The sequence below is a fragment of the Paucibacter sp. PLA-PC-4 genome (assembly GCF_026241155.1).
Classification (GTDB): Bacteria; Pseudomonadota; Gammaproteobacteria; order Burkholderiales; family Burkholderiaceae_C; genus Roseateles_E.
On the sequence record NZ_JAPFGP010000026.1, the window covers coordinates 1 to 57671 of the forward strand.

The window sequence follows — 57671 nt, forward strand, 5'->3', positions numbered from 1 at the left end:
AGTAGAGGCAGGTCGTGCTCATGCGGAAGTCCAGCGTGACCAGCAGGTCCAGCTTGCCCTCGGGGGCCTTGGCATGCCACTGCACCTCCTGCGGCTTCGCGTCGTCCTTGCCGAGGTCCTTGCCCTGCACGCCATTGGTCGTGCCGAGCAGATGCTTGAGGAAGTACTCGTGGCCCTTGCCCGAGGAGCCCAGGATGTTGGAGCGCCAGACGAACATATTGCGTGGCCAGTTGGCCTCGTGGTCGGGGTCCTCGCAGCTCATGCGCAGCGTTCCGTCCTTCAGGCCCCTGACCGCATAGTCCTTGGCGTCCATGCCGGCGGCCTGGGCGTCCTTGACGATCTGAATCGGGTTGAGCTGCATCTGCGGCGCGCTGGGCAGCCAGCCCATGCGTTCGGCGCGCACGTTGTAGTCGATCAGGCTGCCGCCGTACTGGGCCTTGTCGGCGAGCGGGGACAGCACCTCGGAGACGTCGAGCTTCTCGTAGCGCCACTGGTCGGTGTGGGCGTAGAAGAAGCTGGTGCTGTTCATCTGGCGCGGTGGGCGTATCCAGTCCAGCGCAAAGGCCAGCGCGGTCCAGCCGGTCTGCGGGCGCAGCTTCTCCTGGCCGACGTAATGGGCCCAGCCGCCACCGCTCTGGCCGATACAGCCGCACATCATCAGCATATTGATGATGCCGCGATAGTTCATATCGCAGTGGTACCAGTGGTTCATCGCCGCGCCGATGATGACCATCGATTTGCCCCGGGTCTTGTCGGCGGTGCCGGCGAACTCGCGCGCCACCTGCGTGATCAGCTCGCGCTTGACCCCGGTGATGCTCTCGGCCCAGGCCGGCGTGTAGGGCAGGTTGTCGTCGTAGCTGATCGGGGTGTTGTCACCGAGGCCCCGGTTGATGCCGTACTGCGCCACCTGCAGATCGAACACGGTGGCCACCAGGGCTTCGCCGGCTTCCTCATGCTTGCCCAGCTTCAGGCGCACGACCGGCACATGGCGGCTCAGCACGTCCTGCTGCTTGTTGGCGGTGAACTGCGGCGACTCGACGCCGCCGAAGTAGGGGAAGCCGACCTCGGCCACCTCATGGGCCTGAGCGCCGTCCTCCAGCACCGAGAGCTTCAAGCGCACATCGCTGTCGTTGCGCGCTTCCTTGCTCTCCAGATTCCATTTGCCCAGATCAGGCCGCTCGCCGGCGCCCCAGCGGAAGCCGATCGAGCCATTCGGCAGCACCACCTTGCCGAGCGCGTCGAAGGCGAGGGTCTTCCACTCGGGGTTGTTGTCCTGGCCCAGCTTGCCGCCGAAGTCGCTGGCGCGCAGGTAGCGGTCGGGCACCAGCAGCTCGCGGCCGTCGGCCGTGGTCTGCTTCTTCATCTTCACCAGCAGGGGCAGGTCGGTGTAGCGGCGTGCGTAGTCGTCGAAGTAGGCGCTGCGCCCCTTGCCGCCGTCCTTGAAGTAGAACTCCTTCAGGATCACATGCCCCATCGCCATCGCGATTGCCGCATCGGTGCCTTGCTTGGGGTGCAGCCAGATGTCGGCCAGCTTGGAGATCTCGGCGTAGTCCGGCGTGATCGCCACCGTCTTCGCGCCCTTGTAGCGCACCTCGGTGAAGAAGTGCGCGTCCGGCGTGCGCGTCTGCGGCACGTTGGAGCCCCAGGCGATGATGTAGTTGCTGTTGTACCAGTCGGCGCTCTCGGGCACGTCGGTCTGCTCGCCCCAGATCTGCGGGCTGGCCGGCGGCAGGTCGCAGTACCAGTCGTAGAAGCTCATGCAGACGCCGCCCATCAGGCTCAGGTAGCGGCTGCCGGCGGCATAGGAAATCATCGACATGGCCGGTATCGGCGAGAAGCCGATCACGCGGTCGGGACCATGCTTCTTGATCGTGTAGATATTGGCCGAGGCAATGATCTCGTTGACCTCGTCCCAGCTTGAGCGCACAAAGCCGCCGAGGCCGCGGTCCTGCTGCCATTCGCGGCGCTGTTCCTGGTTCTCGACCAGGTTCTTCCAGGCATCGACCGGGGTACGAGCGACATTGCGCGCGGCGCGCCAGTGCTTCAGCAGCGAGCCCCGCACCATCGGGTACTTGACCCGGTTGGCGCTGTACAGATACCAGCTGTAGCTCGCGCCGCGGGCGCAGCCGCGTGGCTCGTGGTTGGGCAGGTCAGGGCGGGTGCGCGGGTAGTCGGTCTGCTGGGTTTCCCAGGTGACGATGCCGCCCTTGACATAGATCTTCCATGAGCAGGAGCCGGTGCAATTGGTGCCGTGGGTGGAGCGCACGATCTTGTCGTGGGCCCAGCGGTTGCGGTAGGCGTCTTCCCAGGTCCGGTCTTCGCCGGTGCTGCGGCCGTGGCCGTCGGCGGAGTCCTCTTTGGGCGATGCGAAGTAATTGAGGCGATCGAGAAAGTGACTCATGTTGAGGTCCTCAGGGATTCTTGACGTAGGCGTTGGGGCGCAGGTAGAACCACCAGTTCAGTACCAGGCAGACGGCGTAGAACAGGGCGAAACCGTAGAAGGCGTACTGCGGCGTGCCGGCCTTGATCTGCTGGCCGATCAGCACCGGCGCGATGAAGGCACCGTAGGCGGCCACCGCCGAGGTCCAGCCCAGCACCGGGCCGGCCTGCTGGCGGTCGAAGATGAAGCCGACGCTGCGGAAGGTCGAGCCGTTGCCGATGCCGCTGGCGGCAAACAGCAGGATGAACAGGCCCATGAACATCGGGAAGTGTTGCTCCGGCGTCGCCGAACCATAGGCCTGCAGCATCACGTAGCCGACCGCCGCCGAGGCGAACACCATGATGGCCGAGATGATCTGGGTGACGATGGAGCCGCCCACCTTGTCCGAGATCCAGCCACCGACGGGCCGCACTGCGGCGCCGACGAAGGGGCCTATCCAGGCATAGGTCAGCGCCGAGGGGGCGTTCGGGTTCTTCAGCGTGTGCTGCATCACGCCGGCCGCGTCGGGCGCATGGATGAAGCCGAAGATCACCGTGATCGCCAGCGGCAGGGCCATCGAGAAGCCGATGAAGCTGCCGAAGGTCACGACGTACAGCGCCGTCATCGCCCAGGTGTGCTTGTTGCGGAAGATCTCGAACTGCTTGGCGACGTTGTCCTTCATCGTGCCGAAGGCCGCGAGCTTCATCACCAGCAGTGCGGCGATGATGTCCAGCGGGATCGCTACCCACATATTGAGTACGCCCAGTCCGGTGGGCGCCGGCAGGTAGAGATAGAGCATCCCGATGGAGGGGATGAAGGCCAGCGAGTACAGATAGGTGATCTTGGCGAACGCAAGCAGCGGGTGGCCGGCGGCCGGCGTCACCGTCTTCAGGTTGTTCATTCCGAACCAGCACAGCAGCGACAGCGGCACCAGGGACAGCACCCAGGCGAAGCCTGCGTTCTGTATCCAGGTGGGCGTGCCGGCGGCGATCTTGCCGAAGATCCAGCCACTGTCCTTGAGTAGCGACTTCGAGTCACCACCCAGGGCGCCGAACAGCCCGACGGTCATCACCAGCGGGATCACGATCTGCATGGTCGTGACGCCGAAATTGCCCAGGCCGGCGTTCAGCCCCAGCGCCGTTCCCTGCAGGCGCTTCGGGAAGAAGGTCGAGATATTGGACATCGACGAGGCGAAGTTGCCGCCGCCGACACCCGACCACAGCGCCATCAGCTGGAACACCCACAGCGGCCACTCGGGGTGCTGCAGCGCCACACCGGTGCCGATGGCCGGGGCCAGCAGCATCGCGGTCGTCAGGAAGATGGTGTTGCGCCCGCCGGCCATGCGGATCAGGAAGCTGGCCGGGATGCGCATCGTGGCGCCCGAGATGCCGGCGATGGCCGTCAGCGTGAACAGCTCGGCCTGGCTGAAGGGGAAGCCCAGGTTCAGCATCTGCACGGTGATGATGCCCCACATGCCCCAGACGGCGAAGCCGCAGAGCAGGGCGGGGATGGAGATCCAGAGATTGCGGTAGGCGATCTTCTTGCCGGTTTTTTCCCAGAACTGTTCGTCCTCGGGGCGCCAGTCCGCGATGTCCTTGTTGCTGCTGCTCATATTTCTCCTTGTTGCGGGCGGGCGTTCAGCGCTGGAAGGAGCGGCTGAAGGGGGCATCGGGCGCGTGCTCGCCCATCACCTCGGTCTTGCGCACCTCGGTCCAGTACATCCAGATCAGCGAGACCCAGACCACGCCGTACATCAGCATGAAGGCGCTGGAGCGGATACCCGTCAGGTCCATCAGCGCGCCGAACATGATGGGCAGCACGAAGCCGCCGAGGCCACCGGCCAGGCCGACGATGCCGCTGATGGCGCCGATGTTCTGGCCGTAGTCGTCGCTGATGTACTTGAATACGCTGGCCTTGCCGAAGGCCCAGGCAATGCCCAGGATGAACATCAGTGCGGTGAACACATAGACGTTCAGGCCGATGCTGAAGGTCCGCTCGCCGTTGATCGTCTGCACGGTGAACTCGGTCTGCGGGTAAGACAGCAGGAACAGGCAGATCCAGCTGACCCACATGACCCACCAGGTGACGTTGTGGGCGCCATGCCGGTCGCTGAGCCAGCCGCCGATCGCGCGCAGCACGCCGCCGGGCAGCGAGAAGCAGGCGGCCAGCAGCGCGGCAACGCGGATGTCCAGGCCGTACTCGCCGACGTAGTACTGCACCATCCACAGCGAGAGCGCCACATAGCCGCCGAACACGATGCTGTAGTACTGGCAGTACTTCAGCACCCTGGGGTCCTTCAAGGCCTTCAGCTGGCTGCCGAAACTGGCCTTGCTGCTGACCAGATGCTGCTCATCCGAGTGGCTGAAGAACCAGAACAGGATGGCCGTGCCCAGCAGCACCGCCGCATAGACATGGGGCACCATGGTCCAGCCGAAGGCCACGACCAGGGCCGGGGCGACGAACTTGTTGACCGCCGCGCCCGAGTTGCCGGCGCCGAACACGCCCATCGCGAAGCCCTGGCGGTTCTTCGGGAACCAGCGCGCCACATAGGGCGTGCCGACCGAGAAGCTGCCGCCGGCCAGGCCGACGAACAGGCCGATGGTCAGGAAATGCCAGTAGGCCGTCGCATAAGCCATCAACCAGATCGGGATCACGCAGGCCAGCATCAGGCTGAAGAAGACGATGCGGCCGCCGAACTTGTCGGTCCAGATGCCCAGCGGCACGCGCACCAGCGAGCCGCTGAGCACCGGCATCGCGGTCAGCAGGCCGAACTCGGTGGCGTTCAGACCGAGCTGCTTCTTGATCGGGATGCCGATCACGCCGAACATCATCCAGACCATGAAGCAGACCGTGAAGGCCAGGGTGCTGACCACCAGCACCGAGAGCGCACGGCCGCCTGGGTTCGAGGGACTTGCTGCAGACATGGAGGAGCTCCTCGTTTTCATGTCTGCCACTGTCGATCTTCGGCCCCGGGCTGAACATCCTTCAGCGGGCGATGGGTGTCAGTGCATCGGAACTAGGGCGCCGCAGCGGGCCTCGTTCGAAAGAACTATGCGGCGCCCTGGTTTGATCTGGCGCAAGCCGGGTCTCAGCCGCCCAGGCCCTGTTCGCTGCCCCAGACCGCCGCCTGCACCCGCGAGCTCAGCTTGAGCTTGCGCAGGATGTGCTGCACATGGATCTTCACCGTGGTCTCGGCGATGCCCAGCGTGCGGGCCATTTCCTTATTGCTGGCGCCGCGGGTCAGCTCCCTGAGGATGTCCAGCTCGCGCGGGGACAGCTCGCCCGCCGGCGGTGGCTTGGGCGCGTTCGCACTTGTGGCGCCGGCGCCGCTGTTGCGCAGCGCGTTCAGCAGCTTGTGCGTCATCTCCGGGCTGACCACCGACTCGCCCCGCATCGTGCGACTCAGCGCGGCGGCCAGGTCCTCGCCGTCGATGGTCTTCAGCAGATAGCCCTGCGCGCCGTTGCGCAGCGCCGCGCTGAGATCGTCCTCGTCCTCGCTGACGGTCAGCATCAGCACGCGCGAGCGCGGCGCCGCCTCGCGCAGCGCCGGCAGCAGCGTCACGCCGCTGACGCCGGGCATATGGTTGTCCAGCAGGATCAGATCGGGCTGCAGGGTCTGGGCGCAGCGCAAGGCCTCGCCGGCATCCGCCGCCTCGCCCAGCACCTCGATACCTTCCTCCTGGCGCAGCAGCGCGATCAGGCCGCGGCGGAACAGCGTGTGGTCGTCGACGACCAGGACGGTGATGGGTAGGCTCATGGGTGCAGGACGGTCTGAAGGGTCTCGGGTACGGCCTGCAGCGAGGTCTGCTGGGGCAGCGTCAGGCGCACCAGCGTGCCGCCCTCGGGCAGCTGGCTGATGCGCAGCTGCGCGCCGATGCGCTGGGCCCGCTCGCGCATGATCTGCAGGCCGACATGGGTCTGCTCGCTGCCGGCATCGGGCAGCTCGATGCCGCAGCCGTTGTCGCGGATCTCGAAACTCCAGCGTGGCAGCTGCTCGACGCTGAGGCTGACATGGTCGGCCTCGGCATGCTTGCGCACGTTCGACAGGGCTTCCTGGATGATGTGCAGCACCTGCACCTGATGATCGGGCGGCAAGGGCAGGCCGTCACCATGCAGGCTCAGATGGGTGCCGAGGCCGCTCTGGCGCTCGAATTTGGCCAGTGTGCTGCGCAGCGCGTGCTCGATGTCCTCGTGGCCGGGCCGGGTGCGGAAGTGCACCAGCAGCTCGCGCACATTGGCATAGCATTCCTTCACCCCGGTGTCGATTTCGTCGACGCTGCGCTCCACCTCGGCGAGACGCTGCTTGGCCAGCGCGCCACGCAGCAGCTGGACCTGGATCTTCAGGAATGCGAGCACCTGGGCGATCGAGTCATGCAGCTCCTGGGCCAGCAGATTGCGCTCTTCGGAGACGGCCATCTCTCGGTCGCGCGCGGCCAGCCGCACATTGTCGACCTGGATCGCGAACTGACCCACCAGCGCATCGAGCAGCAGCCGCTCGGCCTCGCTGAGGCGGCGCTCGCCGTAGAAGAACAGCTCTACCTCGCCGATCATGCGCGTGCCGGCCCGCATCGGCACCGAGATCACGGTCTGGTAACCGGCCGCCTCGCAATGCCCCAGCTTCGGGGCCTCGATGCTCTGGATCGGTATCACGCGGGCGCCGCTCGCCTCGGGCAGGGTGCTGCCGCAGGCACATTCACCCTTGCGCAGGCAGCGCTCGGCGTCGATCATCGCCTGCGGCAGGCAGGTCTGGCCCATCAGCAGCCAGCGCTGCTCGTCCTGCGCGGCCAGCCGCACCGCACAGGCGTCGGCACGCGCGATGCGCGCGACCTTGACGGCAAAGGACTGGGCCATTGTTTCCAGGCTGGCATCGGCCTGGCCTGACATCAATGCCACGTCATATAGCGCCTCCAGCCTTTCGTTTTGCTGTGCAAGGTAGGCCGTCTTCTCTCTGACCTTGTCTTCCAGTCCCTTGTGGGAGTCCTCCAGCGCGCCAGCCATCTGGTTGAAGCCTTCGGCCAATCTGCTGAACTCGACCACTGAACTCCTCTCGTCAACACGCACGCCTAACTGTCCCGCAGCCATCTGCATCAGCCCGTCATGCAGGCGCTGCAAGGGCTGGATGATCCAGACGAAGGTGCCCGAAACAAACACCACCGATGCGGCCACCACCAGCACCACCAGGCTGAAGCACAGGCCGCCAAGGATGGCGGTGCGGGCGGCGATGGTCTGCTCGATGGCGCCGACCAGGGCATCGATGGTGGCGACGAAGGCGTCGACCTGCGGTTTCAGGCTTCGGCTTTCGGGGGTGGTCAAGAATGCGTGACGCAAGGCCGGCCATTGCTGCTCGACAGCAGCCAGCTTCTGGAGGCACTCCTGTGTGCTCGGTACGAACAGGGGCCGCTGTGGATCGCCTGTGCGCAGGCGCAGCACCATGGCCTCGAACTCGCTCAAGTCGTTCTGCAGCGTTGCCGGCCCCGGTTCGGCCGCTGACAATGCCATGCGATAGCTCAGCATACGCATGCGGCCCGCCTCATTGATGGCTCCCGCACCTCCTTCCAGTTGCCAGGACACCCAAAGCGTGAACGCGATGGAAGCTAAGGCCACCACCAGGAAGCTGGTCTGTATCAGAGCCAGCTTGCCGACCAGGCTGCGTAGAAGATGAGGCATCTACGCAGCTTAGTGAAAGCTCAGCCTCATATTCTTGATATGGGTCAATTTGACGGGCTCAAACGGAGCTTGCGCGATTGCAGTATCCGTCGGCTGGGCATGTCTAAACCCAAGGAAGTGTCCTCTGCGTACCGTACGCAGGTGTTGCTGTACCCCACCGTCAGCGGAGACGAAGCTGTGTTTGCCCGGTGCCTTCTTGATCAACTCACAGCTTTCTCGATGAGGGCACTTCAAGGGCTGGGACTCTTGCAGGCCTTGATCTGCATCATGTCTTTGTTTTGATGCTTCCGTGGGAATCTGCGACGGACACGCGTGGCGCCAGGCGATGCATGAACTGGAGAATCGCCGTGACCCTGGCGCATCAGAGAGAGATCGCTTCATCGCAGGCCTACGCGAAAACCGCCTCTGGCACATCCCCTCGATCAGTCAGCACTAGCGAGGGAATATGGGTGTCGGGACGCAGGTCGTAGCGAAGCAGCCGCAAGAACGATCGGCGCGTCCGGACGAATCGGTCCAGCAGCTGCTTGTCGTCCATGGTCTCGACGGGCAGCCAGTGCTGGTTCACGGCCATGAGGTTCAGCTCGGCAATGTGGGGCAGCAGTTCGGAGCCGATGCCAAAGGTCGCGATGATGATCAGGTGGGTATCTTCTGCGGCACTCCACAGCGTCAGCTCCGGCTCGAAGCGAGTGACGAGGCGGTGATAGAGCGGGGGCTCCAGTGCGAACCCGACGTCGGGCACATGCTTGATGACGAGCTTGTGCCCATGCCTGGCAGGAACGATGGCCTTCGCCTCGGCGATCAGCAGGAGCATCGACGCCTCGCCGGAGCGGGACCTTGCGGCTTCGGCCCATCGGGCCTGCCTGCGTGCACGGATCGCGTCCGCCTGCACGACGCAGAAGGGTTCCGGGACCTCGAGCTTGCTGGACAGTGCTTCGCCGCAGGCGACCATCCGTGATGCGGCCTGCAGCAGCTGGCGACGCACGGCCCCCCAACTGCGCCGGCCCTCGAAGCCGGGGTGCCAGCGCGTGAGCTCTGCCTGATCCCAGAGGTAGTGCAGCAGGGCGCGCAGGGACAGGCGAGACGTGCTGCTGCTGGCTGTGCTGGCGACAGAAGGAAGCCGGAGCGGTGTCATGTGGGCTGACCGCCTGGAAAGGGAGAAGCCCAGCTTCAGCAGGGTCATGCCGCTGCTCGGATCCTCCTTGATCGCGCTGCCGAGCAAGGGGCGAATCCCTGACAGCTCCGGCGGGGGCTCATACGAGGGGCAGGCAGGTGCATGCCGAAGGCCTGTTCCGGGCATGCGTTTGACGAGGTAGTTGCCCGCCAGCCTGGCGATGTACATCTCGATGCCCTCTGGCCGGCACAGGCAGCGGGGGCGCCGCTGCCTGCCATAGGCCTGGGCGACGGCTGCTGCGAATCCCGGTGACGTGGGCAGGAGCCGCTGGCCTTCGATCTCCAGCGCTGACGCCTTCGGTCCCATCTTGGTGGCGATTGTGCTCATCGCAGGGCTTCAGCGCACGGGGGGTGCTGGGGCGCGATCGTGCTGGCGATCCGGGGTCCGGCTGACATCGGGTGCTGGTGCTGCGACTGTGGCCTGACGCTCGGCGCTGCGGTCGTAGACCCTGACCTTGGGCACGTGGCCGTTGCGGGCCATCTCCGCCAGCTGTCTTTCGGCGGCGGCCAGCACGGCCAGGCGCTTGGCTTCGGGCACTTTCTTCTCGGTCAGGATCGCGTCCATGGCGGCGATCACGGCCTTGCGGCTGCCGCCACGGGCCGAGGGTTTGTCGCTGACGACCGCTGGTGCGTGTGGACTGGATGGGCCAACGGCTTCCGGTACGGGCTGGATGCGGTTGTGCTGCCGTGCCTCGCGCTCGCGCCTGAGGAGGTTCATGTCGCCGAGATTGGGCTCGTAGCCCAGGGCCTTGACGCCACGGATGGAGGCTTCCAGCCAGACCATGCGTCGGAAGTCGTCTGCGCCGGAGACCCGCAGTCCCGTCCAGCCTCGGGCTTGGGCGAGGTCGACCATGGAGCGTGCCACTGAGGGGCTGTTGGTGTCGGTGCTCAGGCGCAGATGCGACTCGGTGAAGGCGACCCGGGAGCTGTCGCCACGGAATCGGTACTCGGTGCTGCCGATCGCCATGTCACCGAGGGTGATGGGAGCCCGCTTGATGATGTACTGCTCCTGCAGCGAGCTCTCGATGCGCGCCACCATGGCGGCACGCTCGGCTTGTGCGTCGATTCTGGCCTGGATCTTCGCGCCGGCCTTGTCTGCGCCGGCGGCGCGCTTCGCTGCTGGGCCCGTCGTGCGCTCGTCGGCGGCGGCATCAGATGGGTCCGGGAAGTCGTCCCGGGTGGTTCGCAGGTCCGGCGCAGGCTTCATCAAGGCAGGCAGGCGATCGCCACGCTGCCATTCGCCGTCGATCTTGCGGACCGGCGTTCGCGTGCCATCTGCATCGATCGCCGTGAAGCGACTCGCATCCAGTTGTGCCGCCTTGGCGGTCATCTCGCCGAAGGTCCTGGCGCGGTAGGTGACCTCGTTGAAGGGATCCCGAAGCTCGTAGCGCTCGCCTTGCGGCGGCGCCGGATTCAGATCCCTGTCCGCGCGGGCACGAGGGGCCGGCTCGACCGTGCCTCCGTGTGCGCCTGCGGGCGCGGCTGCGACGGCAGCCGATGAATGTGCCGGCGCGGCGGCGGCGCCAGGCCTGTTGGTGTGTTCCTTGTCCATGAGGGGCTCCTGTGCGGGCTTGGCAGTCGCTGCGCTTGAGGCTCAGTGCGCGATTCAGTGGGAAAGGGCGCTGGATGCCGAGGCGGTGTTGAGTGCCACAGGCAGGGCGCGATAGATCTCGATCTCGACGCGCCGGTTCAGCCTGCGGCCTTGCGCGGATTGGTTGTCCGCCAGATGGTCTCCGGTGGGTTGGTAGGTCGCCCGGATCTGTGAGGGGCTCACACCTGCAGCGACCAGGTAGTCGGCCACCGCAGCCGCACGCGCTCGGGCGATGCGGCTTTCCGCCGCGACGTCGCCTTGTCCGTCGGTGCGGCCGCGCAGCAGGATGAGCGGCGCTCCTTTGGCTTCCTTGAGCAGCGCGCTGGCCGTGCTCGCCGGGATGTCCACCCGGGTGCTGCCGTACTCGAAGTGAACGATGGCCACCGCGTTGGCCGCGCTGGCCTCGGCGTTCGGGCGGGCCTCAGGACTGTCCGGCTGCGGCTGAGGCTGAGGCTGAGGCAGTTTGGGCGGATGGGGCGGCTCCAGCTTGGCGACGAGGTCCCTCAGCAGGGCCAGTCGCTGTTGTTCTATGGCGGCCCTTGCGGCGCTTCGCTCGGCGCCGAGGGCGCGCAGCTGGCTGTTCCGAAGCTCGGAGCTGCAGGCCTGCAGCTCCACGGCCATGGCGGTGTTTGCCGGCCGCTTGGGCGCATTGTCGACCGAGGGTGGCCTGGGCGGTGAGCTGCAGGACGCGAGCAGCAGGAGCCAGGGGAGGAAGGCGGTGAGAGGGGCGAGGAGTCGGGCGGGGTGCATGGTCAGCTCCTTTCATGGGTGGGCTCGTTCGGTTGCTGTCGCGGGCTCGCGGGGGGCTTGCGAAGCGATGGCAGCGTGGGTCGGGGTCGGTGTTGCCAGGACGCCGTCTGCATCCGGCAATGGTTCGACCGAACCACCGTTTACGCGCGGGGGTGGCGGCATCCCGTCGAGGAACTTCACCAGTCCCTTCGCGATCGATTCGGCATCACCTTCCAGGGGCGGCAGCTTCGATATGTCGTAGGCGAGCTCATCGAAGCGCAGACGCTCTCCGGGTGCGAGTTCGTCGTCTGCCTCGCGCCAGCGCTGCTGAAGGCGGGCGAGGTGAAGGTCCATGTCCAGGGCGGGCACCACCGGCGGCGGCTGCAGGCGCTGCTGGAAGACTGGTTCCCGGTAATAGCGGATCTTGTCGCCGAGGATCGGCTTGCAGCCTTCCATGATGATGACCAGGCGCTCGCTACCGAGTTCCTTGAACTCCTGGGGCAGCAGCAGGGCGCGACGCTGCTCGCTGTCGTTGCGGCTGACCGTTGTCTGCCCCTTGCCGCTGAAGGATCGGCTTCGCCCGTGCGAGGTCGCCCGTTCGGTGAAATGCCCCAGCATCTCGCTGTACTCGTTGGCGTCCCGCTGCTCGCGAGGCGCGAACAGGATCTGCAGCCCGTGGTTGGTGGCGAAGCTGCGAGCCTCCTTGTCGCCATAGACGGCGTCGAGCTGCGACATGGCCTGCACCACGGTCAGCAGGCGCAGGTTGTAGCCGGCGAGGAAGGCGGCCGAGCTCGTGATGATGGGCACACGGCCCATCGCGGTGAACTCGTCGTTCACCAGCAGGCACTGGTAGCGCAAGGTCGAGTCCTGCTCAGGCAGTCGCCGGGTGTTCAGGCTGACCAGCTGCGAGAAGAACAGGCTCAGCAGGGGACGGGCGCTGGCCAGGCGGTGCGGCGGGATGCGCACGTAGATGGAGTGGCGGGTGCGACGCACGTCCTCCACATGAAAATCGTCCCCGCTGGTGGCGGCATCGACGACCGCATCGGCAAAGATCGTCAGCGGCGCGTTGAACGTCGCAACGATGCTCGACAAGGTGGCTTCCGAGCTGGAAAGCAGCCGCTGCAGGGCGTCGACGCACTCGTCGGACAAGGGGTGCTGTCCCTCCCGGCGCTGTTCGATGGTGTCCGTCAAGTGATGCTTCAGCGATCGGCCCTTGCCGGAGGACTGGCGCAGCATCTCGCCGATCGTGCGCTGCAGGCTTGGCGTTTCCAGCAGCAGCAAGCCCAGACCCAGGAACAGGTTGCGAGCCTGGTCGTTGAAGAAAGCCTCGGACGAGGTGCCGCTGCCATCGTTGGGGTAGAACGCCTGCGCGATGCCCAGCAGATCGCCGACCCGGTGCAGCTCGCTGGTCCGTACCGCCGTCAAGGGGTTCCAGCGATGGCTGCGGGCCTCTTCATCAAAGGGTGAGAAGGCATAGACGGTCTGGCCATGCGCGCCGCGGTAACCGGCGGTGACGGCGTAGTTCTCTCCCTTGATGTCCAGCACGACGACCGAGTCCGGCCAGTTCAGCAGATTGGGGATCACGACGCCTGCGCCTTTGCCGCTGCGCGTGGGGGCGGACAGCATCACCGAGAGCTGGCCGTGCAGGCTCAGGAACTTGCCGCGGTGCCGGCCCACCAGGATGCCCGGTCCGCCGGTCGTCGTGAGCCCCGCGCTCTGGATCTCCTGTGCCGTCGCGAAGCGGGCATTGCCGTGCAAGGGGCGGCGCATGCGCAGCGTGGACCACATCGCCGCAGGCAGCAGCACCAACAGCCCGCCCGCGCACAGTGCCATGGAGACCTGCAGTTTCTTGCGAAGCGTGGGATCGTCGGCGTAGAGCTGCCAGTAGCTGGCGATGCTGGTCAGCCGCGCCTGCGCGGGGTTCGCCCGGTTCAGCAGCAGGAACAGGGCGCCGGACAGGTAGGCCGCAGCGCAGGCCAGCGCGGCATAGCCGGCCAGGGCAAAGACAGTGGCCACGACCTTTCTGGAGGTCGACCAGGCTGGGGTCGGAATTTCGCCCGGGCCGCTCATGGGAACAGCTCCCCATTGGCGGGCGCGAGGTCGATGCGGCGCGTCCGGGGTTCATAGCTGATCTCGGAGATGAAGCGTCCCCGCTCGTCGCGGTCGAACTGAACGACCACATCGACCACCTGGCGCAGCAGGCATCGGATCTCGCCCAGGGTCATGCCACCGCCACCCCCGCTGGACTCGCGGATCATCAAGGCCATCTGCTCGATGGCCAGGGCGCAGCTGCCGGCATGCACGCTGGTGAAGCCCGGATGGGCCGATGCAGCCAGCCGAACAAAATCAAAGCACTCCTCGCCGCGAAGCTCGGCCAAGAGGATGCGGTCGGGCCGCATGCGCAGACAGGCTTCGAGCAGCGACCTGGCGCTGACCCGTGCCACGCCCTGGCTGCCCTTGCTGTAGAACAGATGCACGGTGTTGGGGTGGTGGAGCATGGGCAGCTCGGCCGTGTCCTCGATCGTGATCAGCCGTTCCTGCACAGGCACCTCCTCGATCAGTGCCTTCAGGAAGGTGGTCTTGCCTGAACCGGTCTTGCCGCTGACCACGATGGTCTGGCGCTGGCGCACAGCCAGCTGCAGGAACTCGACCAGGCGCCCGGCTTGCAGCAGCGACTGCAGCTCCCGTTCATAGGGCTGGGGGGCATCGGGCCTGGTGCCGCAGCCCAGGCGGTCGAACAAGCCGTCGGCGGCCAGCGCCGGCAGCGGCCGCAGCAGGGTGGAGGGCCGTCGCATCGTGATCGACACCGTGCCGCGCGTGACAGCCGGCGGTATCACGAACTGGATGCGCTCGCCGCTGGGCAGCGTAGCGGCCAGGAGCGGGTGCTCCTGGGAGACCTGCTGGTCGGTGTAGGTGGCCACGGCCATGGCCAGCGACAGGCAGCGTTCCAGGCTCAGCGTCGGCAGCTCGCAGCGCCGCCAGCCCGCCCCGTCCTCGACCATGGCCCAGCCCGGCGCGTTGACGCAGACCTCCAGCACGCCCGGCTCGTCCAGCAGGGCGCGCAGCGGGCGCAGGAACTCGATCACCGAGGTGGCATCGCCAGCCCAGGTGGCGTCCTGGCTTGCGTCGCCCGTAGAGGCGTCCGCAAAGGGGCTTGCTCGGGGCGCCGTCGCCGCGACAGCGGGGGCAGGATGGGCCGGCAGCGTGCTCATGGTGCGCTCGGCTGCAGTTCGTAGACCCCCGAGAAATCGATGTCGCGGGCCACATGGATGGCGGCGATGCCGCCCTGGTTGCGGTAGATCGTCGGCGGGATGTTGATCGTGCTGTCGAGCACCTTCTCAGCGAGCTTCGAGGTGCTCGACGTGGTCGAAGAGAGCACCACGGTGCCGCTGCGGTGTTCCTCGGACTGCTTGCTGGCGATCAGCTGGACCGAGTCGTCGATCAGGGACAGCAGCATGGCCGCGCCGATGCGCTCGGACCAGCGCTTGTCGACATGGCCGTCGATGCCCGACTCGCCGAGCTGGCCGGTGGCCGGGGAGTCGATGTCCACGATCACGCCCAGCGGCGTGCGCACGCGCGTCCACAGCACAGGAATACGCACGGTGCCGGGGCGCACCGTGGTGAGCCGGTACTCGCCGTCCAGGTGCGAGCCCCGCTCGATCAGCAGCACGCGGCCATCGTCGCCGTAGACATGGCGCTGGACCATGCAGCTGACCAGGCCGGCGCTTGCGGTAACCACCCGCGTCTTGAGCGCGCAGCTGAAGGAGGTGCCCTTGGGCAGGGTCAGGCTGCGATTGCCCAGCATGGCCGCCATGGCCTTCGGCGTCGCCGAGCGGGGCAAGATGCCGCCGAGCAACGCTGCTGCGGACTGGCCACCAGGGACCTGGCCCTGGGCCTGGGAGCGCGGCGGTGTGCCCGCAGCTGACTGGTCGGGCGCAAGGTAGGCCGGTGAGCTCAGGCTCGGCGCTCCTGGCTGCGTCGCACCCTGCGCCAGATCTTGGCCGCGCGCCAGATCGCTCGCCTGGGTCAGCTGGTCGAGCAGGCCCTGGAGGCGCCGCTGATAGTCCTGGAGATTGCGCTCCGTCGCGAGCATGGGATCGCCGGCCTCGGTTCCGTGCTCGCCCCCTCGCACGTCCAAGGGGCGACCTGCGGACGACTCGTTGGGCAGGGGGCTCGCCACCCGGGAAGCGCCCAGGCCGGGTTTTGTGGTCACGAGCATGACGGGTGCATCCTCGGGGCGCCCAGCGCTAGGGCCGGCACCGGGCTGTGGGGCAGCGCCGGTCCGCCGCACGCCGATCGGCTCGGCCAGCTCCTCGTCGGTCGGCACCAGCGCTGGAATCCGGTGTGGCGATGCGGTGGCCGGGCCAGCGCTCGCCTGCTTGGCCGCCTGATGCGGGCTGCCGGGCGCTGCCGCGCCCGAGAGATCAAGCTTGCGGGGCTCGGCGCTGGCTGCGGCCGGCCTGTCGCGGCCGGTTTTGCCGTCGTCAGCCGCCGTGCTGAACCAGCTTGATGACCAGCGTTGAACGGCGATCACCGTGATGGTGGCCACGGTGCCAGCGAGCAGGAGCACCGCTATCACGCTCTTCCAGGAGATGGGCGGATGCCGTGGGGCCGACACGTCCGGGATTCGCGCCTGGTCGTCTGTCTGTGCTCCTGGCTTTGCGCCAGCGCCTGCCCGCCTCTCCGATTCGCTGTCCCTGTCCTCGGGCGAGGCGGGAACCACCGATCCGCCCATCTTGCCGGGCCGGTCCATGTCGCTGGCGCTGGTGGATGCGGTGTTCATGGTGCAGCTCCGGCAAGCCTGGACGGTGGGGCTGCAGGCGCGGCTGGGGCCCCGGAGGCCGACGCGGCCGAGGGGGTGGCTTTCAGTGCTCGACGGATGCCCGGGACGGTGGTGCCTTGCTCGGGCGGAATGCCGTCGAGGTCGAAGGCTTCGTTCCACAAGCCGACCACAGCCGTGCCGGCGCGCAGCACCAGGCGCCGGCTCACCCGGTCCACGACCAGCAGCTCGTCTTCCATGCGGGCATTGACCAGGGCTTCGCTGCCGTCGCCAAGGACCTGGAATACCGCTGGCATCTCCCGGTTGCCCGGGAGTCGCAGGTAGGTGAAGCGCCCGTCGTCAAAGACCAGGGTCGGCACGATGTCCTGGGAATGCTCGCCCTCGGCCAGGGAGTATTGCGTGTTCACGATGGCCGGCTTGGCCTGCAGGCGCTCGGAGACCAGTTGCGCCGGGGAGGGCGCTCGCGGCGCATGTGGCTGAAGGCTGGCCTCGATCGCGCTGAGCACCAGGTGGGAACGCTCGGCCGAGCTCATGCGATTCGGCTCGCGGTCGCGCGGTGCTGGTGGTGGGCCAGCAGGTGGTGCCTTGACGATGAGGCGGTACAGGGCCGGCCTGGGATCGTCGTCGGGAAGCACCTGAAACCGCAGGTTGTGGATGCGCCGGCTGGTGACGATGGCCAGGTTGTTGGCTGCTGTGGCCGTGCTCTTGGGCTTGATGAAGACCGTGCGCCCGCTTGGCTGCGCCGCAATGCACCAGGCCGAGTCCGCCTTTGAGCAGTCGCCGCCCAGGCCAGCGGCGAGCTCCGTGATGGACTCGTCCGTATCGAGCAGCACGAGCGTGACCTGGCCTCGCTTGACGGGCACCGTCACGACGCGGTGGGGGTCGTATCTGATCTCACGCAGGCGAGGGTCGGTGGCCGCTGCCGGCGTGCTGCCGGCTGCCGGTCCCGCCCCCAGCAGGACGGCGATCAGCAAGCTGGGCACCGCCGTGCGGCTCATCGCTGCATGGGGCGCATTCATGACCGTCCCCCGGCGGTGTTGATCTCGGGGTCAGAGCGGTAGGCGGTGACCACGAATCCCAAGGGGTTCTCGAGCCGGTCCTTTTCCTTGGCGAGAGCTTTGGGCTGGTACTTGAACACGAGGCTGGCGATATGGCGTGTGCTCAGTTCGGGCAGATTGCGATCCGTCATCCGGACGGTCTTGTCGTAGGTGACCGTCGCTTCTCCGCGGTTGTCGCTGCGACCCGTCGGCGAGAGCCGGACGCTCACGATGTGGATCTGCCAGTCTTCGGCCGCCCCGATCCTCTTTTGCAAGGCGGTGTCGCCCTCGAACTGGCGGTTGTAGTCGGCGAAGACGGCCGGCGTCGCCGAACGGGCGACCTGGTCGAAGTCGCGCTGCAGGAACATCCAGCTGTAGCCCTCGCGGGCCCGCACAAAGGTGGCCAGGTTGTGCTTGTCGAGGGCCTCCAGCGCCGGGACGGTCTCGACGCCGAGGCGCTGCTGTATCGTGGTCTCGCCGGTGAGGCGGTCCACCACGATGGGGATGGGCACGAGTTCGCGCAGAGGGCTTTGTATGAGCACGGTGGCAATGCCCGCCGCCGCGAGGCTCAAGCCGGCCCAGGCGGCGCGCCAGGCGCGCCGCTCGGAGCGCTCCAGCATCTCGACCCGGTCGATCTCCCAGGCCGCGTTGGGGCCCAGAGAAGCGTCCGGTGGATCGCTGTCGAGCGCGTTGGCACCGGTAGCGGTGCTGTCCGGGGCGGCATGTGGCCAGGGTTCGGGCAATGCGGCGGCCTCTCCTGGCATCAGGATTGCACTCATGGTGTGACCTCTTGAATTGGTGGGGCGCCCGGCGGCGCGATCAGGTGCAGGTGCCGGTGGCGAGTTTCAGCGCGGGTGAGGATGAACAGTCAGGGTTGCCGATCAGGGCAGGAAGTCGGCGACCTTGCCGGTGCGGTTGAGCATCTGGTACTGGCGCTCTCGGTCGCGCGAGCGCGCGATGCGTTCCTCGCTGTCCGACATGCCCTGCAGCATCTGCACCTGGGAGACCTCATGGGCGAGCAGGGCGTTCTCGGCGCCGATGCGAGCCTGGATCTCCAGCACGGCCTTCTGGTCGGTCGTGGCATTGATCTGCTGCATCAGGGACTGGATCTGGTGGAGGCGACCGGCCGCCGTGCGCATGGCATCCTGGAGCATGCCCTTCTGCTGGTAAGGCTGAGCCAGCATGGCTTGGCAGCGGGTTTGTTCGTCACCGCTGCGGTCGAGGCAGTTGTAGACCATGTGCAGGTCACGCAGCGCTTTGGCGGTGCCGGTGAGGCCCGAATAGCCGGCGGTGTCGACCGCGTTGATCAGGGTGTAGGCCTCGGCGGGCACGTAGTTGCGCAGCAGCGGGCTGTCGAAGACGGCGCCGAGATTTCGGGAGCCGATGATGCTGTTGAGCTGGCTTTGCAGATGGACGATCTGCTGCACCTGGTTGTTGATCGCCGTGATGTCGTTGATCACCTGCTGGATGGTCTGGGCCAGGTTGGCGGCATCGATGACCGGGATGCCTTGAGCCTGGGCCCTGCCGGGGCTGAAGGCGGTCACGGTGATCGCGAGCGCGCAGAAAACGGATGCGAGCCGGAGGCGAATGATCATGGCGATGCTCCCTTGTGTGGCGGTACGGGGCCGTTCCCGGCTTTGGCCTTTGACCTTGTCAGGCCAGGCCGCGCATGGCGGCGCGCCGGTAGGCTGGGGTGGGGGACGGCGGAGATCCGCCGGTGCTGGCGTATGCGGCACTGCCTGCCGCGCGACCCAGCGCGTAGGGCATGCCGGTGCCGGCCCGGACAATGCCGCCCTGGGTGCTGGCGGCGGCGCGGCTGCGACCCGATGTCGCGCCCAGCCTGGAAACCATCATGACGTTCTGGATCATCTGGACGCCTTGCTGCACGGCCGCCCCACCGGTGAGGGCAGACGCAAGGCCCGGTGCTTGGAAGCAGACGATGGCCATCAGGATCATCACGATGCAGTACTTCAGCGACTCGGCGACGACGTTGAGCTGGGGCCCAAGGAAGCCGCCTTGGGACTGGATGGCCAGCACGATGGCGTCGCCGATGTAGGCACTGAGCCCCAGAGCGAAGAAAGCGAACCAGGCAAGCACCACTGAGTTCAGCAGCGCGGACAACCAGCTGTCGAAGAAGCGGGCGGTCGGGCGCCAGGCCAGGCAGAGGATGAACATGGGGCCGATCGCCAGCGTGAAGCTCAGGAAGGCCTTGGCGAGCGTGACGACGAAGAGCGCCAGGCAAAGGAAGATGACATTGCCGAAGGCGGTGACGACGGCGGCGAAGACCAGGTCTAGCCGCGTGATGCCGGCCTCCTTCATCAGGTCGAGGACGAGCTGGCTGGCCTTGTCATTGAACTCATCGAGAAGAGCGTATGGACTCGCAACCGCTGCTGGGTTGGCAGGTGCGGGAAGGAATGTGACCGCGACACCGGTCGCCAAGGCATTGGCGACTTCGACGACGTGACTGATGTAGATGCCGGACTGGAGGGCGAAAGCCAGCACCAGCCCGATCTTGACCACCTTCCAGACGAAGATCGGGACGGTGTCCGAGGCCTCGCCGCGCAGGACTGCCCAGCCGAACAGCAGGACCCAGAGAGTCATGACAGTCAACACGAGCGGTGTGATCGCGCTCATCAGCGTAGCGATGACGCCGACGACATACGTGTTCAACACGCTGTCGAGCTGAGATCCGAGCCAGGCGAACATGATGGCTCCTCACTGAACCACAAGGTTCGGGAGCGCCTTGATGCTGACGCAGCGGCTGCCGAGGTCGGGCCGTTCGCACTGCAGCCATTCGCCCTTGGACTTCACGATCCACTGCCTGGGACGCTTCTCTGAACCGAATGTCGAAGCCCGGCAGGTGCCCGGCCGCGCGTAGAACTCAGTGCATTCGCGGATTCCATCGTTGGTTTCGACCATCCGCCAGCCGCTGGGCGTGCATGTGGGCCGGGTGGCAGGGCATGGAGGTCCGAGCGTCGCCTTCGGCAGCGGCGGCGTCTCGACACGGGTGCTGCCGTCGGGCGCGACCGTCACGGCTTCATTGCCTTTGACAAAAGGGGCGGGGGCGGAGCAGGCGGCGGCGGTGGCCAGTGCGAGCGAGCTGAGCACGGCGAGCTGCAACGATGTCTTCATGCTGTTCTCCCTGAAACTCTCAGTCGACGATGCTGAACCTCCCGCATGAAGACGGGAAGCCATTGACACGGATCGTCACCATGTTTTTGGCGGATCTCATCGAGCAAGACCACGTTGTCCGTGGTCGCAGACAGCACGGCGATGAAGTCGTCGAGGCCAGTCAGGTCCAGCTCGCAGATCGCGCTGGCATGGCCCTGCTTGACCAGGAAGCGGCGGTTGCCGTGCGTGCCCAGGCTTCGCACGATGTCGTACTCGGTATTCGTAAGCCCGAAGCCCTCGACATACTCCTCGCGCAGCGCCTGGGGGTTGGCCAGGAAGATCTTGGTCACGCTCTGCTCGACCATGGTCCGGCCGATCGGATGGCTCAGAACGTCGGAGGGGCTTTGGGTGTCGAAGATGCCCAGGCCGTTTTGCTTGCGGATGGTCTTCTGCTTGTGCTTGGCGAAGTCGCTGAAGATCTCGTGATCCAGGGCTTTCCAGAACTCGGAGATCACATAGATCAGCCGGCCACCGTCGATGCGCTCCTTCATGACTTCGAGCAGGACCATCATCACCGGCGTCCGTACCTCGGGCAGGTCCAGAAACTCCGTGGTGTCGAAGGCGATGATGGGGGCATCGTCCAGACCGATCAGTTGATCGCCGGCCTGGTCGAAGACCCAGCCCAGCGCGCCGCCCTCGCACCAGCGTCCGAGCCGCTCGAAGAGGCTGTTGTCTCCCGTCTTGGGCAGGTTCTGCCGCAGCGTGGAGAAGCGGCGCAAGGGCGCCGGCAGCATCGCCACCGCCTTGACCGCATCGGCGATCGCGCGCTCGTCGGCGGGCAGCAAGGGCAGGGGCGTGGTGGCGATGCAGGTGCGGACCAGCTGTTCCCAGAACTGGATACGGGCCGGCGTCGGTTCGCGCTGAAGCGGATTGCAGCCGGTGGGCTGGCCCGCTTCGAGCGTGAAGTAGCGGCCGCCCAGGGCCCGGATGGCGATCTCGCAGCCGCGGTCGAGGTCGAACAGCACCAGGCACGGTGCCGGCTGCCATTTGCGGGTCAGCACCAGCAGGAACATCTCCAGCGCGGTCTTGCCCACGCCGGTCGATCCGATGATCAGGGTGTTGCCCGGCAGCTTCTTGTCGGCCGAGTCTTCGCCTTCCGGGCTCGCATGCAGGTTCAGGTAGAAGGGCTGGCCCGAGGGCGTGCGCAGCAGCGCCAGCGCCTGGCCCCAGGGATTGCCGTCGCGCTTGCCGCTGGCGAAGTTGTGGCCGCTGGCCAGGGCTGCGAAGGCGCGCGAGGAGAGCTTGGCGTCGCGCGGCCGCCATTTCCAGTTGCCGGGCATCTGGGCGAACCAGGCGGCGTCGGCTACCAGGTCGACCGGGGACATCTGCAGGCTTGAGGCTTCGCCGACCGCGCCGATCGCCTGCGCGGCACGCCGGCCGGCATCGGCCCCGTCATGGCCGAACACCACCAGGCTGTAGTGGTATTCGCCCATGCAGAACTGGCCGTCGCCGAGCTCGTTCAGGGCCGCGTCCATGTCGGCGATCTGGCTGGCCACGACATCGTCGCTGGCGATCAGCTGGTCGCGCTGCAGTTCCAGCGCGCGCATGGCCTCACGACGCGGCAGGATGGAGAAGGACTGGGTCTCGATGAACTCGCTGTCCTCGTAGAGCAACGCGTCGAGGATGCCGGGTTCGACCGCGTCGGCGTACTCCTTGATATCGACCAGGGCCGCGTAGCGGCGCTCGTCGCCATATCGCAACTCCAGCTTGTCGCCCGCGAAGGACAGGCGGACCTTGGGCAGGGTCCGGTACAGCGGCCCCGTTGCCAGCGGCACGGGATCGGGGCGGCCGTTGACCAGATAACCCAGGAACTCGGCCACCTCGGCGTAGGCCCGCTGGCCCTGCTGGCGGATGCCCAGCAGGCGCGGGCCGAAGCCCTGCAGAACCCGTGCGACCAGGGCTGTGCGCTCCTCCATCACTCGCAGGGCGTCCGACTGGGCCTCGGCAATGGCGACCCGCGAGCGGGGCCTTGACCGCAGCGCCCGGCCCACGCGCGAGGACTCCGGGCGGTAGACCAGGGTCAGGTAGAGCTCATTGCTCATCATGGGGCGCTCGCCGAGCTGGGCCTGGTAGGCCAGGGACAGGTCGCGTGCGAAGCCGGATGCCGGCGGGTGTTCCAGCTGGTCGCTCATATGGCGGTGGAGCCTGTGGGTCCACACGGCCCACTGGCCACCGGCGAGGTTGCGCAGCAGGCTGCACAGGGCCTCATGTCGCTCCTGCACCAGGTGCTCATCGGCGCACTCGAAGGGAATCCCGTCCAGGCGCCAGACGCGCAGGTAGTCGCCACCCCGCGTGATCACGTCGTGGGGGCTGAGCATCGACGAGAACGGCACGAACCTGGCGAGCGGGTTCTCCGTGCGAACCTGGCGCCAGTACCGGGGCTGGGCCGGTGCAGGTTGCCAGAAGCGGCGGCCAGCGCCGGCCGGGGGGCTGCTAGATATGCCAAGCATCACGGGCTCCTCGGTAGAGGGTGGGGGTGTAGCTGCGGGCGCACCAGAAGCGATGGTTGCGGTCATGCAGGCGCAGCATCAGGGCGAGATAGGCCTGCCGGAATCGCTGGTCGTCCCGGGCGGTGATGAGCCTCATCCAGATCAGGGCCGGGCACAGGGCCAGCAGGACCACGAGCGCCGTCCACCAGCTGACGAGCAGGCCGCCCCACACGATCAGCAGCATGCCGCTGCCGAACAGGGTGACCAGCGGCGTGAGCGGAATGCCCAGCTTCATCGCGGGTCGCGTCGCGCCTTTGTAGATCGTCTCGGGCTGCATGGGGGAACTCCGGTCCGGGCTGAGTGGGTGCTGGGCGCTCAGCTGACGATGAAGGTCGCAAAGGCGGCGGCGCCGCCGACCAGGGTGCCGCCGATCAGCACATTGGCCACATCGGCCAGGCGGGCGCCCTGGAAGATCATCTTGAAGCCGGCCCAGATGATGGCGATGGTCACCACGGCGACGGAGATCGTCACCAGGATCATGTTGACGTTGGTCACCGTGGTGTTGATCTTCTCGAAGCCCTGGGCCAGGGCTGGCTCCGTCACCAGCGGCGTCGCGACGGCGGCGGCCAGCGCGCGCATCCGGCGCGAAGCGCGCAGATTGGGGAAGGCCCTGGGCCGGTGATCGAGCCAGTGGTGATGGCGGCGGCCGCCGCGAGGCGCGAGGCTTCGAGCCTGGGCGCTGGCGGCGGGCGGGCTGCCGTCGGGGAGGCGGCGGGCCTGGCGGCCGATGGGGGGAGGGGCGGCGGCGCTGGGGGTGTCGCCTCGGACGTGTGCGGTGTCGCTCATGGCTGTTCCTTCGGCTGTGCAATGGGGTGGAGGAGGGGTTGGGGCAGGGCCGCCCGAGCCGAAGCCGGGGGGGCCGCAGCGGCGACCACCCTTCGCACATAGCCATGCTCAAAGCCAGTGACGAAGTTGCCGCTGTAGTAGCAGGACAGGGTTTTCCTGAGTGAGGCCTGGTCTGCCTGAGACGTCATCTCTGTATCGGCAGTGCGTGGAGCAGGGACTCGGTCCAGGCATTCGGTCAGCACGGCCTGCATGGCCGCCAGGTTGCTGCAGGGCTCGAAGGCGCTGCTCAGCGTCAGCCCCAGGCGATTGAAGTTGCCGACATTGATCTGGCCGAGCCCGACGCTGAAGTTCCATCCGGCGGCGCGCAGCGCACGGGCCGTGGCCAGCGCCTCGGCGCGGGTCTGGGGTTGCCGCTGCAGCCGCCCGCCCACCACGCCGATGGCCCAGGGGTTGAGGGCGCTTTCTGTGGCGGCGAGGGCATGGGCCGTGCTGGGCGCCACCTGGGGAGCGCAGGCCAGCGCGAGGGCGAGGAAGGTGGCGCTGTCCATGGCTGTTCCTCAGTTCCCCGACTCGACCGGTGGTGCCGGTGGCCGGGAGGCCAGCCAGGCGGCGTAGTCGTCGTCGAATCGCCGGTCCCAGCGGCCGAACATGGCTTTGGCGGCGGGGCTGAAGTCGGTCACGGTGTCGCCGCTGATGCTCCACCAGGTTCGTGCGAAGGCCTGGCCGTTGACGGTGACGGCCACGGCGCCGGTGTAGTCGCAGTAGTAGCGGGGGCCGTTGGGGCCATCGACGATGCGCGTGTATTGGGGCGGGCAGAAGCTGGGTGCGCTGGCCCAGGCATGGCTGGCCGCGTTGCCGCCGCCGGCCATGCCGCAGCTCGGGAATGCCCGGCCGCGCGCCAGGTCGCGCCAGAGCTGGGTGATGGGCGGCACGCACTGGGGGATGGCGCGCCAGCTCGGCGCGGCGAGGCAGAGCAAGACCAGGCAGCCATCGAGCGCCAGGGCCGGCGTGTTCGTGCCGAGGAGCAGGGCTGCGGCGCTCAGCGCTGCGGCGATGGGGGCCTGCTTGGAATGCGGTGCCGGGTGATCACGACGAGGCGTGAGCGGGCCGGCGGAGGTGGTGCAGAGTTCCATGGCGGCTGGTTGGTTTGTTGGCCGAGAGTTCCTTGTGTGGGGCGCTTGCTGCGCTCCCGTGAAGAAAATCTAGGCGTCAAACCAGCCAGATCGCGTGCTGATTTTTGCGATTAATCAGCGGTTACAAATGGGCGGTTGTGGGTGACCTCCCGTGCGGACGACAGCTCAATGACGTCCTGCAGCCGTATCCAACTCCATGGCAGGTACTCTGTAACATGCGGCTCATGGGAATTCAAAGAAATCGCATCTTCGCCTTGAAGAAGGCTGGGATTGCGGCTATCGCCATGAGTCTTCTGCCCCGGCATGCTACTGGTGTTCCAATGCGTCCGCTGCGTCCGATTTCACTGGTTGGCAACATCGGAGGCGAGTGCCTGCCGTGATTGGACTTGAAATGGCGGCGCGTCTATTCAAAACATCATTGCAAGAGGGAGACTTTTGATGGATCGAACCGGCGGCCTGCCGCCATCCCTACACGCTGAAGAATCAGATCGTGGCGTCTACTTGGCGCGGTGCCAAGTGGACACGCCTGAGCGCTTGCTTCGGTTCGTATGGACGCAAGTCAACGCCCGCCGGCCCAATGCCGGCGATGTGGTCGATTTCGGCTGCGGCGATGCACGCTTCAGCCGCTTCGGCACATTCGACACCTACACCGGGTTCGAGATCGATCCCGCACGCGGTCCTCGCGCCCCGCTGCGATCACCTCATAAGGTCGTCCTCGGGGACGCGTTCGAGCCCGGCCGAGTACTCGATTTTTCGACCTGCATTGGCAACCCACCCTATGTCCGACACCACGATCTCGAGGAGGTTTGGCTGGGTCGTGCCGACAAGCGGCTTAAAGAGCTGATGCCGTATCAGGCTGACGGCCGCAGCAATGCCTACGTGTACTTCATGTGGCTCGCCATGGCCTCGGTCGGTGCCGACGGGTTAGTGGCACTGGTTATCCCCTTCGAGTGGGTCAGCCGGCCGGCAAGCGCCAAGCTGCGCGCCTTTATCAAGGAGCAGGGGTGGGACGTCGACGTGTTCCACATTCGCAACGCGGCATTTGAGCGGGTGCTAACGACCGCGTGTGTCGCAGTCATCGACAAGCGCGCGGCGCTGGGTGGCAAGTGGCGGTTCTTCGATGTGGATGATGCTGACGTCATCACGCCTATGAAGGAGGTGACGGGTTCCTCGCATAAGCAACTTGCCTACCAAAAGGCGGCGGGGCAGACACGGGCCATCCGAGGTCTGAGTCCTGGTGGTAAGGAAGTTTTTGTTCTGACCGAGGCCGAGCGCATTCACTTTCAGCTCCAGTATCCCAGTGATGTTGTCCCTGCGGTGTCGTCGTTCCGGCACATCGAGCAGAGCCAGGTCACCTTGACGGAGGCGCTGTTTAGGAAGCACTACGTACACACTGGGCAACGCTGCTGGCTGCTCAACGTCGAGGGCGAAATTTCGCCGGCGTTGAAGGCCTACTTGGACCAGGTGCCGGAGGAGGCTCGGTCGAACTACACCTGTAAATCGCGCAAACTATGGTGGAAATTCGTCATGCCTAAAGTCGCCGACATTCTGTACTCGTCCGGCTTCAAAACTGCGCGTCCCAAGATGTTCCGCAACGTGCTGGGCGCGATCCATGTGGGTGGCATCCACGGTATCCACTGCGAACTCGCCAGCGACTCGCCCGCCGTCATGGCCGAGTTGCTGAAGATCGACCTGTCCAAGAAGGTAGTATCTCTGGCCAAAGGATTCTTAAAGGTTGAGGTCAGGCAGATGAACACGGTTTTGAACGACATCCAGAAGCGCTTGGCGGCGCGAGCATGAGCTCGTAGATGGCTACCACGCTCATCACCCGGGACAAGATTCCGTTCGAGGTCGAAGCTCGCCTGCTGCAAGAATTGGGCGAACGCTTGGTCGCATCGCCCGATGTCGCGCTGCTTGAGCTGATAAAGAACTCCAACGACGCGGACGCACCTGAGTGCCGGGTGTCGCTCGTCACCCGCTTCGGCCGGCCGAACCTAGAGATCGCCGATAACGGCACCGGCATGACCGAGAAGGACTTCCGCACACGCTGGATGCGGATCGCAGCGGACAGCAAGCGGGAACGGCAGACTAAGCGCTTTGGCCGATCAGTGACGGGGCAAAAGGGCATTGGCCGGTTTGCTATTCGCTACCTTGGCGACGCGCTGCGACTATCCTCGGTCGCCTTCGACCCCGAGGCGGGAGAGTTCCGCAAGCTAACGGCGTACTTCGACTGGCGCCGCCTGGATGGCGTCAAAGACCTGAAGGAAGCTAGCGTCCGCTATTGGGTGAACAGCGTGCCGTCCGGCACTGCGGTAGGCACTCGTCTGACGGTGAGTCGACTCAAGCGAGACCTGGACAAGGCCGTCGACAAATCCCTGCTGTCGAGCATCCTGGAGATCGTCTCTCCAATCGCCACCTTCGACCTCGGCCCGTTCGCGAAGAAGCGCGGCAGGACCGAGATAATCTCGAACAAACAGACGCTAGACTTGGTGAGCCCACCCGCCTCTTCCTTTGAAGAAGATCCAGGGTTTCGGGTCGTCTTCGCCGGCTTTCCGACGGTTCAGGAAGATCAGTCGGACATCGCTCGGTCCGTGATTGACAACTGCTGGGCGCGCTTGCAGATCTCGCTCAGTGGCGAGACGCTCAAGTACACGGTCAAGTTCAAGGGCGACGACCAATCCCACACAGCACGCTATCGCTTCCCGAACAACATCAGCAAGGGGTTGCATGGTGATATCTCATGGGCACCCAAGCGCAAGGGGTCGTTCAATGACCTCGGGGCAGATGGCCGCGAAGCGTGGTCGTGGATACGCAAGAACTCTGGCATCGGCGTCGTGGACAACGGGTTTCGCATCAGGCCCTATGGCTTCAAGGACGACGATTGGCTCTATCTGAACCAGGACGCTGCCCATAACCGTCGTGACTGGCGCTCCGAAATCGCCCAACGTGAGTTCCCGCTCAATGAGATCGAGCAGTCCCGCCCGGGCTTGAACCCGACACTCAATGTCGCGTCGAACTACCAAGTCGTCGGCGCTATTGGCGTTGCATCACGAGCATCCAATGCGCGTGATGAGGCGGATCTGATCCCGGCCATGGACCGCGAGGGCTTCCTCGACAACGCGGCCTACAGGCAGATGGTGGAGGTCGTGCGTGGCGGACTGGAATACCTGGCCAAGCTCGACAAGGCACGCCAGTTGCAGGCTGAAGAAGTCAAGGCGCAAATCTTCCGCAACGAGCTCCGATCTGACCTCGCGCAGACGATCCACGACATCGAGAATGATCCGCGCTTGGCGAGCGAAGAGAAGGCTGCGCTGGTCCAGCACTACGGCTCTCTGGCCACGCGCGTTGTCGAGCAGGATCAGTACGACCGGGCGGCCCGCCAGCGGCTGGAAATCGCGTCGGGTCTTGGCGTCGTCGCGGGCTTCATGACGCACGAAGCCGAGCGACTATTTCTGGCACTGGATTCGGTCATCGAGCGGCTCAGCAAGAAGGCCCGAACGCCGGCTGAACAGGCGGACCTCGATCAGATCACCTCAGCGCGCCAGCAGCTCGACAGCTACATCCGCTACACGCGGCTCTACACCGATTCGCTGCGCTCGACCGAGCTGCGTCCCTTCTCTGCGTTGGGTCAAATCGAATGGGTGCATGACAGCTTCGGGCCGACGGCAGAAAGCCGGGGGATCCAGACCTTGATCTCGTGTGAGCCTGACGTGATGGCCCCCCCGGTGCCCGTGGCGATGTACAGCGCCGTGCTACTGAACTTGTACACGAATGCTACCAAGGCCGTCATCGCCCGCGAATCGGACGGACAGGAGCCACAGATCCTGATCTCAGCCTGGAACGACCAGAAAAATCACCATTTGTCAGTCCAGGACAACGGAGTCGGCATTCCACCGTCCTCGAAGAAGCGCATCTGGGACCCATTCTTTACGACGACCTCGCGCGTCAATAGCCCGTTGGGCAGCGGCATGGGCCTGGGCCTGTCGCTGGTGCGCCAACTGGTCGAGCGCGAGGGTGGCAAGGCGGATGTCGCCGCGCCCACCCCTGGCTTCACTACCTGCCTGCAGATATCACTTCCAAGGAAGATCAATGTCCACTAGCGGCTCCAAGCGCACTATTGTTCTGTTCGAAGATCATCAGGAGCGCATCGACGAGCTTCAGGTGGCGATCAAACCGATGCTCGGCACCAAGTACCGCCTGGAGGTCTTTCCGCTGCACGTGGCCCCGAAGACGATGACTGGGCCCTATGAGGACCGCCTCGCGGAGGATTTGAAAGCACCGCAGTTCGGCAATATCGTCTTGGTGGTCACCGACCGAGATCTGTCGACCCAAGAATGGGGAGGGCTGTCGGAAGCTGCTGTGTCGCGCGCCGCCGAGAAGCTGGGCCTACCCGTGGCGTGTTACCGCCAAAAGAAGCCCAATGTCGAGGACCGTCTAACGCGCAAGCCTGGCAACGGCCAGCTGGAGTTGCCGTTCCTGGTCGACGAGCGTGCGCACCGGGTCATCACCCTTTGCAATGGCTTCGTGGAAATGGAGAAGTTGCTTGCGCCGGCGCGCGCGCCTGTCACCAAAAAGAGCACGGCGAAGACGCCGATCAAGGCGAAACTTGCCCCCAAGGCAGACGCCGGTACGCCGGGTACCCTCCTAGCTGGCATTCTTCAGCAGCCGTACGTCGCGACTCATTTCGACTTGTTCGCCTGCGGTGATCAGCGCGCCATTTCCGAGATCATGAGCGTCTCTCAGGACAACAAAACTCAGCTTAAGCCTGAGCAGGAGCGCCGTCTGGTGATTGCCCTTGGCGTCTGGCTTGCCGATCTGGTGATGGAGTTTCCGGGCTTGTTGCTCAATAGGACTGCTGCTGCGAGTTATCTGGACATCGCGCCGGACGACTTCGCCAAGGCCAAGGTGCAGACCGTGTTCGAGTCTGCCAAATACGTGAACCTTCCGTTTGCCGACGAGCACAACCCGCTGTGGTGGCGACATCTGCTCGACGATTTGGTCACGGACGGCGAAGTGGTCTCAGGACGTGCGCTGTGCGAATCCAAGGGCATCAAGAAGTTGTCCTACTGCCCGTGCTCTGTCAAGCCAGAGCTGCATGCCGGTTACTACTGCATGGCCACCGAGAGGCCTATCAGCGAGGAACAATCGTCCGGACGCGTCAGTTGGTTCCCGGTGGGCGCCGACTTGGCTCGGATCACTGCCCGCACGCACCGAGTGCTAGCCCCCTGGATCGGTTCCTGATATGGCGACAAGAGGCCAGCTCCTGCAGGAGTTCATACAGCTTTCTGAGAACGCCTATAACAACGTATACACAGCGTTCAAGCGAACAGCGTTTCTCGAACGTGCAACGCTGCTGCCGGCGATCGGCGATCAGGCGTTTGTGGCCGAGCCGGCCAAGGGGCAAACGAACTCCGTCGAAGTGAAGGGAGCCTTGCGCATTGACAGCCTGCCCTATCGGCGCAAGGAGACCGCCGGCTCGCGTGGGACCGACTCGCGCCATGACGGCGGCATCAATGTCGTCCTGGACTCGCTCGACATCTACAAGTTTGATCGAGACAAGCCAAGTCTTTCAAACAGCTTCCTCTACAAGTCACAGGTGCGAGTGGCCTATTTCAAGCGGGCCAAGAGCAAATGGAAGCCACACCTATGCGTGAGATATGACTTTGCGCGCAGCTACGGCTCGCATCCCATCTTTCACGCCCAACTTGAGAACGGTGTACCCGATGCTTCGGTGCGCGCCATGTTTCCGGATTTGCCCGATGTCGTCGACCCGCTCGACCTGCATTTCAAGGTCAGGCTACCCACTGCGAACGTTGTCGGTGCAACAGCGCTGTTGAGCCTTGCGGCCGATCACCTGCCGCTGAATCGCTTTCCCGATGTGCTGCGCGCAGTACGCGCGCAGGCACTGTTCAACACTGAGCCATGGCGCTGCGATTGCAGCAGCCTGGACGGCGGCCATGCCCCGCAAAGTATGCTTGCGAGCCGCTGGTACAGCACAAATCTGGAAGAAGTGCCTTAAACAGAGGTGTGTCGGGGAGCGCTGTCAGCTTCCCCAGCTGCGTCGATATGCGCATCAGTGCTTGTCGGTCTTCTCGCTTGTCATCATGTCCACCTAAGTGGACATGATCCTTGCTGCCCAGCCCGGCAACATCAAGATTTGTTGGGCGGACGGATACGGAGGGACAGCTATATGTCATAGCCGACGGTGGATTTCTTCCGCCCGCCGTCAGGCTTGAACAACTTGGCATCAGCCGCCAGAACTGGGACGGAGCGAGCTCACTGAACATTGCTTTCGTCGGTGCTTCAGGCCAGCTCCTGAAGCTATTGCTCGCTTCATGGCTATGAATCGCCTATATGGTCCGCCCAGGAAGAGCAAGTTTATGCGTCGAGACGGTTTGAAGGGTTTGCGGCTTCCGCGTATCGGTGTACGCTGATCGCGACCGATAGCTACAGGGCGGGACCGCCGATGCGCTAGATGCAACCACGGTCAACGCCGTTGCCGTCACGGGCTGTCCCTGGAACGGTGCCATCGAACCGCACATGCGGCGCTTGTTCAGCCTGTAGTTGATCAATGACCGTATCGGCGAGCGCAGTCATTGGTCTGCAAGAACTGGGTGATAGGAGCCAGCCTTGAACAGCCGGCTGATGAGCAGCTATACCGGGCTTCTGGTTTCGCGAACCGTTCAGTAGTTAACGTACGATCATTCCCGGACCAGTAAATCACAGATGTCAACGCCCAACGCCGTTGCCAATCGCTCAACATTGTCGAGAGAGACATTCCTCTCGCAACGCTCAATGGATCCCACATAGGTGCGGTGCAGATCCGCCAAGTCAGCAAGCCCCTCTTGTGATAGGCCGCGCGCAGCACGAAGCGAACGAAGGTGTCGCGCTAAGCGTTCCCTTGCTGATTCGACCGTGATTTTCCGACGCCCTGACATGACGCCGTAGGTTCGATCAAGGATGACTTTGGGTCTACAGACGTAAAGTAGCAATTGATGCCGCTGCGGCGTCATCATCTGCTTCGATCCAAAGGACTGAACTCATACGAGTAAAGCCGAAAATCTCTCCTTGATGACTTTGGGTATACAGACTTAAAGTAGCATAGCAATCGTGACTTGGCCGAAGGTTGAGTCTTTTCGGTTCTCATGCGGCCGGCTTTGCACCGCCCGGCCTTTGACCCTGGGAGGGTTCACCATGAAGAAGCATCTACCTCCGGTCTTCGCACGCATCCGAGACGCCCTGCGGCGGCGCGGCAGCTCGACTCAGGATGCGGAAGATATCGTCCAGGAAGCCTGGGTGCGGCTGGCCCGCTACGAGCGTGGGCAGGTCGTCGTGAATTCGGATGCCTTCCTGATGCAGACCGCGCTGAACCTGGCCATCGATGAACACCGGGGCCGGGTCACCCACGGCGAGCAGGTCGTGCTCGAAGAGGTGATCCTGGTTGACGATTCGCCGCCCGTCGAGGCCGTGGTGCTGGGTCGTGAACGCCTGGCTCGGCTGCACTATTGCCTGGGGCGGCTGACCGAGAAGAGCCGGGACATCTTCCTGGCCCACCGCCTGGACGGGCTGACCTACCGGGAGATCGCCGATCAACACGGCTTGAGCATCAGTACGGTGGAGAAGCACATTGCCAAGGCTACGATGCAACTCATCACCGGGATGCAGGACTGGCGAACGTGATTGGCGCAGAGGGGCGGGACGGGCAGGGCGACGAGCGAAACGAAGGGCAGGGGACCGAGCCCGTCGTGACGCGAGAGATTGCGGCTGAGGCGGCCGTCTGGATCGCCCGGCTGCATGGGCCGGATCGATCCAACCACATGGAACGCGAGTGCCGCGCCTGGCAGGCGCGCTCGCCCGCACACCGGCTGGCCTTCGAGCGCGGGACGGATCTGTGGATGGAGGCGGCGGGTGTGGACCGGGCCGCCGTGGCCCGGGCTGCGGCGGCCAGCAGGCCTGAGGGCCAAGGTGGGGAACGGCAGGGCGCCAGCCCCGTGAATGCCGGCACCAGGGGATGGGGCTGGCCGCGCCCCTGGGCGCTCGCCCTGACGGTCACATCGATAGTCCTCGTGGTCGGTGTGCTGGTCGGCCAGCCCTGGCGCGACATCGACAGCTACGACACCGGTATCGGCGAGCAGCGCCTGGTGATCCTGAAGGATGGCACCCGGGTGTCGCTGAACACCTCGACCCGGGTGAAGGTGGAACTCGACCAGACCCAGCGCCGCGTGCAGGTGGAAGGCGGAGAGGCGTTCTTCGAAGTCGCCAAGGATGCGAGCCGGCCTTTTGTCGTGCAGGCCGCCGGCACGGAAGTCACCGCCACCGGGACGGCCTTCGTGGTGCGGCTCATGCCTTCATGCGCAGGCGAGCGTGAAGCGCTCGATGTGACGCTGGTCGAGGGGCAGGTTGTCGTGCATGGGGCCGGTGGAACAACCGCCGCCCCGGCGATGGCGCCGCCCATCGTGATGGCGGCAGGGGACCGTATCCGGGTCCGCCGCAGTCAAGGCGACAGCGCCACATCGGCCCCATCAGCAACCGCGCCCGAGCATGACCGGCCTCGCCTGGACCAGGTGTTGGCCTGGAAGCGCGGCGAAGCTGTCTTCGACCACGTGTCACTGCAGGAGGCGCTGGCCGAGATGAACCGCTACAGCGCGACGCCGATCTCGGTGGACGCCAGCGTGGCGGATCTGCGGGTCAGCGGTCAGTTCAGGACGGGCGACAACGCGGGCTTTGCGCAGGCGGTGGCAAAGTTGCACGGCTTGGCGGTGCTAGAGCATGCGGGCCGGCTTGAGTTGGTGCCGAAGTAGGCACGGAACGCCGAGAAGGCAGGGCGTGGGGCGGGGCTATCAGCCGCATCCGTGGCGGCCGGCTGACCAGCCACTTCGGTGCTGCGGTTGGTAGCTCGCATCCGCCGGAATGACGGTGGAGCAGCGGGACCTGTCAGTGACAGCCGCTGGACGGACTCACGCTACCCGACACCAAGCAGTCGTTGGGCCCGGCGACAGCCGCTGGCTCGAATGGCGGCTCTATAAAGTACTGCAGCCGTAGGACTTTCACTACGAGGCTCGCGCCGCCTCTATTTCGTAAATGTCGACCTGGTCGAAGCACACGCCACCGATGTGATGGACGTGGTAGCCCTTGCCGTCCTAGGCGTTGTGGAAAGAAGATCAGCAACGTGGTGTCGGAAAATTCATCAGCCCAGGACTTCGACAAACGGCTTCTTGTCAAGGATCGCGGCACGCACCTTGTCTCTTAGTAGCTTGACTAGATCGCGCTCGTTGATAAGCAGCATCACGATCTCGCGCAATGTGCATAGCGCCATAGTCCTTGCCGTCGAATGGGTGACGCACTCTGCAATTGCAGATGCTGCGAAGTCGGAATTCGAGATGAAGATACCGCGCACGCCATCACGGGCAAACAGCCGCATCATGTGCGAGCCAAGCTCGGGCACACCGACCGGGTCCTTCAGCCACTTCATCTCGACAAGGTAGATGTGGCCCTCGAACTCAACAACACCATCGATCTGCTCGACCACAACCGAACCAGTTGGGTCCTGCCGCTTGAAGTCTTCCCGCACCAGGATGCCGTGCGCGCGGAAGAGATCGTTTAGCACGCCTTCCAGCAGCTTGCCGCGCTTCTGTGGCTCGCTGTCCATGCCGAACAGTGCGTTTAGCCGGTCGCGCACATCCTCGATCTTGCGGCGTTTCTCGGCTGCAGCTTCACGTTCTGTGCGAGCCTTAGCTGCGACCTCGGCCTGCGCAGCTTCGCGCTGCTGGTTCATGCGGGTGAACGAATCTCGGTGATTCACTATGCGCGCGAGGTCCCCGACGTTGGCCTTCGCCTTGTGCACGTCGTTCTCCCAGCACATCGAGAAGTGCTCGAACTCCACCACACGCTTGATCACCTCGCGGCGCGGGCCAAGACCAGCGTCACCGCGTTTGTTCAACTTCTCCAGTACGTTGCGCACGATGGCGAACTTGCTCACGGAGTTGCGATCCGTCCGCACCTTGGCTGCCATTTCCGCAAGATCATCGGTAGGGACGCCGGCCCCGCGCAAGAACAGAATCACGTCGTCCTTGCCCTTGCAAAGCAGCGGGATCGTGTCAACCAGCAGGTTGAAAACGTCGGGCGGGTAGTGGAAGCGGTCGTCGTTCATGCCGCAATTGTGCCAACAGTGGTCTGGACGCTAACGCGCTCCACAAGGCTATCGACCCCTGAATCGACACAGCCTGCCCATGGCCTGCTGCGTTGCTACTAGGGACCGCTTGATTGCTTCTGGCTGGCATTGAAAATACGGCGCATGTGATCTGAGCTGACCCTCGCCCTTGGCGGCAGCTTCCTGGCACAGCGGCAGACTGTGCCATCCCGGCCAGAACCAGCCGACTGCACTCGACTGCTTCGTGGCACGTCGATGTGATGGAGGGCAGCATGAAATTTGAATACTACGGAGGAGATGAGATGGCGCAACAGCGACTAGAACCGGGAGGGAGCGGCCATGCTTCACTGGCGACACTTGGCGAACAGATCCTTTACATCGTCGGCAATGGATTCGACCTACACCATGGGGTCCAGTCCTCATACGCGGCGTTCGGCCGGTACCTGAAGGAAGTCGACCCCGACACCTACGATCAATTGGAGCGCTACTTTTCTGTCGACGACGACTTCTGGTGGCAGTTCGAGGCACAGCTTGCACACCTCGATACCGACTCGCTTCTCGACGAGGCCGCGGCGCACCTGCCCTCCTATGGCGCCGACGATTGGAGCGACGCGGGACACCACGACTACGAGTACGAGTTGGACCGGGTGGTTGCCGCGATCTCGTCTACGCTGCGGCGTCGGTTCAGCGAATGGGTGCGTCAGCTCGTCATTCCCTCGCCAACGCTGCTGATCGGCAAGCTGCTCCAGCTGCGCCGGGATGCGCGCTACCTCACCTTCAACTACACCGAAACGCTGCAGCGTGTGTACGGCATTCCCGACGCAAGCGTGATTCACATCCATGGTGCGGCTGCGCACGCGAATGACCAACTGGTGCTTGGGCACGGCTGGGCGCGCACCGCGGCCGACTCGTTCAATTACGGCATCGATCCCGAGTCGGCCGATGTCCGTGTCATGGGCGGCAACGAAATCGTGGATCGCTACTTCACCGAGACGTTCAAGCCAACGGCGCGCGTTATCGAGTCGCATAAGGCTTTCTTCCAAAGCCTGTCGGGCATCAAGAAGGTCTTCATCATGGGGCACTCACTGTCGAGCGTCGATCTCCCTTATCTTCTGGAGCTGTGCCGGCATCTGGGCAATGTCGAAGTCCAATGGCAGGTGAGCTTCCATGAATCTCCGGAGGAAGTCGAAGCTGGCATGGACAGCATGGGCATCGACGTCAACGAGGTCCGCTTCGTGCCGCTGACCGAGCCGGCTCACTGGGCGTGCTATTGATGGCATCGCGTATCACGCCACCGACGCAACGTCCCTACGTCCCCATCGGTGGTGGGGTCGAGAAGGATTCCGACATCGCCGCCGCGCTCGTTTGGCTGGCCACCTCATATGGTGACGCTGCCGCCTTCTTTGCCCGGTTGAGTGTCGCGCAACAGCGCTACCGCGAAGTCACGGCCAATGACGCTACCCGCGGCAAGGATCCTTCGTGGTCCGATCTTGGTCCGGACATCGTGGCTGCGTACCTGGCGCAGGGAAAATCTCTGCTCGATGACCGCCGTTCGTATGACTTCGCGCTGGTGTCCCACGTCGCTCCCTGGCTCAAGCAACTCGGTGTGAACCTGCCAGCCCTGACACGGGTTGTGGGTGCACCGGATCGGGCACTGCGCATGCTTCGTAACAGCCAAGTGCTTCCCGACACGGCGCTGTTTGAGCTTGTAATGGCCAGCAACTACGCTGCGGAAGGCTTTGACGTTGCATTCATCGCAGAAGGACCAGGAAAGACGCCTGACCTGCGGCTGTCCCGCGGTGAGTCGGGCAGCGAATTGTTCGTGGAACTGAAGCGCCTGCAACGGGGGGACTACGAGATCGAAGAGCGGCGCAGACACGCGGAGATCTTCCACCAGCTCGAGCCGCTCCTGCACCAGCAAAGTCTGTCTGTCGATGTCGATGTGACCTACGAAAGGGAACTGGCCGACGTTCCCGTCGACTATCTCCTCCAGCGGGTGAAGCGCGCGCTGGCGAGCCCGTTCCTCCTCACTGGCGGCTATCCGTGGAAGGATGAGCTTGGAAGCGGCCTAATTCGCGACGCCAACGTGGCGGCCGTACGTCGCGACACGCGCGAAAGCTATCTCTACTTTGGGACGAAGATGGCGCGGCTGCTCTCAGGACGCGTGGTGTCAGAGAACAACTATCACCTCGCCGCACAGGCCACCGCCAATCCCGAAGATCCTCGATATGTCGATCAGATGAGGTTCGGATCTGTCGTGACCTGGCAGTGCATCGCGACAAAGGCGATCGAGCGCAAGGCCAAGTATGTGCGCAGCAAGCTGGCGGAAGCAGACAAGCAGATTGCCGGCCATGGCCGAGGCATCGTCCACATCGCGATGGATGCCGAGCTCCACAATGAGGCCTCCGATCTGCGGCGGCAACGCAACCAAGACACACTGCGCACGTTCCAGATGAACTCGAAGACCATCATCGTCTATCTTCACTACTTGGTTCCCCGGGTGTCTGAGGATCATTCCTGGCTCACGGACGAAACAGTCGACGTATTCAGCCGGCTCGAGCACCCGCCTCCGCCGTTTCCCGCATTCCCCAGATCGACCACGCTGGACAACGATGAACCCGCATGGCGGCAGCGCTTCCGACCATCCAACGCATAGAGATTTGCGTCGACATCGACCGACAATTTCCTGGCATCGAATCCGACGGCGGCGATGTCCGCTCAGGATCGGGTTCAGCCGATGACCTCGGGCGCAAGGAGTCGCTGGCAAGCCTCGAAACGGCGGCGGCCCACTGACCGGAGTTGGAGGTGCAGCGGTCGATCGAGTCTGCGACCCGGGATGATCGCTTTGGGCGGCCGCCGCCATTCACGGCAAGGGGCTCAATGTCTCTGATCAGCCTAAAGGCGACTCACATCAAGCGGCCATCCGATGCTCATAGAACGGCCGCTCCCGATCATCCAGCACCGCCTGCAGCTCATCGAGCTTGCTCGGATCCGGATTGAGCCACAGGTCCAGATGCTCCGGCTTGATCGGAATGATGCAGCGATCATGCCCCGCCGCCGCCACCTCGGGCGGCGGTTCATCGGTCACCAGCGCAAAGCTGTCGAGCTCCTCCTTGCCATCGGTCCAGTGCGCCCACAACACCGCCGCCAGCATCTCCTGATGGGTGTCGGGCTCGAATTTCAGGATCAGCTTCTCGATGCTGCCGTCCGGCTTCACCTGCTCGACATGCTCATAGAAGGCACTGACCACGATCACGCCGTGGCTGTAGCCAAAGGTCTTCTTCCAGTAGCCGCCCAGACTGTCTCGGCGCGCGTTGTAGGTGCCCGGGTACTTCTGATCGAAGAAGGCCGGGACGCCTGTCGGCCGACACTGGTAGCGCATCGGCTTGAGCACCCGTACGCCGTTCTCGACCACCATCACCGGCACATAGTCGCCCGGGAAGATCCGCCCGTCCCGCTCCTCTGAGTCGACCCGCCTGAGGTCACTGAGCTGGCCCAGCAGCCAGGGGATCTTGGTGCTCGCGATCCGCTGGTCCTCTTGCGCCCCCTTGGTCGCTTTGACGGCCAGCTTGCGCTCGGCATCGGCCAAGCGCTTCTTCTGCTTGAACAGCTCCTGCTCCAGGCGCGCCGCCTCGATCTCATGCCATTGCTCAATCAGCGCATGGATCTCGCTCTCCTCGGGCGTCTGCGGATCGGCGAACTGCGCCTCCATGGCCTTGGGAATCTTGATGTTGCGCGTGCCCTGATTGCGGTCCCAGAACAGCCGCACATAGTCCTTGAGGCTGATCTCCACACCGAACTGCCGGATGTAGCGCCGGTGTTCTTGTCTGACCTGAGCGGAATAGCACATGCAGGGTCCTTGGCAAACAGACGTCGATCCTAGAGGTCGCCGTCGATTGGGCAAAGCATCACACCAGGCCGCTGGACTTTAGCGATCACGCTGGACTTCGCGGTCGGGCTCATATACTGTATATCCATACAGTTACTTTCGGCCCAATTCCATGTCATCCCATTCGCTCTGGGAGGACGCGCCGCCCCTGCCGTGCGCGCCGCTCAGTCTGCCACCGCCGATCCAGAACACCGCGCCCTCGCTGGCGCGGGGCCTGCCTGCGGACGTTGCCGAGTCGGTATGGCGGGGCAATGAGCTGGGCCAGGGTGTCAACAAGGTGCTTAGCACCGGCTTTGCCGCGCTGGATGCCGAGCTGCCGGGCGGCGGCTGGCCATGTGGTGGCCTGACCGAGGTCCTGCAGGCCCAGCCCTCGCTGCTGGAGTGGAGGCTGATTGGCCCCTGTCTGCGATCCATAGTGGCCGGCGGTGCCGCCGTGGTCGTGATCGGCCCACCCAAGCGGCCGCACCTGCCAGGCTTGCGTCATCTGGGCATCGAGGAGTCCGATCTGGTCTGGATCCAGGCACAGGCGCCCTCGGAGCGCCTGTGGTGCACCGAGCAGCTGATCAAGGCCAATGCCGCGGGCGCCATCCTGACCTGGCTGCCCCAGGCCCGGCCGGAGCAGCTGCGGCGGCTTCAGGTCCTGGCCCAGTCCTGCGATGGCCCGGTCTTCGTGTGCCGGCCCATCGTGGCCCAGCATGACCCATCGCCGGCACCGCTACGCCTGCTGGCCTCCCCGGACCTCGACTGGCGCTTGAAGGTCCGCATCATCAAGCGCAAAGGCCCGGCCCATGACGGCACCCTGATGCTCCCTTCCATCCCCGGTGGGCTGGTCCATGTCCTCACCCCCCGGGTGATGCAGCCCAGTCAACTCATCCCCTCCAAGGAAGCGCCTCAACATGCTGTGGGCAGCCCTGATCCTCGACTCCACCTCTCTGCCAGCCTCGCAGCCAGCCCCCTTGCCCACGGCGTCGCCAGCATCCCGGACCACGCCGAACGCGCCGTCTGAGGCGCTTGGCGGCGCTGCGGCGCCGGCTCGCAACGATGCGCTCGCGGGCCTGGCGGTCTGGTGCCTGCAGTTCACACCCCGCGTGGCGGTGATGGAGGACTGCGCCCTCGTGATGGAGGTCGAAGCCAGCCTGCGCCTGTTCAAAGGCATGAAGGCCCTGAAGGAGCGGATTGGTGACGAGGCCCCGGACCTTGGCGTGATCTCGATTGCCTGGGCGCCGACGGCCATGGCTGCACTGGCAATGGCACGCGCCAGGGTGCCCGATCTGGGGGAGCGACTGCTGCAGCCGGTGCTGGACAGCTTGCCCCTGGTCTGCCTGACAGCGGCAGCCGTGCATCAAGAGACCTTGAGCCGGGCCGGCATCAACACCTTGGGTCAGCTGCGCGCCTTGCCACGCGGCGGCATCAGCCGGCGCTTTGATGCGGCGCTGCTGGCCGCGCTGGACCAGGCCTATGGCCTGCGGCCCGACGCGCACCGCTGGTGCGTGCTGCCCGAGCAGTTCAGCGCGCGGATGGAGCTGGCCTGCCGCGAGGACCACGCGCCGGCCCTGCTGATGAGTGCTCGGCCCTTGCTGATGCAGATGTGCGGCTGGCTATCAGCCCGGCATGCGGGGGCGACCGGCTTCACGCTGCATTGGGTGCATGACTCGATGCGGGCCAAGGATGCCGGCGATGGCGGCGCGCTGACGATCCGCACGGCCGAGCCGATCCGCGAGCTGGAGCACTTCGTGCGCCTGCTGGCCGAGCACCTGGCCAAGACCCAGCTGCTGGCGCCGGTCGGCGAGCTACGCCTGGAGGTGCTGGATGTGCAGGCGCTCCAGGAGGAGACCGCATCACTCTTGCCCGAGACGGTGCGCGGCGGTGAGTCGCTGTATCTGGTGCTGGAACGCATTGCCGCGCGCATCGGTCCGGACAAGGTACTGCAACCCACGCTGGGCGACGACCACCGGCCCGAGTGGATGACGCGCTGGCAGGCGGCCAGCAAGCGGCGCCTGCGCAAGGCGCAGGCTCTGGCCGAGCTGCCCGAACCGACATTTCTTCTGGAGGAGCCGCTCAAGCTGGCCGTGCGCGACCACCGGCCGCACTACCAGGGTCCGCTGATCATGCTGGTCGGCCCCGACAGCGTCGAAGGCGGCTGGTGGGACCGGGTGCCCGATCAGGCCGTCACCCGCAATGTGGTGCGCGACTACTGGGTCTGTGCCGATGAGACCGCCGGCGTGCTCAGCGTGTTTCAGCAGCGGCTCGATGACGGCGAGGTCGCCTGGTATCTGCACGGGGTGTTCGCGTGATGCGAGTCCAGCATGGCCACGCATTCTGTCCTTCCTCATTACGCCGAACTGCGTTGCGTCAGCAACTTCAGTTTTCTGAAGGGTGCCAGCTGGCCCCATGAGCTGATCGAGCGCGCCAAGCAGCTGGGCTACTCAGCGATTGCGCTGACCGACGAATGCAGCCTGGCCGGCATGGTGCGCGCCCATGTGGCGGCCAAGGAGCACGGCATCAAGCTGCTGGTGGGCAGTCAGTTCGAGCTGCAGTGTGAGTTCCCATTCACCCTGGTTGTGCTGGCAGGGAATTTTAGGGGCTATGGCAACCTGAGCCACCTGATCTCGCGCCTGCGCCGGCGCTCGCCCAAGGGCAGCTACCACTTCGCGCTGGACGACCTAGGCCCAGAGGATCTGGACGACTGCGTCGTGATGGCCTGCCCGCAGCGCCATGCCACGCCCAAGCAGTTGCTGGCCATGGCGCGCTGGCTGCTGCGCTACTTCATCGGGCGCTGCTGGATCGGGGTGGATCAGCTGCGCCGCAGCGATGACGAGATCCGGCTGCTGCGTCTGCGCGAGCTCAGCGCGCTGACCGCGATCCCGCTGGTAGCCTCGGGCGATGTCTATATGCATGTGCGCAGCCGCAAGCCGCTGCAGGATGTATTGACCGCCACCCGGCTGGGCCAGCCATTGACAGCCTGCGGACGCGCACTGGAGCGCAATGCGGAGCGGCATCTGAGAACCCGGGGCCGGCTGGCGCGGACGTTTCCGGCGGACCTGCTGGCGGAGACCCTGAAGGTCGCCGAGCGTTGCGAGATGAGTCTGGATGAGCTGCGCTACCAGTACCCCTCAGAAGTGGTGCCGGTTGGCGAGACGCCCGGCTCTTACTTGCGGCGACTGACCTATGAGGGCGCGGGTCGACGCTGGCCGGCCGGCATTCCGGCCTCGGTCTCCGATCAGATCGAGCACGAGCTGGCCCTGATCGGCGAGTTGCAGTACGAGCACTACTTCCTGACGGTGGCCGACATCGTGCAGTTCGCGCGCTCGCGCCACATCCTGTGCCAGGGCCGCGGCAGCGCGGCCAACTCGGTGGTCTGCTACTGCACCGGTGTGACCGAGGTCGACCCGGCCCGCATGAGCGTGCTGTTCGAGCGCTTCATCAGCCGCGAGCGCAACGAGCCGCCAGACATTGACATCGACTTCGAGCACGAGCGACGCGAGGAGGTGATCCAGTACCTCTACAGCAAGTACGGCCGCGACCGCGCCGCACTGACGGCGGTCGTGATCTCCTACCGGTCCAAGAGCGCGCTGCGCGATGTGGGCAAGGCATTGGGCTTCGAGCTGGAGGCGCTTGATGCGCTGTGCGGCAGTCTGCAGTGGTGGGATGGCTCAGACATCGAGGTGGAACGCCTGCTGGAGTCCGGGCTGGATCCCTCCGACCTGGCGGTGCGGCAGTTGCTCGACTTGACGCAGCAACTGATGGGGTTCCCTCGTCATTTGTCGCAGCATCCGGGGGGCTTTGTGCTGACCAATGGGCCACTCACGCGCATGGTGCCGGTCACCAATGCGCGCATGGAGAACCGCACTGTGATCGAGTGGGACAAGGACGATATCGATGCGCTGGGCTTGCTCAAGGTCGATGTGCTGGGCCTGGGCATGCTCACCGCGATCCGCAAGACGCTGAACTTTGTGAGCCAGCAGTGCGGCTATGACTTCGGCCTGGCGGACATCCCTGCCGAGGACCCCAAGACCTACGAGATGATTTCTCGGTCGGACACGGTGGGGGTGTTCCAGATCGAGAGCCGGGCGCAGCGCTCGATGCTGCCGCGCATGAAACCCCGCTGCTTCTACGACCTGGTCATTGAGGTCGCCATAGTGCGGCCCGGTCCGATCCAGGGCGATATGGTCCACCCTTATCTGCGGCGCCGCCAGGGGCTGGAGCCGGTGGTGTATCCGAGCCAGGAGCTGCGTGAGGCACTGGGGCGCACCTTGGGCGTGCCGCTGTTTCAAGAACAGGTGATGCAAGTGGCGATGGTGGCGGCCGGCTACAGCGGCGGCGAGGCGGATCGGCTGCGGCGCGACATGGCGGCCTGGAAGCGCAAGGGCGGGCTGCAGAAGCACTACAGCAAGATCGTCGACGGGATGACCTCGCGGGGCTACGAGAAGTCCTTCGCGGAGAGCATCTTCAACCAGATCAAGGGGTTCAGCGAGTACGGGTTCCCGGAATCACATGCGGCGAGCTTTGCGCTGCTGGTCTATGCGAGCTGCTGGATCAAATACCACCACCCCACCGAGTTCCTGGCCGGCATGCTCAATGCCCAGCCGCTGGGTTTTTACTCGCCGAGCCAGCTGGTGCAGGATGCCAAGCGCCACGGCGTGACCGTGCTGCCGCCGGACGTCATGGCCAGCGACTCGGACTGCACGCTGGAGGACCACGAGGGCAAGACGGCCGTGCGGCTGGGGCTGCGCCTGGTCAAGGGCCTGCCGGCCGAGGCCGCCAACGCCATCATGCGGGCCAGGGCCGAGCAGGTGTTCGACAACGCCGAGGATCTGGCACGCCGGGCCGGCCTGAACCAGCAGCAGATGACGCAGCTGGCCTCGGGCGATGCGCTGGCCAGCCTCAGTGGGCATCGCCGGCAGCAGGTCTGGGATGCGGCGGCCCAGCGCTCGACGCCGCTGCTGCTGCGCGATGCACCGGTGCAGGAGGACTACCTGGAGTTGCCGCCGGCGCCCGAGGGCGAGGAGATCATTTTTGACTACGCCTCGCTGGGGCTGACCTTGCGCCGGCATCCGCTGTCGCTGCTCAGGGACAAGCTCCAGGCGCTGGGCTGGATGTCATCATCTCAACTGCACGACCTGCCCAACGGTAGACCGGTGAGGGGCTGCGGCATCGTGACCGTCAAGCAGCGGCCAGAGACGGCCAAGGGGACGATGTTCATCTCGCTGGAAGACGAGGACGGCGATATCCAGGTCATCGTGCGCCGGGAGATCTGGGAGCGCCAGCGTGTCGTGGCGCTCAATGCCAAGCTGCTCGCGGTGAAGGGGACCTGGCAGCGTGAGGGGGAGGTGCGCAATATCGTGGCGGGCTACCTGGAGGATCTGACGCCGCTGCTGGGAGAGCTGAGGACGGCGAGTCGGGATTTTCATTGAGGGGTGTTTGATTTGGGAGGCGGTGCTGCCGATATTCAGGCGTCAGTCCATACAGGGAGAGCACATGGACACGATGAATGTGGTGCTGGCTGCGGACCGGGACGTCGAGACCGGGCGTGTGACCCAACTGCTGGTGGGTGTCGCCGATCGGAAGACGCGCAACTGGCTGTCGCTGCCGCAACTGATGCCTGCCACCGTGGTGGCGCGGTGCATTCAGACGGGGCAGCGCTTCGAGACCTTCTACATCGGTGAGGCAGGACCGCCGCTCGCGATCCTGCGCACGCCAGGTGGCGCGGATGCACTGGTGACGGGTGATCCGGGCGGTGCGAGCTTCGGATTGGAGGATCTGCCGCCGTGTGGCAGCGGCGGGCAGCGGCTTACCTATCGGCTGGGTCGCGAGGTCAAGTAGGCCAAGTCCTTCGTCTGAGAGTCACTGATGACGACCGAGGTCGGAAGGCCACGGCAGATCTTCCGGAGGTTCGGACGGCGCCTTTGCAGCGGCTGGAGCCGTTGCCGCCTCGAAAGCGAACGTGTGGTCTGGGCCAGACTGCGGTCGCTGGGGTTTCCATAGCACGGGTGGTTCGAACGACCGCACTGCAGAGCGCTCCGGTCATCCCGGCCATCGTTGCTCGACCACCTTGAGAATCTAGCGCTTCAAGGTCTGCGGTCAGCTCGGGCGAATGGGCACTGCGCGCCCTAAGCCGAATTTCGCTTTTGAGTGGTCATCAAGCGATTAGACCTAGCAGAACCGTGCAGCTCGCTGCTTACCGAAGCCCTATCCTTAGCAACCTTGGATTCACGTCCGACGAGACGAACGCGCGTACTCGAAGTAAATCGCCCCCGGATTCACTTTGAAGTGGATTTCGCGACCATGTTCCGGGATCAGGGCCGCCAATGAGGCCACCCCTTCTCGAGGACGCAGCCCATGCCGGTCCATCAGTTCATTGGACGCGCACGAGATGAGTTCAGGTGTCAGATTCTTTTCGAAGTAGGCATCGCGCCAACTGAACATCCGGCCTCCCCAAAACCGCTCAAGATCAAGCGCCAGGCGGATTTTTTGGCATCGCTGTAGGGACTCAGAAAGCGTTGCCTGGTCGACCTGTAGGTCGATGTCAAAGGGATCCGGATGTATCTGGTCTCCATAGGAGTCGGAGTCTGCTTTCACATCGACGTACCCGACAGGCTCCCAGCCTTGCATGATCAGACGAACTACGGACTCGTAGCGTTCGAGCTCCTCGAGCCAACCGTGGAAGCCGTCCTTGAAAGAATCAAACAGTCTCCATGGAATTCGACGCAGTGTGCTCGTGGACTCAATCTTTCCTTGGTCAAGGGAAACATCCAACTTCCATTCAAGATCGTTGATGCGGCCGGTAGTCCCCCATAGCTTTAACGCGAGCTGCTCGCCAGTTTCGCCCGCATGCATGCTCTGGCTTTGTCCTGTGGCCTGGACCTGGATGAAGGCGGAAGAGAGCTCGCCAGTCTTTGGATTACGCGCGCCAATCTGTACGTTCACGTGGAGGATCAGCACCCTTTGGGCGCTGCCCGGGTATCGCAGTGCCCAGGCCCGAAAGATCTGCGTCGCTCTTCGCTTTGCCGAAGCGTCTGCGACGACATGCGGCAGCGAAATAGGAGGTGCTTTGCTCGCTTGGCCAGCGATGAAGGCTTCGTTCCCGGTCTCGTTCGCCAGGCAATGGAAGCCGGCTCGGATGTCCCTGGTCAAGGGCGTGATCGGGAAATGCGGTAACGACTGGTTGGGCCCTCCCGTTGTGATGCGGAGAATGGAATTTGCCGCAAGGACAAGAAGCTTGGTGCGGATGGACTCAGGGTCCAGATCAGGCAAGTGCTGCCAGAAGACCTCATCCCATTCGCGCGGCGAGATGTAGCTGGACGCGAAACTGAGTTGAGGATCCATCACGGCCATCCTCTGCGCGGTCTCACGCACGCGCTTCATCTCGATCAAGACTTCGGCGCTTGGGACCGGCTCCCTCCTGTCTATGCGGCCCGCGCAGACCCCACACGTCCAGATGCCGTTGGACTGGTCCCTGATCTGTTCGGGCGACATGCCAGGCGGCGCCGGCCGGGGGCCACCGGGTGCCGCGGCATAAATGTGGGATGCCGTCGCAATATCGGTGGAGCCAGCCTTCCCATTCGACTTCTCTGCAACGGTGCTTGTCGGCGCCAAGCATCCACGAAAGGAGCATTTTTCGCCCGCTGCCTTGGCGATACTCGCGCGCGTAGCCGAACTAAAATTTTCGCGCGCCCCCCGGTCTTCGCCTTGAGAGTCCGACTTCTTCTTGCTGCTTGGCATACTTGGAAGCAAATTTGTAGATGGCATTTGCCAACAGTGCAATCAGTCTTTGCTTGGTCGTCACTGCACTAAAAGAGAAAGGCCGCGAGGAGTTGGTCAAGTGGGCAAGGGTGGAGAAGTGTAGGCTGTGGCGCTAGCGATCGAGGCATACCCATCAATCAGTTTGCGACGTTGCAGAACGCTTGCCGCTGTGAACATCATGGCCGTCCAGAAACGTTGACGAAGGACGGCTTGCATTCCTACTGGCAGACTGCAATGGGCGCAGAGCGCCAACTCATCGGCTGACACAAGCGGCCACTCGCGCAATTTGGCGACGAGATGTCGATGGTTGACCGGTTCCGGATGTACAGCGGACCGACGCACTCGTCGAACGTGAATGGCTGGTTTCGCGCGCGGCGGTCACTCGGCGCTGAAATCTCAGAGTCAGCAACCAGCCTGAGGACTAAACCGCTCGCGCGGTAGCCGCTGCGGCGGCAGTGGGTGTTGATCGGTGCAGCGTTCCTGCCACCGTTGAGCAGCGAGGCAATCCGCCTCGCTCTTCAACAGGAGCAGGACCATGACCCCATCGCCTGAAGCCATCTCGCCGCTGCGTCAACGCATGACCGAGGACATGCGCATGCGCAAGCTCGAACTCAAGACCCGCGCGGCGTACCTGCGTGCCGTCAAGAAGCTGGCCGACTTCCTCAACCGCTCGCCCGACACCGCCACCGTCGAGGACCTGCGCCGCTTCCAGCTGTACCTCGTGGATCAGGGCACCTCGCCCATCACGATCAACGCCACCATCGTCGGCCTGAAGTTCTTCTTCGACATCACCCTGGGCCGCAGCGAGTTGATGTCCAAGATGCAGACCGTGCGCGTGCCGCAGAAGATGCCCGTCGTGCTGAGCCGCGATGAAGTCACCCGCTTGATCGCCGCCGCACCGAACCTCAAGAGCCAGACCGCCCTGTCGGTGGCCTATGCCACCGGACTGCGCGTCAGCGAGGTGGTCTCGCTGAAGGTCTCGGACATCGACAGCAAGCGCATGACCTTGCGTGTCGAGCAGGGCAAGGGCCGCAAGGACCGCTACGCCATGCTCCCGCCCCTGCTGCTGGAGCGCTTGCGTGCCTGGTGGCGGCAGGCCCATGCCCAGGGCAAGATGCTGCCGGGCGGCTGGCTGTTCCCTGGCCTCAACCCCGTGGAGCCGTTGACCGCACGCCAGCTCAACCGCGCCATCCACATCGCCGCCGAGACCGCCAAGATCGACAAGCGCGTGTCCATGCACACGCTGCGTCACAGCTTCGCGACCCACCTGCTGGAGCAGAAGGTCGACATCCGCCTGATCCAGGTGATGCTGGGCCACAAGAAGCTGGAGACCACGGTGGTCTACACCCATGTGGCCACGGAGCTGCTGCGCGAAGTGGTCAGTCCCCTGGAGAGGCTGCAGCCGGCGCCATCGACGACATAGCGCGCCGTGGCGCACTCCGCCCCGGAGGTCGCCGACATCTTCCGCACCCACGGTCCTGCCTGGCGAGCCGCCCAGCGCGGCCACCTGAGCCTGGGTCAGCTCAAGGTCATGTCGGCCATCGAGCAGTGCCGCAGCGCGGCACTGGGTGGCCATGTCTTGCGCTGCGAAGGCTGCGGCACCGATCAGGTTGCCTATAACTCCTGCCGCAACCGGCACTGCCCGAAGTGCCAGAGCCACGCGGCGCAGCGCTGGCTCGATGCGCGGCAGGCCGATCTGCTGCCGGTCGAGTACTTCCACGTGGTCTTCACGCTGCCTGCACCCATCGCGGACCTCGCGTATCAGAACAAGGCCGAGCTCTACGGCCTGCTGTTCGACATGGCCGCCGAGGTACTGCAGGTCATCGCGGCCGACACCAAACACTTGGGCGCGCGCATTGGCGCCACGCTGGTGCTGCACACCTGGGGCTCGGCGCTGACGCACCACCCGCATGTGCACGGCATCGTGCCGGGCGGCGGGCTCGGCGCCGACGGCAAGAGCTGGGTGGCCTGCCGGCCGGGGTTCTTCCTGCCCGTGAGGGTGCTCTCGCGCCTATTCCGGCGGCGATTCCTCGAAGGGCTTGAGCAGTTGCATCGCGCGGGGCGGCTGCAGTTCTTCGGCGAGCACGCGGAGCTACTGGACGCCCAGGCCTTCACCGCCTGGCTGGCGCCGATGCGGCGGTGTGAGTGGGTGGTCTACGCCAAGCGGCCGTTTGCCGGGCCGCAGGCCGTGCTGGCCTATCTGTCACGCTACACGCACCGGGTGGCCATCTCCAACAGCCGCCTCGTCGCCGCCGATGCGCGCGGCGTGACCTTCCGGTGGAAGGACTATCGCGACAAGGGCCGCACGCGCCACAAGACGATGACGCTGGAGCCGCAGGAGTTCATGCGCCGCTTCCTGCTGCATGTGCTGCCGGGGGGCTTCCATCGCATCCGGCACTACGGCCTGCTGGCCAATGGCAATCGGCGTGACTGTCTGACGCAGGCGCGCACCGCGCTGCAGGCCAAGGTCGAAGTGCCCACCGGCGAGCCGGCGGTGCGAGTGCCGGCGTTTGCCTGCCGGCACTGCGGGCGGCCATTGCTCATCGTCGAGATCATCCTGCGCGAGCGGCCATTGATCCGGGCGCCACCCTCATGAGCATCGGCGCGACGACTCGGCGCCAGCAAGCACCGGCCCTTGTTCATCGCAAGCCGGTGCGGGGTGAGCTTGTGTCGACCGGCGCCGACCCGGGTGCAACGACAGTGGCGAGCCACGCACCACGGCACTCGGCAGGCCATCGCGCCTGCTCGGACACAGGCGTCGCTCCATTCGCGGCCATCGACATGCCGTCAACTGCACTGCGTCGGCGCGGCCGCAACGCCGAATCGCCATAGCAACGATGCCTCGACAACCGTTGCCACATGCGCCGCGGTTTCCTCCTTTGAGGTTTATCCAACACCTGCCCTCAGGTAGGCCTGGCGCATCGACCTGCCCAGCGCGGCGGACAGGTGTCGGACAAACCTAAACCATAGCAGCCCGCCGGCCTGTTTAAACCCAGCAAGCCTCGCCTCAAACTCCGGTAGGCTGACGGCACATGCCCACAGAAAATCTCGCCACCTTCCTGCGCCGCCAGCACGCGACAACGCTCGCAGACATTCTTCTGGAGCTTGCGAGCGACCATCCGGACGTGCACAAGCGCCTTCAGCGCCTGCAACTCTCCGACAGCCCCAGCAAGCTCGCGGTTGCGTTCAAGCAGACCTTGGCCGGCTGGCGCCGTTCGCAGCAATACCACGACTACAAATCGGTCCGTGCATTCGCCGCCAAGCTAGAGCTATGGCTGGATCAGGTCGCCCGGGAACTTGCACCGAAGGATCCCGCCATGGCCCTGGATTTGTTCGAGGCGTTCATTGAGGCCGACGAGACCTTCTTCGAGAGCGCCGACGATTCCGGTGGCGATATCGGCGACGTCGTTCGCAGGGCCTGCAGGTATTGGCTGGAGACAGCCGCGCGGTGCGAAGCCCCAGAGGCCGCGCTGCGTGAGCGTCTGCTGAAGCTGGCAAACGCCGATGCCTACGGCGCCCGCGAGGGCCTGTTCCGAGAGGCCAACCTGCTGCTCTCCGAGCAGGGCATGCGCGAGCTGGTTGCGGAGTTGGAAGGGACGATGGCCCTGTTGATCGCCGAGCACCGGGGCGCGAGCCAACTGCCATACGAAGTCATCAAGGTGTCGGCTGCCCTGTCTCTGATCGGGGAGGCGCTCAAGGATCCCGACGTCAAGGTCCGCGCCATCCTGAGCTATCGGCCGGACCCGAACCCGATGCAGAAGGAGGCGATCGTCCGGGCCTACCTGGAGGCCGACCGACCAGAAGACGCAATGAAGTGGCTGGAAGGCAACTGGGGCCATCTGGACGACCGCCGGCAGCGCCTCCTGGCGCAAGCCCACGGCCAACACGGCAACGCCGAACTCAGCCATCCCCTGCGGCAAGCGCTCTTCGAGAAGTCACCGTCGATCGAAGCCTTGCGCCTGTGGCTCGACGAGTTGCCGCCTCAGCAGCAGGTCGCGGCGATGGAGCGCGCGGGGCATGTCGCCTTGGCCTTGCCGAATCCAGGCCTGGCTGCGCAGATCCTTGTCGAGCTTCATCGCGAGGCTGACGCCGAGGCTGTGCTGGTCGACCTGGCAGCGGCCATCGACGGGGCGGACTATTTCATGCTGCCGCCGCTGGCGAAGACGCTGGCCGAGGGCGGACGACTCAAGGGAGCGACGGCCATCTACCGGGCCTTGCTGCTCAACATCCTGGAACGCGCCAATGCACGGGCCTATGGCCATGCTGCTCGGTACCTGGAGCGCCTGCAACTGATGTCCCCCACGGATCTTGTGCCATTGCCGCCGCATGAAGACTTCCTGGCCCAGCTCCGGAGCAAGCATGGGCGCAAGACTGCGTTCTGGTCCCTGGTCGGAGGCGCCTGAGCACCCTGCTGTGGCGTTGGTGGTGGTCATTGCCTCTGCGTTGTTCGACCAGCTGAATCAAGAGCAAGCTCACCTTGGCTCCAGAAGCCCGTAGGCGACCGCGCGCAATGCCGACGCCCTGCGGCTTGAGCAGTGCAGCCGCATATTGATGCGTTGGAACCGCGAGTCGACGGATGCCCGGCTCAGGCCGGTGAGTGTCGCGATTTCCTTGGTCTGCAGGCCTCTGTGTTCGAGGGCGAGGAGCTTCATGTCGGTCCTCTCCAGCTTGGCTGTTTGGAGCAGGCGCTGATGGAGGTAGCGCAGGAGCCATTCGTGCAGCTCGGCCGCGAGCGAGCGCGCGAGGGTTCGTATGAGGCCGGCTTCCGGGCCTTCGAAGTCGTCGGGGTGTTCGCTGCCAACGCACAGCATGCCAAGTCGGTCAAGGTCTTGGCCCGAGGGGGTGGGGACGACGAAGTACGCCCTAAAGCCATACTCACGGGCGAGCTGCAGGGCGGTTGCGTCGGTCGCTTGCTCGATGCCAATCTGGCGGTTGCTGCCCGATGTCAGATGTGTTCGCGCGAATCTGAACCAGGGGTGCGCGATGAGGGGGCCGATCTCGTTCTGCGCATGCGCGTAGGCCGGATGGCCGGCGAGCAGGCTGAAGCAGGAGAGATCACGGTCGCCTTCGAGGACCGCTGCGGTGTAAAGGCTCGCGCTGGCGCCCAGGGCCGCCGTGGCGTCGGCCAGTCGTCCGATCAGCGTCTGCGGGTCGGTCGCTCCGGCGATCTGAACAATCGCTGCCAGCGCTCGTGCGCTGTAGTCCGATGCCTGTGCCTGTTCCCGGATCGATGCGTGTGCTGGCAGGGTCGAAGACATGATCGAAGTCCCTTCGGAGTTGCTCGAACAGGGGCGGATCCTCGAAGCGAAGTGGATCTGCGGTCAGGGCGGCATCGACCTGTTCGCGCGTGACGAACAAGGTCCACCACTCGGCGAGGACGTTGCCTTGCACGCGGCTGGCCGTGCGGGCGGCTATGCCGGCGTGCACGGGGTACAGGCGGCAGCATGGGCGGCGCTCGCGGCGCTCACGGCGCTTGGCGGCTCCGTGATCGGCGTCTGGCTGGCGGTAGTCGTCGCGGGTTCGATGCATGACCATCTCCTCCCTGGAGTCGCTGTTCGCGCGATGCTGGGTCTGCGCCTTGAATGCTGATGATCTCGGCCTGCGGGATCAAGTGCGGGAGTGCGAAGACTTTTTGGCGTTTGATTGTTGATGGCCTCCTGCAAGGGGCGCGGTGCAGGTTCGTCGATCTGTTGCACGCTCAGACCATCTGGCGGCATCCCATAGGGGAAACTCGCGTGATTCGCTTGCGCGCGCGGTCATGAGGGTGACGCTCTCAGCGCGGTAGTCGCACTGTTCTCTTGGCGTGGTGCTGCGCTGGGAACATGCATGTTTTCGTTTGAATATCGGGATCGTAGGCGGCTCGGTGCAGATGTAAGCGGTGCTTTCCTGTCGTGATTTACGCGCCTAAGATCGTTGTCGCAACACCGAGAACACTCGGGTTGAAGGGGATGGCATGGCTGCACTCATCGACTGGGGAAACGTCTTGTCGCATGTCCGGGCGGTGCTGCGGCGCCGTGGGTGCAGCGGCCAGGATGCGGATGACCTGATCCAGGATGCATACCTGAGGCTGGACGGCTACCAGCGGACCCATGAGGTGTCGCACCCCGATGCCTTCCTGATTCGTGCGGCATGGAACCTCGCCATCGATGCGCACCGTGCGCAGCGCAGCCATGGCGAGACCCTCCTGCTTGACGAGGAACTGGCCCAGGCCTCTTGCGGCGAGCAGAGTGCTTCATCCACCGAGGATGCCGTGCTGAGCGCAGAGCGGCTGACCCGTCTGAGCTTGACGGTCCCTGCGCTTGACATGCGCACTCGCGCGATCTTCATTGCGCATGTGTTCTATGGCATGAGCTACCCGGAGATCGCGGCGGTGCTCGGCCTCAGTGTGCGGGTGGTCGGCAAGCACGTCGGCAAAGCCACGGCGGCGCTGATGCGCCGGATGGAAGGATGGTGAGCATGGTGCCCAATGACAGGCAGGGCAGGGAGCAGAAACCGCTGGACGGTGGGCGCGAGCCGCCCGTCGTGACACGCAGGGTTGCCGAAGAGGCCGCAGCCTGGATTGCCCGCCTGCATGGGCCGGACCGCTCGGCCGAGATGGATCGCAAGTTTCGTGAGTGGGTCTCACGTTCGCCGGCACACGGGTATGCGTTCGAGCGCTGCACCGACATCTGGACGGATGTGGCCTCCATGAAACCTGAGCAGATCGTCGCTGGCATGGCAGGCGCCAAAGCGAGGGACACCCTTGCGCGCGAGCGCCGCTGGCAACGGATGCGGTGGCCCCTGGGGGCACTGCTGGCCGTGTCTATCGTGGTGGCGGCCTATGCCTTGCACCGATGGCTGGCCGTGGCCGTCTACGCCACGGAGGTCGGCGGCCAGCAACAGGTCCTGCTGGCGGATGGCACGCGTATTTCTCTGAACACCGACACGAGGGTGCGCGTGGAGCTTGACGCCGCCCGGCGGACCGTGAGCCTTGATGCCGGAGAGGTGATGTTCGAGGTCGCCAAGGATCCGCTTCGACCCTTTGTCGTGCGCGCTGGGGGCAGCGAGGTCATTGCGGTGGGCACGGTCTTCTCGGTGCGCGTACCCGGCAGGAGCAGCGAGGGCCGAGAGGGCCGTGAGGCCGCCCTGGCTGTGGCTCTGATCGAAGGAGCGGTCACCGTGCAGCCCGCTTCGGCCGGGCAGGAGACGGGCATGGCGCCGCAGCAGCGGATCACACTGCAGCCGGGTGAGCGCATGCGGCTGGCCAAACCGCAGACCATGTCGACCGCCCCTGCGGTGGTCCAGATCGATCGGCCGCCGCTGGAGCCGCTCTTTGCCTGGAAACACGGCAAGGCGATTTTCGAGAATGTCTCGCTGGGCGAGGCCGTGGCGGAGATGAACCGCTACTCCCCTACCTCCGTCGTGCTCCTTGGCAATGTGGCCAGCCTCCGGGTCGGCGGTGCGTACGACATCGGCGATGCCCGGGGCTTTGTCCGGGCCGTGGCGGAGCTTCACGGGCTTCAAGTCCGGGAGCAGGCGGGCCGGCTGGAACTCGCGGCACCTCAGTAGGGCAAGCCCTCAGGGGGGCACCGGCGCAGGCCGCGTCATCTTGTTCACCCCCACAACAAGATGAGAGGCAAGCATGATCGGCAAATTCCTTCCACGAGCCAGCGCGTATCACGGCGTTCTGCGTGATGGCGCGTTTGTGGCCTTGATGCTCGGCTGCAACCTGGCTTGCGCTGCCGACGAGCCAGCCGGTGCGCGGTATCGCATCGAGCAGCCTTCGCAGCCGCTGGCTGATTCCCTGCGTGCCATTGGACGGCAGACCGGTGTGTCCGTTCTTTTCGACCCGGTCAAGCTCGGAGATCGCACCTCGCGTGCTGTGTCAGGGCAGTTGACTGCGGTGGAGGCGATTGCCCAGGCACTCGAAGGCTCGGGCTTCGAGCTCACGCAGATGCCTGGTGGGGCGGTCGTGGTCAAGGCGCGTCTATCCCCAGGCCCGGCACCGGCTGCGCTGCCTGGCCAGTCCCCCGCCGTCCAGGCAGGCTCGGTGGGTGCCGAAAAACCAGGCCGGATCGAAGAGGCCGGTGGGTCGGCCGGACCGGTCGTGCAGGCGTCTCCGGTGACCCCCGCCGACAAGGGCGGCGCCAGCTCGGTGGAGGCGCCGGTTTCGCTGACTCGCGTCGAGGTGACCGGCACACGGCTCAAGCTCATCGATTCCTATGGTCCAACGCCTGTGAACGTCTATTCGCGGGCGGACATCGAGCGCAGCGGGCAGCCGTCGCTGGAGCGATTCCTGAGCAGCCTGAACGAGGCGGCGATGTCCCCCGGCGAAGGTACCTTGGGCGTGACGAACGGGCAGGGCGCCGTGCAACTGCGCGGCTTGCCGCTGGGCTCCACCCTCGTCCTGATCAACGGCCGGCGCGTGCAGGTTTCTGGTGCCTCCGGCTCGCGCTTCTTCAACCTCAACCTCATCCCGATGGCGGCGGTCGAGCGGGTCGAGATCGTGCCCGTGGGCTCTTCCGCCGTCTATGGCGGCGATGCGCTGGCCGGTGTCGTCAACATCATCCTGAAGAAGCAGATCGACGGCATCGCACTCGACGCACGGGTGGGCTCCGCCAAGGGCGCAGGCGACGGCAGTATTTCGTTGGCCACCGGGGGCGGGGACGCGTCCAGCTCCTACCTGGTGCTGGGCTCGTACCGCAAGACCACGCCGCTGACGATGGCCGAGCGGGACTTCTTCCTGGACGCGGACTATCGCCGCATGGGCGGCGTCGACAGCCGTGCCCGCTACTGCACCCCGGGTACGGTGAGCAGCAACTCATCGGCGAACTTGCCAGGGTTGAACTCCAGCTTTGCAGCCATTCCTCCACGCGGTACCGGCCAGGGCCTCTCCATCGCGGACTTCGCGGCCGCGGCAGGCCAGGCCAATCTGTGCAGCTCCTATGCCACCGGCAAGGGCTATGTGTTGGCCCACGGCACCGAGACCCTGGGGCTGCATGCGGCTGGCGATTTCCAGTTTCGCGGGGGCTGGTCGGCGTTCGGCGAACTGACGCTGTCCAAGGACCGCCTGCGGGCCGAGGAGACCGGAATCCTGATGGCCAATGTGCTGGTGCCCGCCTCCAACGCCTTCAACCCCTTCGGCGTGGCGGTGCGCATCAGTTCCCGGCTGGGCGCGGAGAACGGTGTGGAGACCTTGCAGCGCGACACGAAGTTTGCCCGCGCGCTGCTGGGCGTGCGTGGCGAGGTGCTGCCGGGCTGGGAGCTGGAGGCGACCGCCTCGTCTACGCTGGATGACGGCCAGCACCGGACGTGGAGCGTCACCGCCAACGCAGCCGCGCGCACGGCCGCCTTGGCGTCCTCGGATCCGGCGCAGGCACTCAACCTGTTCGCGGCGGGACGCGCCGCCAGCGACGGGGTGCTGGCCGCAATCTTTCCGGGGGTGGTGCGCAATGACGAGGGTCGCAAGGACCAGGTCGGCGCTTTCTTGCGAGGCTCGCCGCTGAACCTGCCGGCCGGCCCGGTCGACGTCATCATCGGAGGCGAGGCGGCGCGTGATCGCTACCTGAGCCAGATCGTCGGTGGGACTCGCTCTGGCGGGAATCGCTCCAGCAGCGCGGCCTATGGCGAGGCCCGCGTTCCCCTGTGGCGCGAGGGGGCCGGCGCCAGCGGTGCGGGGAGCAAGGCCTGGGATCTGGCCACGCTGACGCTGGCGGCGCGACGAGATGTCTACAGCGACTTCGGCGGCGCCAACACCTACCAGGCGGGCCTCGAGATTCGGCCGGTGCGATCGATGCTGCTGCGCGGCTCCGCTGCGAGCTCGTTCAAGCCACCGACCCTGGTGCAGATGAACATCAACAATGTGTCGCTCACGACCGACGCCTATGGCATCCGGGATCCGCAGCGCGGCAACGCCCTGGTCACCGGCGGCGAGGTGCTGCGGACCGCGAATCGGGACCTGGGTCCGGAAAAGGGCAACGCCTATTCGCTGGGGGCGGTGTGGGAGCCCGCGTCGCTGTCCGGTACGCGCTTCGGCGTGACCGCCTGGCGGGTGAAGATCGATGGACTGATTGGCCTGCTGTGGCCGCAGACCGCGGTCGACAACGAGGCGCAGTTCCCCGGCTTCGTCACCCGGGCGCCGGCAAGCGGCGGCGTGCCGGGCCAGATCACCCGGGTGCTGTACTCGGAGGTGAACTACGGGCGGCTCGAAACCTCGGGCGCCGACATGGAGATCGCGCACGCCTGGAAGAGCGGCGCGACGAAGTGGTCCGCGTCCGCCAGCGCGACCCGGACGCGCCAGTACGACGTCGCGCTGACCCCAGGTGCGGCGGCTGCGTCACGCTTGGGCGTGCGGGCCGTCGACTACTGGGCTCCCAAGTGGAAAGGCCGGCTCCAACTGGCTGTCGTGCAGGGCCCCTGGAGCGTAGGCCTCACGAATCGCTACCTGGGGGCCTACCGGGATTCGGGGACTGATGGACGCAGGCTCGGCGGCTACTGGATTCATGACGTCGCGGCCTCGGTCAACCTGAAGCGTCTCGGACTCGGCTCCGGGCTCAGCGCTGGACTGAGCGGTGTCAAGGATGCGCGCCTGTCGCTGGCCATCGCCAACCTGGCGGACCGGCTCCCGGAGTACGTCGGCAGCTCGCCGTACTACGACGTCACCCAGGCCGACTGGCGCGGCCGCTACGCGAGCCTGCAGCTGTCTGTGAGCTGGTAGCACAGCTCCCGCTCGACGACGCGGCGCCTTTGCGTCGGCGTGCGCCGGTGCCGGCCTCGCGCTCTGCAGGGCTCCCGACAACGCCCCCTTCAGCGCGCCCAACAACGCCCCCTACAACTTTTGCGCCCGGCCGAGCGCCGGCATCGCCCCATGCTGTGCAGACCTTTCTTCAAGTCTTTGCCTTTGTCCCCGTCGATCCGGCTTGTGTCCCGATTGCTCCT

At 65.2% G+C, this 57671-nt stretch carries 45 protein-coding genes; 19 read left to right on the plus strand and 26 right to left on the minus strand.

Features of this window, described 5'->3' with window-relative positions:
* From OOZ63_RS26335 to OOZ63_RS26435, 21 genes are all read right to left on the minus strand, one after another.
* Nucleotides 1-2401, minus strand: a 2401-nt coding sequence (locus tag OOZ63_RS26335; RefSeq protein WP_266008641.1) for a nitrate reductase subunit alpha, incomplete at its 3' end; no start/stop codon positions are given.
* A 10-nt stretch (nt 2402-2411) separates the two neighbouring features.
* Nucleotides 2412-4031 (minus strand): MFS transporter, encoded by a 1620-nt coding sequence (locus OOZ63_RS26340; RefSeq protein WP_266008642.1) that lies wholly within the window; start codon nt 4029-4031, stop codon nt 2412-2414.
* A 25-nt stretch (nt 4032-4056) separates the two neighbouring features.
* A complete protein-coding gene (locus OOZ63_RS26345; RefSeq protein ID WP_266008643.1) occupies nt 4057-5343 on the minus strand; it encodes an MFS transporter in 1287 nt (428 codons plus the stop codon).
* Between the two features lie 164 nt (nt 5344-5507).
* Entirely contained in the window at nt 5508-6176 is a 669-nt protein-coding gene (locus tag OOZ63_RS26350; RefSeq protein WP_266008644.1) for a response regulator, read from the minus strand.
* Entirely contained in the window at nt 6173-8086 is a 1914-nt protein-coding gene (locus tag OOZ63_RS26355) for a type IV pili methyl-accepting chemotaxis transducer N-terminal domain-containing protein (RefSeq protein ID WP_266008645.1), read from the minus strand. The genes OOZ63_RS26350 and OOZ63_RS26355 overlap by 4 nt, the downstream gene beginning before the upstream one ends.
* 388 nt (nt 8087-8474) lie before the next feature.
* Nucleotides 8475-9584, minus strand: coding sequence for a DUF1173 family protein (locus tag OOZ63_RS26360; RefSeq protein WP_266008646.1), 1110 nt, complete (start codon nt 9582-9584; stop codon nt 8475-8477).
* Nucleotides 9585-9593: 9 nt separating this feature from the next.
* A complete protein-coding gene (locus OOZ63_RS26365) occupies nt 9594-10808 on the minus strand; it encodes an LPD7 domain-containing protein (protein ID WP_266008647.1) in 1215 nt (404 codons plus the stop codon).
* Nucleotides 10809-10862: 54 nt separating this feature from the next.
* On the minus strand, nt 10863-11597 hold the full coding sequence (locus OOZ63_RS26370; protein ID WP_266008648.1) for an OmpA family protein: 735 nt from the start codon (nt 11595-11597) through the stop codon (nt 10863-10865).
* 12 nt (nt 11598-11609) lie between these two features.
* Nucleotides 11610-13646, minus strand: a complete 2037-nt coding sequence (locus tag OOZ63_RS26375) for a type IV secretory system conjugative DNA transfer family protein (protein ID WP_266008649.1) — start codon at nt 13644-13646, stop codon at nt 11610-11612.
* Nucleotides 13643-14788 (minus strand): P-type DNA transfer ATPase VirB11, encoded by a 1146-nt coding sequence (virB11, locus tag OOZ63_RS26380; RefSeq protein ID WP_266008650.1) that lies wholly within the window; start codon nt 14786-14788, stop codon nt 13643-13645. Before virB11 ends, OOZ63_RS26375 begins: the two co-directional genes overlap by 4 nt.
* Nucleotides 14785-16359 (minus strand): type IV secretion system protein VirB10, encoded by a 1575-nt coding sequence (gene virB10 / locus OOZ63_RS26385; protein ID WP_266008651.1) that lies wholly within the window; start codon nt 16357-16359, stop codon nt 14785-14787. Before virB10 ends, virB11 begins: the two co-directional genes overlap by 4 nt.
* Nucleotides 16356-17375 carry a TrbG/VirB9 family P-type conjugative transfer protein gene (locus tag OOZ63_RS26390; RefSeq protein WP_266008652.1) on the minus strand — a complete coding sequence of 340 codons (1020 nt, stop codon included), beginning with the start codon at nt 17373-17375 and terminating at the stop codon, nt 16356-16358. The genes virB10 and OOZ63_RS26390 overlap by 4 nt, the downstream gene beginning before the upstream one ends.
* Entirely contained in the window at nt 17372-18172 is an 801-nt protein-coding gene (locus tag OOZ63_RS26395; RefSeq protein WP_266008653.1) for a virB8 family protein, read from the minus strand. Before OOZ63_RS26395 ends, OOZ63_RS26390 begins: the two co-directional genes overlap by 4 nt.
* Before the next feature lie 102 nt (nt 18173-18274).
* Entirely contained in the window at nt 18275-18988 is a 714-nt protein-coding gene (locus OOZ63_RS26400; RefSeq protein WP_266008654.1) for a type IV secretion system protein, read from the minus strand.
* Between the two features lie 58 nt (nt 18989-19046).
* Nucleotides 19047-20099 carry a type IV secretion system protein gene (locus tag OOZ63_RS26405; protein WP_266008655.1) on the minus strand — a complete coding sequence of 351 codons (1053 nt, stop codon included), beginning with the start codon at nt 20097-20099 and terminating at the stop codon, nt 19047-19049.
* A 9-nt stretch (nt 20100-20108) separates the two neighbouring features.
* Nucleotides 20109-20525: a hypothetical protein gene (locus tag OOZ63_RS26410; protein ID WP_266008657.1), complete on the minus strand. Its 417-nt coding sequence runs from the start codon at nt 20523-20525 to the stop codon at nt 20109-20111.
* On the minus strand, nt 20522-23014 hold the full coding sequence (locus OOZ63_RS26415) for a VirB4 family type IV secretion/conjugal transfer ATPase (protein WP_266008658.1): 2493 nt from the start codon (nt 23012-23014) through the stop codon (nt 20522-20524). The genes OOZ63_RS26410 and OOZ63_RS26415 overlap by 4 nt, the downstream gene beginning before the upstream one ends.
* Nucleotides 22998-23330 (minus strand): type IV secretion system protein VirB3, encoded by a 333-nt coding sequence (locus OOZ63_RS26420; protein ID WP_266008659.1) that lies wholly within the window; start codon nt 23328-23330, stop codon nt 22998-23000. The genes OOZ63_RS26415 and OOZ63_RS26420 overlap by 17 nt, the downstream gene beginning before the upstream one ends.
* Nucleotides 23331-23368: 38 nt before the next feature.
* Nucleotides 23369-23839 (minus strand): TrbC/VirB2 family protein, encoded by a 471-nt coding sequence (locus OOZ63_RS26425; RefSeq protein WP_266008660.1) that lies wholly within the window; start codon nt 23837-23839, stop codon nt 23369-23371.
* Nucleotides 23836-24387, minus strand: a complete 552-nt coding sequence (locus OOZ63_RS26430) for a lytic transglycosylase domain-containing protein (RefSeq protein WP_266008661.1) — start codon at nt 24385-24387, stop codon at nt 23836-23838. The genes OOZ63_RS26425 and OOZ63_RS26430 overlap by 4 nt, the downstream gene beginning before the upstream one ends.
* A 9-nt stretch (nt 24388-24396) precedes the next feature.
* Nucleotides 24397-24972 carry a hypothetical protein gene (locus OOZ63_RS26435; RefSeq protein WP_266008662.1) on the minus strand — a complete coding sequence of 192 codons (576 nt, stop codon included), beginning with the start codon at nt 24970-24972 and terminating at the stop codon, nt 24397-24399.
* 438 nt (nt 24973-25410) lie between these two features.
* Here OOZ63_RS26435 and OOZ63_RS26440 point away from each other — a divergent pair, with 438 nt between their 5' ends.
* The 4 genes from OOZ63_RS26440 to OOZ63_RS26455 are packed head-to-tail and all read left to right on the plus strand — an operon-like array spanning nt 25411 to nt 30991.
* Nucleotides 25411-26772 carry an Eco57I restriction-modification methylase domain-containing protein gene (locus OOZ63_RS26440; protein WP_266008663.1) on the plus strand — a complete coding sequence of 454 codons (1362 nt, stop codon included), beginning with the start codon at nt 25411-25413 and terminating at the stop codon, nt 26770-26772.
* 8 nt (nt 26773-26780) lie between these two features.
* Nucleotides 26781-29072 (plus strand): sensor histidine kinase, encoded by a 2292-nt coding sequence (locus OOZ63_RS26445; protein WP_266008664.1) that lies wholly within the window; start codon nt 26781-26783, stop codon nt 29070-29072.
* Nucleotides 29062-30213 carry a hypothetical protein gene (locus OOZ63_RS26450; RefSeq protein WP_266008665.1) on the plus strand — a complete coding sequence of 384 codons (1152 nt, stop codon included), beginning with the start codon at nt 29062-29064 and terminating at the stop codon, nt 30211-30213. Before OOZ63_RS26445 ends, OOZ63_RS26450 begins: the two co-directional genes overlap by 11 nt.
* A gap of 1 nt (nt 30214) precedes the next feature.
* Nucleotides 30215-30991, plus strand: coding sequence for a hypothetical protein (locus OOZ63_RS26455; RefSeq protein ID WP_266008666.1), 777 nt, complete (start codon nt 30215-30217; stop codon nt 30989-30991).
* Between the two features lie 682 nt (nt 30992-31673).
* Here OOZ63_RS26455 and OOZ63_RS26460 read toward each other — a convergent pair.
* On the minus strand, nt 31674-31988 hold the full coding sequence (locus OOZ63_RS26460) for a helix-turn-helix transcriptional regulator (RefSeq protein ID WP_323055792.1): 315 nt from the start codon (nt 31986-31988) through the stop codon (nt 31674-31676).
* 178 nt (nt 31989-32166) lie between these two features.
* Between OOZ63_RS26460 and OOZ63_RS26465 the strand changes: the two genes are divergently transcribed.
* Nucleotides 32167-32652, plus strand: coding sequence for an RNA polymerase sigma factor (locus tag OOZ63_RS26465; protein WP_266008667.1), 486 nt, complete (start codon nt 32167-32169; stop codon nt 32650-32652).
* Between the two features lie 65 nt (nt 32653-32717).
* Nucleotides 32718-33773 (plus strand): FecR family protein, encoded by a 1056-nt coding sequence (locus tag OOZ63_RS26470; protein ID WP_266008669.1) that lies wholly within the window; start codon nt 32718-32720, stop codon nt 33771-33773.
* A 386-nt stretch (nt 33774-34159) separates the two neighbouring features.
* Here OOZ63_RS26470 and OOZ63_RS26475 read toward each other — a convergent pair whose 3' ends face one another.
* On the minus strand, nt 34160-35122 hold the full coding sequence (locus tag OOZ63_RS26475; RefSeq protein WP_266008670.1) for a restriction endonuclease: 963 nt from the start codon (nt 35120-35122) through the stop codon (nt 34160-34162).
* 272 nt (nt 35123-35394) lie between these two features.
* On the opposite strand from OOZ63_RS26475, the gene OOZ63_RS26480 reads away from it, so the two are divergent.
* Nucleotides 35395-36396, plus strand: a complete 1002-nt coding sequence (locus OOZ63_RS26480; RefSeq protein ID WP_266008671.1) for a bacteriophage abortive infection AbiH family protein — start codon at nt 35395-35397, stop codon at nt 36394-36396.
* Nucleotides 36396-37778, plus strand: a complete 1383-nt coding sequence (locus OOZ63_RS26485) for a hypothetical protein (protein WP_266008672.1) — start codon at nt 36396-36398, stop codon at nt 37776-37778. Before OOZ63_RS26480 ends, OOZ63_RS26485 begins: the two co-directional genes overlap by 1 nt.
* Before the next feature lie 255 nt (nt 37779-38033).
* Here the strand turns inward: OOZ63_RS26485 and OOZ63_RS26490 are convergent, their stop codons facing one another.
* Nucleotides 38034-38972, minus strand: coding sequence for an SOS response-associated peptidase family protein (locus OOZ63_RS26490; protein ID WP_266008673.1), 939 nt, complete (start codon nt 38970-38972; stop codon nt 38034-38036).
* A gap of 151 nt (nt 38973-39123) precedes the next feature.
* Between OOZ63_RS26490 and imuA the strand changes: the two genes are divergently transcribed.
* From imuA to OOZ63_RS26510, 4 genes are all read left to right on the plus strand, one after another.
* Nucleotides 39124-40017, plus strand: a complete 894-nt coding sequence (imuA, locus tag OOZ63_RS26495) for a translesion DNA synthesis-associated protein ImuA (RefSeq protein ID WP_266008674.1) — start codon at nt 39124-39126, stop codon at nt 40015-40017.
* On the plus strand, nt 39968-41305 hold the full coding sequence (locus OOZ63_RS26500; RefSeq protein WP_266008675.1) for a Y-family DNA polymerase: 1338 nt from the start codon (nt 39968-39970) through the stop codon (nt 41303-41305). Before imuA ends, OOZ63_RS26500 begins: the two co-directional genes overlap by 50 nt.
* Nucleotides 41306-41317: 12 nt before the next feature.
* Complete coding sequence (locus tag OOZ63_RS26505) at nt 41318-44425, plus strand: error-prone DNA polymerase (RefSeq protein WP_266008677.1); 3108 nt, start codon at nt 41318-41320, stop codon at nt 44423-44425.
* A 64-nt stretch (nt 44426-44489) separates the two neighbouring features.
* Nucleotides 44490-44834, plus strand: a complete 345-nt coding sequence (locus tag OOZ63_RS26510; RefSeq protein ID WP_266008678.1) for a hypothetical protein — start codon at nt 44490-44492, stop codon at nt 44832-44834.
* Between the two features lie 387 nt (nt 44835-45221).
* On the opposite strand, the gene OOZ63_RS26515 is transcribed toward OOZ63_RS26510, so the two are convergent.
* Nucleotides 45222-46385 carry a hypothetical protein gene (locus OOZ63_RS26515; protein WP_266008680.1) on the minus strand — a complete coding sequence of 388 codons (1164 nt, stop codon included), beginning with the start codon at nt 46383-46385 and terminating at the stop codon, nt 45222-45224.
* Nucleotides 46386-47289: 904 nt separating this feature from the next.
* On the opposite strand from OOZ63_RS26515, the gene OOZ63_RS26520 reads away from it, so the two are divergent.
* The 3 genes from OOZ63_RS26520 to OOZ63_RS26530 all read left to right on the plus strand — a co-directional run bounded on the left by OOZ63_RS26520 (nt 47290) and on the right by OOZ63_RS26530 (nt 51157).
* Nucleotides 47290-48177: a tyrosine-type recombinase/integrase gene (locus OOZ63_RS26520; RefSeq protein WP_266008681.1), complete on the plus strand. Its 888-nt coding sequence runs from the start codon at nt 47290-47292 to the stop codon at nt 48175-48177.
* 6 nt (nt 48178-48183) lie between these two features.
* Complete coding sequence (locus OOZ63_RS26525) at nt 48184-49350, plus strand: IS91 family transposase (protein ID WP_266008682.1); 1167 nt, start codon at nt 48184-48186, stop codon at nt 49348-49350.
* 436 nt (nt 49351-49786) lie between these two features.
* Nucleotides 49787-51157: a DUF6880 family protein gene (locus OOZ63_RS26530; protein WP_323055793.1), complete on the plus strand. Its 1371-nt coding sequence runs from the start codon at nt 49787-49789 to the stop codon at nt 51155-51157.
* Nucleotides 51158-51226: 69 nt separating this feature from the next.
* On the opposite strand, the gene OOZ63_RS26535 is transcribed toward OOZ63_RS26530, so the two are convergent.
* Nucleotides 51227-52012, minus strand: coding sequence for a hypothetical protein (locus tag OOZ63_RS26535; RefSeq protein ID WP_266008684.1), 786 nt, complete (start codon nt 52010-52012; stop codon nt 51227-51229).
* Between OOZ63_RS26535 and OOZ63_RS26540 the strand changes: the two genes are divergently transcribed.
* The 4 genes from OOZ63_RS26540 (at nt 52011) to OOZ63_RS26555 (ending at nt 57450) form a co-directional block, all read left to right on the plus strand.
* Nucleotides 52011-52343 carry a hypothetical protein gene (locus tag OOZ63_RS26540; protein WP_266008685.1) on the plus strand — a complete coding sequence of 111 codons (333 nt, stop codon included), beginning with the start codon at nt 52011-52013 and terminating at the stop codon, nt 52341-52343. The genes OOZ63_RS26535 and OOZ63_RS26540 overlap by 2 nt on opposite strands.
* 364 nt (nt 52344-52707) lie before the next feature.
* The gene (locus tag OOZ63_RS26545; protein WP_266008686.1) at nt 52708-53208 is read left to right on the plus strand and encodes an RNA polymerase sigma factor; all 501 of its coding nucleotides are present in this window, start codon (nt 52708-52710) and stop codon (nt 53206-53208) included.
* Nucleotides 53209-53210: 2 nt separating this feature from the next.
* The gene (locus OOZ63_RS26550; protein WP_266008687.1) at nt 53211-54302 is read left to right on the plus strand and encodes a FecR family protein; all 1092 of its coding nucleotides are present in this window, start codon (nt 53211-53213) and stop codon (nt 54300-54302) included.
* Nucleotides 54303-54375: 73 nt separating this feature from the next.
* Nucleotides 54376-57450, plus strand: coding sequence for a TonB-dependent receptor (locus tag OOZ63_RS26555; RefSeq protein WP_266008688.1), 3075 nt, complete (start codon nt 54376-54378; stop codon nt 57448-57450).
* Nucleotides 57451-57671 lie beyond the last annotated feature (221 nt).

Excerpts from the sequence above, each read along its gene's own strand:
- OOZ63_RS26455 (WP_266008666.1), top strand. The coding sequence starts at position 30,215 with ATGGCGACAAGAGGCCAGCTCCTGCAGGAGTTCATACAGCTTTCTGAG.
- OOZ63_RS26365 (WP_266008647.1), bottom strand. The coding sequence starts at position 10,808 with ATGGACAAGGAACACACCAACAGGCCTGGCGCCGCCGCCGCGCCGGCA.
- OOZ63_RS26550 (WP_266008687.1), top strand. The coding sequence starts at position 53,211 with ATGGTGCCCAATGACAGGCAGGGCAGGGAGCAGAAACCGCTGGACGGT.
- OOZ63_RS26445 (WP_266008664.1), top strand. The coding sequence starts at position 26,781 with ATGGCTACCACGCTCATCACCCGGGACAAGATTCCGTTCGAGGTCGAA.
- virB11 (WP_266008650.1), bottom strand. The coding sequence starts at position 14,788 with ATGAGCACGCTGCCGGCCCATCCTGCCCCCGCTGTCGCGGCGACGGCG.
- OOZ63_RS26460 (WP_323055792.1), bottom strand. The coding sequence starts at position 31,988 with ATGATGACGCCGCAGCGGCATCAATTGCTACTTTACGTCTGTAGACCC.
- OOZ63_RS26435 (WP_266008662.1), bottom strand. The coding sequence starts at position 24,972 with ATGGAACTCTGCACCACCTCCGCCGGCCCGCTCACGCCTCGTCGTGAT.
- OOZ63_RS26350 (WP_266008644.1), bottom strand. The coding sequence starts at position 6,176 with ATGAGCCTACCCATCACCGTCCTGGTCGTCGACGACCACACGCTGTTC.
- OOZ63_RS26545 (WP_266008686.1), top strand. The coding sequence starts at position 52,708 with ATGGCTGCACTCATCGACTGGGGAAACGTCTTGTCGCATGTCCGGGCG.
- OOZ63_RS26540 (WP_266008685.1), top strand. The coding sequence starts at position 52,011 with ATGATCGAAGTCCCTTCGGAGTTGCTCGAACAGGGGCGGATCCTCGAA.
- OOZ63_RS26360 (WP_266008646.1), bottom strand. The coding sequence starts at position 9,584 with ATGAGCACAATCGCCACCAAGATGGGACCGAAGGCGTCAGCGCTGGAG.
- OOZ63_RS26415 (WP_266008658.1), bottom strand. The coding sequence starts at position 23,014 with ATGCTTGGCATATCTAGCAGCCCCCCGGCCGGCGCTGGCCGCCGCTTC.
- OOZ63_RS26505 (WP_266008677.1), top strand. The coding sequence starts at position 41,318 with ATGGCCACGCATTCTGTCCTTCCTCATTACGCCGAACTGCGTTGCGTC.
- OOZ63_RS26535 (WP_266008684.1), bottom strand. The coding sequence starts at position 52,012 with ATGTCTTCGACCCTGCCAGCACACGCATCGATCCGGGAACAGGCACAG.
- OOZ63_RS26530 (WP_323055793.1), top strand. The coding sequence starts at position 49,787 with ATGCCCACAGAAAATCTCGCCACCTTCCTGCGCCGCCAGCACGCGACA.
- OOZ63_RS26410 (WP_266008657.1), bottom strand. The coding sequence starts at position 20,525 with ATGAAGACATCGTTGCAGCTCGCCGTGCTCAGCTCGCTCGCACTGGCC.
- OOZ63_RS26450 (WP_266008665.1), top strand. The coding sequence starts at position 29,062 with ATGTCCACTAGCGGCTCCAAGCGCACTATTGTTCTGTTCGAAGATCAT.
- OOZ63_RS26490 (WP_266008673.1), bottom strand. The coding sequence starts at position 38,972 with ATGTGCTATTCCGCTCAGGTCAGACAAGAACACCGGCGCTACATCCGG.
- OOZ63_RS26340 (WP_266008642.1), bottom strand. The coding sequence starts at position 4,031 with ATGAGCAGCAGCAACAAGGACATCGCGGACTGGCGCCCCGAGGACGAA.
- OOZ63_RS26425 (WP_266008660.1), bottom strand. The coding sequence starts at position 23,839 with ATGAGCGACACCGCACACGTCCGAGGCGACACCCCCAGCGCCGCCGCC.
- virB10 (WP_266008651.1), bottom strand. The coding sequence starts at position 16,359 with ATGAACACCGCATCCACCAGCGCCAGCGACATGGACCGGCCCGGCAAG.
- OOZ63_RS26440 (WP_266008663.1), top strand. The coding sequence starts at position 25,411 with ATGGATCGAACCGGCGGCCTGCCGCCATCCCTACACGCTGAAGAATCA.
- OOZ63_RS26395 (WP_266008653.1), bottom strand. The coding sequence starts at position 18,172 with ATGAGTGCAATCCTGATGCCAGGAGAGGCCGCCGCATTGCCCGAACCC.
- OOZ63_RS26510 (WP_266008678.1), top strand. The coding sequence starts at position 44,490 with ATGGACACGATGAATGTGGTGCTGGCTGCGGACCGGGACGTCGAGACC.
- OOZ63_RS26390 (WP_266008652.1), bottom strand. The coding sequence starts at position 17,375 with ATGAATGCGCCCCATGCAGCGATGAGCCGCACGGCGGTGCCCAGCTTG.
- OOZ63_RS26420 (WP_266008659.1), bottom strand. The coding sequence starts at position 23,330 with ATGCAGCCCGAGACGATCTACAAAGGCGCGACGCGACCCGCGATGAAG.
- OOZ63_RS26480 (WP_266008671.1), top strand. The coding sequence starts at position 35,395 with ATGAAATTTGAATACTACGGAGGAGATGAGATGGCGCAACAGCGACTA.
- OOZ63_RS26400 (WP_266008654.1), bottom strand. The coding sequence starts at position 18,988 with ATGATCATTCGCCTCCGGCTCGCATCCGTTTTCTGCGCGCTCGCGATC.
- imuA (WP_266008674.1), top strand. The coding sequence starts at position 39,124 with ATGTCATCCCATTCGCTCTGGGAGGACGCGCCGCCCCTGCCGTGCGCG.
- OOZ63_RS26485 (WP_266008672.1), top strand. The coding sequence starts at position 36,396 with ATGGCATCGCGTATCACGCCACCGACGCAACGTCCCTACGTCCCCATC.
- OOZ63_RS26430 (WP_266008661.1), bottom strand. The coding sequence starts at position 24,387 with ATGGACAGCGCCACCTTCCTCGCCCTCGCGCTGGCCTGCGCTCCCCAG.
- OOZ63_RS26475 (WP_266008670.1), bottom strand. The coding sequence starts at position 35,122 with ATGAACGACGACCGCTTCCACTACCCGCCCGACGTTTTCAACCTGCTG.
- OOZ63_RS26370 (WP_266008648.1), bottom strand. The coding sequence starts at position 11,597 with ATGCACCCCGCCCGACTCCTCGCCCCTCTCACCGCCTTCCTCCCCTGG.
- OOZ63_RS26345 (WP_266008643.1), bottom strand. The coding sequence starts at position 5,343 with ATGTCTGCAGCAAGTCCCTCGAACCCAGGCGGCCGTGCGCTCTCGGTG.
- OOZ63_RS26405 (WP_266008655.1), bottom strand. The coding sequence starts at position 20,099 with ATGTTCGCCTGGCTCGGATCTCAGCTCGACAGCGTGTTGAACACGTAT.
- OOZ63_RS26375 (WP_266008649.1), bottom strand. The coding sequence starts at position 13,646 with ATGAGCGGCCCGGGCGAAATTCCGACCCCAGCCTGGTCGACCTCCAGA.
- OOZ63_RS26465 (WP_266008667.1), top strand. The coding sequence starts at position 32,167 with ATGAAGAAGCATCTACCTCCGGTCTTCGCACGCATCCGAGACGCCCTG.
- OOZ63_RS26520 (WP_266008681.1), top strand. The coding sequence starts at position 47,290 with ATGACCCCATCGCCTGAAGCCATCTCGCCGCTGCGTCAACGCATGACC.
- OOZ63_RS26555 (WP_266008688.1), top strand. The coding sequence starts at position 54,376 with ATGATCGGCAAATTCCTTCCACGAGCCAGCGCGTATCACGGCGTTCTG.
- OOZ63_RS26355 (WP_266008645.1), bottom strand. The coding sequence starts at position 8,086 with ATGCCTCATCTTCTACGCAGCCTGGTCGGCAAGCTGGCTCTGATACAG.